Raw genomic sequence first — 51,439 nt, forward strand, 5'->3', positions numbered from 1 at the left:
CGCTTCCAAATATGCGCTATTTAGCTTTATTTACCGTATCTGACCAAGAAATAGCTTTTATAACTATTTGAATTTTAATCAGTTTGCGCTACCTTTGCATATCTTTCTGAAACACTTTGTTTCATGCCTTGAAACAAAGTGTTCCGTACCTTGAAACAAAGTGTTCTATGCCTTAGAACAAAGTGTTCTAATACCTTGGAACAAAGTGTTTCGTACTTTAGAACTAACAGTTTCAAGCTACGGGCTGACCAAAAGTCCTTATGGTATATCTTTTAGACATATCTAAAGAATGAATTGATAACAACCTATCCGACTCTTTGGTCAGCCCGTTCAAAAACTTGCATTATTCTACCATTATTCTGGTCCTTCTATTGACCGGAACCGAATCCATAGTAACAATATCGCTTGAAATAGGATATACATAGGCTGTAAAATCAACATAATAAGTCGATCCCTTACTCAACTGAGGAGCAGGGAATGTCCATTCATTCACCCGATTCAAACTTGTTACGTTTGCATTTTTCAGACAACCTTTTGTTATAACTTCGCTTCCGTCTTCCGACATAATCTGATAATCTATATAACTATACTTACAGAAAGCCATACTGACCGCCGAAAGTCCCGCCCAATATACAGACGGTACTCCGTCTACTTTAACATAAGAACAGGTCGGTGGAACCAAATTATCCACTACAGTCTGAGAAATAGGTAAAGCTGTAATAGTGGCAGGAACCGAACGATTACCCGCATTATCCAAAGTATATACAGCAAAATCATATCCTGTACCGGCATCCAGCCCGTCTATCACAACAGAATCCATCATATGATCAAATACTTTCTGTTGCTTATCCGCTCCATACTCAATCAGAATTTGTTTTGACTTTTGATCTTTCGGAACATCCCAAGCCAATGCTATGCGTTCAAATCCAAGGTAACTCCGCAAAGCCACAACCTTACCGGAATAGTTATATTCCTGCAAATACTGTTTATAGTTATCATCCATATCTTCACAGCCAATGAGACCGGTAAATAACAACAAACTTCCAACGATATAAATATATTTACGTTTCATAATTATCTGTTTTTATTTAGATTGATCATTCACCTTCCAAACCATATAACGTGATCTCTGAACCTACAGACACCATTCTTTCCGAAAATCCTTTCATGGCTTTAAACCTCAAATAACGGAATGGCTTGGTATATTTCGTTTCTTTCGGGTACAAGATAAATTCGTGTCCGGCTATCGCCTCCTGGTCTGCTTCATACGAATCCGCCGGTTTAATGATTTTATATGTTCCTACGAATTCCCAGTCTGTTATACCGTCCGTCGGATCCTTATCGTCACTGATATATAGTTGGAATGTTTGCACATTCTCATTGCCATATTTGTCGGATAAACGTTGCCAGTATCGTACACGACTTCCTCTAACCGTGCGTCCCAAATCGATGAAATAAGAGTAAGGATAGCCCCATTCACCTGTATTGAAGATATTATAATTCTCCGGATTCAATTTATAAGTGACATCATCCCAGAATTTCTCAATACGACCTTCATAAGCAGCCGGTGGCGCGTTCCGCAGACTGTCTTTTGTGAAGGCCTCCATATACTCTTCATAAGGTTGCTGTTTGTCCGGATTCGGATCAATGTCATAATCCCAACGATTTCCATACAACTTTTGATTGGCAAGGAACGTCCATCCGGATTTACCCAAAGGAGCGTCTGAAAGGGGTTTCAATACTCCACAATCCTGTACTCCTGAAATGTTTCCGTACTGGTCTTTCACATAAGTAGAAACCGTATAATCCTTATTCTGCAAATTTTCCACCAAGAAAAAGCCATCTTTTGAGTTGGATGAAAGTACTTTCTCGGCAACTACTTCTCCATCATTCAGACGCACATATACGTCTACTGTTTGCTTCAACTCATTGGTCCACTCGGCAATCAATGCAGAGAAACCCGGGCGTATCTTCAATGTAGAAGCAACCATATTCGTATTCGCTTCCATCGGAGTGATGGTTTCGACTACCGGTGCGGATACGTTATCGTTACGGTCTACAGAGTAAAGTTTCACCTCATAGTCTTTCACCTGACCGAATCCTTCGATAAACAATGTGTCGGTATATGTACTACTCGTCTTAGATATTTTCTCACCGGAATCTACTGTATAGTCGGCACGTACATATAAGAAGTCCGGGTCATCCGGGATATCATATAAGAAATATCCTCCGCCGTAATTGGGAACAAAACGTACATTAGAGATTTGTCCCGGCGCTGCCTTATCCTTTCCCCCTTCATCGTCGTCCGAACAACTTGTAGTGGTCATAAACATTCCGCTTAAAAGCAACATTAAGCCATAATATATCTTTTTCATGTTCCTATTTATATTTAAGTGAATACTTATTTTCCCCATCCCGGATTCTGCACCAGATTAGGATTTTTGTTGATATCATTTAACGGAATCGGGAATAAATAATTCTTTGGAGTCTCCCATACGCGAGCTTGCAGTTCAGTCACCTGATAGAAGTCCTCATAAGTACGACCTGTACGGGCATTCCATCCTTTCACTGACGATACGAAGAATTCATCAGCACGTTTCCAACGGCAAAGGTCGAAATAACGATGTCCTTCAAATGAAAGTTCAATCAATCGTTCTGTCTGTATGATTTCCCGCAATCCTTCTTGTGTCTGGTGCTTATTCACATTCTTCACGATAGATGCATCGCTCCAAACGGTTTCTACTTTAGGCAAACCGGCTCTCTTCCGAACTTCGTTCAAATAATGATAAGCGTCTTCACCCGGTCCGTAATATTCGTTAGATGCTTCTGCATACAGCAGGTAAAGATCTGCCAAACGGATAATGGGATTCGGATAGCGAACCATACGAACTGCATATTCATTCAATGATTCAGGATGCACCAATTTCTTAATTGCAATACCCGACCAATAGAAATCATCCTGCTTCGTACCGTAACGTCCACCGGGGTATTGATCATATTTCATATGCATTTCCAGTTTGTTCTGATGATTACGCCAATAGGAGTTATCAACGGCAATCCAACTATAGAAACGTGGTTCGCGATTCAGGTATAGCTTAACAGTTTTCTCATTTGCCTGCATATAGCCCATATGATAAGTATCATCCGGAATAGTGACTATATCCAGACGGTTGTCATAATCAAAGGTCTGGTCTTCATTGATAGGTACTCCATTTTTTGTATAATACAACTCACCCATCCGATAAGAAGCGCACAGCCATTGCCAACTATATTCCGACATCCCCTGATTGTCCATACGGCGACATTGAGAAGCGTGTTGAAAAGTTCCTTGGTCGAAGCCACCAACATTTGAGTATCCCCATATTAATTCATCATTCCAAGGATCGACAATGGAATAACGATTATTATAACAATATTCTATAATCTCCGATTTCCCCCAGATGTCTTTATCAAAAAACTCGATATTCGCTCCACCTTCAGCATTATATTTATACAGTTTTTTGTTTCTTGCATGAGCCGCATCAATAGTAATCTTTATGGCATCCAACGCTTTCTTCCACTTCTCGTTATCTTTTTCCATCGGGAAAAACAACTCGCCATCCACATTTTTAAAGTTACTATAATATTCAGCATTTCCATTGAACAACGGACTGGCTTGAGTCACTAATACAACAGCCTTAATCGCCTTAGCAATCGTACGGTCTACCATTCCCAAAAATTCATTGGGACGATCGTCTTTCAGGTCTGTTTTCTCGTTTCCGTTTTCATCATACAATACCTCATCAATCAAATCAACCGCATATTTGAAACAAACATCTACCGGCTGACGTTTCAAACGTACTTCACTCGGTGAAGTGGAAGGTGTCAGGTTCTTGTCTACAATACAGATAGGACCATACAGACGAGTCAGATAGAAATGGTAAAAAGCTTTCAGTACCTTTACCTGCGCAATCCAGTCCTTCCTGTCCTCCTCTTTTATGTCTTTCACCAGATGAATATTCTCCAGGAATAGATTACAATAGCGGATACCTACATACAAAGAGGCCGCATTTTTATTTCCGTTCCAATAACATAAAAAAGGATCTTGTGCACTGTTCCATCCCTTCATCAGTTTTTCACCGGGCATACGGTCACGATGTCCTGCTTCACCTCCGTCCAGACGAACAATAAATTCATCTCCTGCAAGGTTCATAGAATTGTTAAGCCAACCGTAATTAGGCATATACTCATAGCAAGCCGCCAACGCTCCATAAGCTTGTTGCTGCGTCTCGAACATACTTTCCAACTCAATGGTATTATCCGGAACAATATTCAGATAATCGCAACTGCCCATCCCTAGGATGACAGCCATCGCTCCCATAATATGTTTTAATGAAAATCTCATTGCTACTACTTTTTAAAAATCTAATTGAACACCTACATTATACACTCGCTGCAAAGGATATCCCAGTCCGTTATCTCCCATTTCCGGGTCCCATAAATCAAACGAACTGAAACACAGTAAATTCAAGCCTGTGAAATAAAAACGTACATTACCCAATCCCACCTTATGTAAAGCATGTTTAGGCAAAGAATAGCCAAGTTCTACCGTTTTCAGACGGAGATAACGCCCGTCACGCAACCACCAGGTTGATTCTTTTTTATAGTTATTCGAATTATCCTGTGTAGTCAAACGAGGCCAGAATGCTTGGCTGACCGGATTGTTCTGACTCCAATGGTCATCAGCAATATAAGATACTACATTCCGGTAATTCCTGAACGGAGATATTTTATAAGGATCTATAAAGAAAGAAGAATGTCCCTGTCCCTGGAAAAAGAAGGAAATATCCCAATTCTTATATCCTGCCGACAAACCAAAACCATAACTCAACTCGGGTACTGACGGATAACCGATAGGAACCTTATCATTATCATTGATTATTCCATCATTATTGATATCCTTGTATTTGATATCTCCCGCCTGAGCTTTTGTTCCTAAACTCTGAACCGGAGAATTGGCTACATCATATTCATCAATAAACAGACGTTCGGCTATCAATCCCCATTGTTGCATCACCGGCCATCCTATAGTTCTCAGATATTCATCACGATAAGCGGGCTCTTCTCTTTCCGTAACCTTATTTTTCGCATAAGTAAAATTGAAACGGCCTGTAATCCAAGCATCTTTATTGATCGCATAATTTAGGTCGGCTGAGCCGTCCCATCCCCATGATTTTACTTCTCCAACATTTCCCCAAATATCATTTATAATTCCCATTGTTGCTGGGATATGTGCTCGTTTTTCATACACTTTCTCACGTTTTTCGAGGAAATAATCGAGTTGAATATCCAACATTCTCCATAAATTAAATTCTACACCAAGATTCTGTTTACGAGCAATCTCCCATGTGATTTCCGGATTAGCATAACGATTCACTTTCAATCCACTATAAGATGTCAGAAAATCTTTTCCCCATGTATATCCGCCTTCTCTCTTTATATCCGATAAAAAATAAAAACGATCTCTCGGATCCGAAATATTATCATTTCCTACTAAGCCGTATGAGTAGCGAAGTTTGAATTTATCCATTACCTTTGATAACGGTTGCCAGAAATCTTCATTCGAAATCATATAGCCTACCCCCATTGCAGGAAAAACACCCCAACGATGATCCGCATCAAACTTCTCAGAACCGTTATAAGTCACACTGGCCTCTGCCATGTATTTAGACTTATAAGCATAATTCGCACGAGCACGTACTGCTTGGTTACGCTGTGGCAATGTAACTTGAATACTTCCTTCTGCCGCTGTATTTTTATTTTCCTCCTGTGTATATACCAAGATGGCTCCCAATTCATGATCCTCATTAAATACATTGGCATAACTCAAGCCCGTTTCAAAATAAAAATGACTGTTAGCTGTACGGGTATTAGCAGGATCGCCCAGTACTCTAGTACCTTCTGCTATTTGTGACAAAGTATAGATATCAGACAGTTCATCATAATCTTTAATATTATAGAAATATGGATTATATGAACGGTTACTGTCATGTGAACTATCCGTCTTGATAGAAACTTTAGCATGAAAAGCAAGTCCTTCGGTTAAAAAGTCTAACTTCTGGTTGAGAGAAAATTGCGACAAGATATTACTTGAAAACCCATCCTTATATCCCTTCACCATATCAGCATACGGATTGGCCATACTGTTACGAGGATTCATTCCAAACAGTACATGCTCATCAAAACGATGTTGCTCGTCCGTCATATAATATTTAGGAAATTCGACCGGATTAGCATCCATTACCCTATTAAAAATATCATTCGCCTGAACCGAAGGACCCGTATAATTCTGAAAACGAGAATTCATATTAACCTCAAAAGAAGTCGTTTTTGTCAATTGCAGATTGACTTTTGCCGTTACATCATAGGTACCGATATTAATGTTATTCTGAAAATTATTCTTTTTTTCATTCTTCAAGATACCGGTTTCATTGGTATAAGCAGCGGCCAAATAGTATTGAATATCCTTGCTACCACCACTTACATTCAAATAATAATATTGATTATATGTAAAGTTATTAAATAACTCATCATACCAGTTCACATTAGGATAAGCATACGGATTGACTCCATTAATCGTATTCTGAATTTTTTGTGCTTCATAATAAGGAGGTAACAGAGGGTTATCATTAAACTGTGCTTCATTATATAGTTTCATATAAGTAACGCCATCAGCTGTTTCAGGAATTTTAGTAGGCGTAGAGAAACGTGATTCATGACGGAAAGACACACGTGGTTTGCCTTCCTTTCCTTTTTTAGTTGTCACCATAATAACGCCATTTGCACCTTTCGATCCATAAAGTGCGGCAGCAGTCGCATCCTTTAAAATTGAGAATTGTTCGATATTATCGGGTTGTATACGAGCCAAATCATCAGCCGAAATCTCAAAACCATCCAATAAAATCAAAGGAGAAGATGAATAACCGAAAGTAGTCACACCGCGTACAAAAAACTCAGCATTGTCTTTACCCGGCTCTCCACTTTTCTGATAAGAAATAACTCCTGCCAACCGCCCGGCCAAAGCTGCCGTTAAGTTTCCGGTTGGAAGTTTAAGTTCTTTGGGATCAATGGTTTCAATAGCCGAAGTCATACTTTCCTTCTTTTGCTTTCCAAAGGCAACAACGGTCACATCTTGCAGCTCATTAGCCTTCGTTTCCAGTTTCACGACTAAAGACTTTTTATCGCCAATAGTGATTAACTTTGATTCATACCCCACATAAGAAATAAGTAGTTTGTCTGTCGGCAATACTTCAATCTCAAATTTTCCATCCAAATCAGTAATAACACCTTTAGTGGATTTGTCTACCTGAACGGTAACTCCCGGAAGAGGGGAATCCAGTTCATCAAACACAACGCCTGTCACTTTCAACGGTTCTTGATCAGTTGCCGCCAGCACCTGACTAAAAACGGAAGTCCCCGCAATACAAAGTAACAGCAAAAACAGTTTAAGAATACCGACCGATTCTTTTTTCGTGTTTTTAGAATGTTCCATAATTCTACATTTAATGATTAACGATAGGTTTATAATTGAAAAATTACATTGTCTTTAGCATCAAAAGCATTTTATTTTTGATGCCGGTTCAACCAATTTAGTTCCGATTTTCGCAGATCAAAACAGAAAATAAATATTAAGTACTATTCATAATAATAATGTTTTTATAGTTCAGATATTAGTTATCAGCTCGGTGCAAATCTATGAAATGTGTACCCATCGAAATATAATTTTTATTTCAAAAGCTATCAAAAATGATACTTTGCCCTAACATTTACATCTTATTTTCCGCCAATATGTAAATTATATAAGATCAGAATATTTACATTAAGTATATCATTGCCATTAATTTAGAGTATGACAGTATTTGTCATTCTTCACTTCCTTACCAATAACGAAATGATTATCTCTGTCATTAGCTTCGCTCAAAACAACTTTTGATTTTTATATTACGGTATAGTCAAACGACCACAGAAAGGAAAAATCTCGTCTTTGTGTGTACAGAAGAGCAGATCCTTCAACAAGTTCAGGATGACAGATGCTACCAGACTATGAAGTATAAGTACCTACAAAAATTACCCTAAAAACAATCTTTACTTCAATTCCCCCAAACCGTATTATCCCATCGACTAATCTTAATATCTTCAATTACCGCACTTCCGTTTTTAATAAAGAAGAAAAGTTTCTGCCCTTTTTTCTCTGGCAAGCGATTTATTATAGACCTTTTTCCATTAATATTCATATCAATAAACTCATCTTTCAATATCACATCCAGAATAATTGTTCCCCTTAAATCTTTTACGGCATTTATTCCGGTATTATAAATAAAAGCGCTCTCCTTATTAACATTCAGTTCGACTTTATATCCTCTTTCTCTTTTATCTGTAGCTCTTACAAACAGACCAACTTCATCATAGTTGCTCAACGTTCTTATTTTCATTGTAATGCGATAGTTCACCGGTAAATCAGAAAGAGAAGCCACACTGGTTCCATTAGGAGAATTTAGAGTCAATTTCCCATTCGAATATGAAACAGCTTTACTGTTTTCAGGAAATTCAAATTTTGGCATTTCAATAGGAGTGACAGGAGGCAGAGATTCCGATAAGAATTTTGTATTTAATGTCCCGTCCGGTTCTTGCACAACTTCCCGCAAAAGCATATTTCCACCCCAAATTGGTCCGTCAAAATCCTTATTATTACTTCTACAAGGCATATACGCCACTGCTATTCTCCGATTATCTTTGTATTCTGCTGTTTTATATACACTTGCCCATGATTCTACAAAAGCCTGAGTAGTAGGATATTCCCACGGTCCATAAGAATTTCTTGATTTAACGTAATAGGTATCACCACCTATGCTATATAATAAGTAATACCAACCGTTCCAATAAAAATAATCGGAACATTCAGGAGTAGCTACCTGACCTTTCAATGGTGAATCAATTTCCCGCCAATCTTTTAAATTGCTGGACACGAGATGTACCAGATATCCTCCGAAACCTTCTAATTCAGGTTCTTTTTCATAACCGGAAATAAACAAGTGATAGGTTCCTTTATTATCTTTAAAAACTTTAGGATCGCGAAAATCCCGACTAACACATTCTTTCGGAGCATAATAAAATGGATTAGGTTGTTGCTTTACATATGTTACCCCTCCGTCTTCACTCATAGCATAACTTAGTTGTTCATGTACTTTCCCGTCATCATCCTGCACCCGCGTTGAATAGAAAGCATAAAATTTACCATTATCTGCAAGTACAGAACCCGTACAAATTGATTTTTCCCAATCTTCATCAACTCCCACAGCTACAGGATAATGTTTCCATTCCACAAGATCTTTCGAAGTACTTAATGCCCATTGGTGTCCGCCCAAACCTCCTAAACCGGCATGATGTCCCTCATCCAGCAACCAATAGATATAAAATGTACCTTTATGATAATAAGGCATACAATCACCAGTGAACAGATGTTCTTCTGTAGGCTTGAAATACTGAATATTCGTTTTTCTTTGAATAGAGGGATTATAATCCTTTGCTACTTGTGCAAAAGTATTCGCAGAAAATAAAAGAAGAATCAATGGTAGTTTCATTTTCATAATATTATCTTTTTAGGTGTTTGTAAACTATCTGCTCGCAAATATAAATCATATTTTCACATTATACAAACATATATGTAATATTTTTAAATAAAATATCAAATTTATTAGATACATATATGTAACAATATAGATTACATAACACTTAATCCAATTAAAAACAAGTTTAATATCATTTCAGGATTTATTCTGATATGTAAAGCTGCAAATCCGCAAAATCTTATTATATTTGCACTATTATATCATAGCAAAGCCCGTTACAATGAAAACAAAATTAAGTTTCAAATCAATATACAGTATAGTAAAAAAGGATATTTTAAATAGTACATACCCCACAGGTTCTTTACTACCAACAGAACTGACGCTTGCTGAGCAATATTCCGTTTCAAGGCCGACTATAGCAAAAGTTTACAACCAATTACAAACCGAAGGTTACATTACGAAAAAAAAAGGTCTTGGTACGATTGTAAATTACAAACAGACTTCCAACTCGTTTACATTCGGATTACTTCTTCCCGGAGCAGGTGAATCTGAAATATTTTCCATCATCAACGATCAGTTATTACAGCAATCGGAAATCTGCAACTTTAAATGCTTATGGGAAGGTGCAACCGCAAGTAATGCGGATATCAGAAGGGAATTAATTGACGGATGCTGTGACGACTATATAAGTAAAAAAGTAGATGGCATATTCTTTTCTCCTTTAGAAAGAGTAGCAGATGCGAATGAGATAAATATTCGTATTTGCGAAAAAACGAAAGAAGCGGGAATTCCAATTATTCTAATAGACAGAGATATTTTCAAGTTTCCCCAGAGAAGCAACCTGGATATTGTTTGTTTGGACAATTTCAGTGCTGGTTGTGTCATGGCTCAACACCTGATAGAACAAGGATGTACTCATATTCATTTTTTCCACAGACCGGATTCTGCTTATTCTGTCGATATGCGTTTAATAGGAATAAAAGAGGTGATGCAGCAAAATAAATTGCCATTCAACGATCAGAATATTCATTGTGGTAACCCGGAGGATCTGGATTTCGTGAAACAAATACAAGTTATTCCCGGAAAAACAGGAATTATTTGTGCAAATGATTCCACCGCCGCAGTTTTAATGTCGTCTCTTACAGAGGCCGGTTGGAAGATTTCTTCGGACCTCCTCATTTGTGGTTATGACAACATGAAATACTCCATGCATTTGAAGCACTCATTGACCTCTTTTAAACAACCCTGCGAAGAAATAGCAAATGTCAGTGTTGAGTTAATGTTAAGAAGAGTCAAAAACAAGACAGTATTTCCGGTGACCGTAAATCTTGCCGGTGAGATTATAATCCGTGATTCAAGCAAGTTTATCTGATAAGAAATCTTGTGATAATTAAAAAAGCAACAAACTTTATCCCTGTGCTGCAGAATTCACATTGTTGAAGCTACTGATTATTGATAAGTTGTGCGCCTCGATAGAATTATCGGGGCGCTTTCTATTGATAAGCATACCAAATTTTAATGGGCTTATAAGCAATTCTTTTTCATTAGTATCCAAATACTGTTTGACACCCGGGTGTCAAACATACCAAGACCCGGGTGTCAAGCATACTGACACCCGGATGTCGAACTGCACGAGACCCGGGTGTCATACAACCTTCCGCTACTACAAAAAAAGAACTCCATTACTAGAAAACAAATATTTGAGTATGAGTCGAATAATTTGAGTAAAGTAATGCTATGTCACAGATCATTTTATATAAATAAAAGTTGAACTGATAGTATATAAAAGATTAAATTATGCGATCAGCATCATAAACGTTTTTTTATCATTCTCGAACTCTGTACTTTTGTACTCTCACTATCATTTTTAGTCCCTAAAAACTGTGAAAACTGTATTTTGGGAGGAGTTCTTTTATTCAATGAGAAATTTACTCCGCAATTAATAAACAGTATTTTAATAAATATGATTGCAGTTACCAGGATTATCATTGGCAAGACGCTTATAAAAAAGATGAGTATGATGTTGCAGATAAATAAAAAATAGTATACTTTTGCTAATTGATCAAACAAATAGCAACTTTTAAATATCAAAAATATGGTAGACGTAAAGACTTGTCTTGGCAATGCACAAGAAAAAATGGATATGGCTATAATGTATCTGGAAGAAGCATTGGCACATATCCGCGCCGGAAAAGCGAGTACACGATTGTTGGATGGTATCCGTGTAGATTCTTATGGAAGTATGGTGCCTATCAGTAACGTAGCAGCCGTAAATACTCCGGATGCGCGTAGTATCACCATCAAGCCTTGGGACAAAGCAATGTTTCGTATCATCGAAAAAGCAATTATTGATTCTGATCTAGGCATTATGCCCGAAAATAACGGTGAGATTATTCGTATCGGTATTCCTCCTCTAACCGAAGAACGTCGTAGACTATTGGCTAAACAGTGTAAAGGTGAAGGTGAAACTGCTAAAATAAGTGTACGTAATGCACGTCGCGACGGCATTGATGCTCTAAAGAAAGCTGTTAAAGACGGTTTAGCTGAAGATGAACAAAAGAATGCTGAAGAAAAACTGCAAAAAATACATGATAAGTATATCAAGCAGATTGATGATCTGTTGGCTGAAAAAGATAAAGAGATAATGACAGTTTAAATAAAGAATGAAGAATGAAGGATTAATACAGCGTGTTTCTATAACACATCACAATCCTTCATTCTTCTTTTTTAGTTCCTCATTTTTAACGTTTTTCATTTTTAATTTATGAGAGGATTAGTAATCAAAAATACGGGAAGTTGGTATCAAGTCAAAACTGATGATGGCCAATTTATCGAATGCAAAATCAAAGGAAATTTCCGACTAAAGGGTATCCGAAGCACTAATCCCGTTGCGGTAGGCGACCGTGTTCAGATTATACTCAACCAGGAAGGAACTGCTTTTATCAATGAAATAGAGGATAGGAAAAACTACATTGTCCGCCGTTCCTCTAATCTTTCCAAACAATCTCATATCCTTGCCGCTAATCTCGATCAATGTATGTTGATAGTAACGGTGAATTATCCCGAAACTTCCACTATTTTCATAGATCGTTTTCTTGCATCTGCAGAAGCATATCGAGTACCGGTCAAATTGATATTCAATAAGGTTGATGCTTATAATGAGGACGAACTCCATTATATGGACGCACTTATCAATTTATATACTTATATTGGATACCCCTGCTTCAAAGTATCTGCAAAAGAGGATATCGGAGTAGATATTATAAAAAAAGAATTACAAGGAAAAATTACTCTTTTCTCCGGACATTCAGGGGTAGGCAAATCTACGCTTATTAATGCAATCTTACCGGAAGTTGATGCCAAGACAGGTAAAATCTCTACTTATCATAATAAAGGTATGCATACAACTACTTTCTCTGAAATGTTCCCTGTTGATGGAGATGGTTATATCATCGACACTCCCGGAATCAAAGGATTTGGCACCTTTGATATGGAGGAAGAAGAGATTGGACATTATTTCCCTGAGATATTCAAGGCTTCTGCAGAATGTAAATATGGGAATTGTACTCATCGGCATGAACCAGGGTGTGCAGTGCGCAAGGCGGTAGAGGAACATCTTATCAGTGAGTCACGATATACTTCTTATTTGAATATGTTGGAGGATAAGGAGGAGGGAAAGTATCGGGCGGCGTACTAAGAATTATAGATACACTTTATCAAATGAAAGCTTTCTCTCATATCGGTTTGCTCCCTGAAAGCATATAACAGTTACTGTCTCCAAGACTAAACATGGCGTGTAGTCGATAAATGATGCCTGCAAATTAAGCACTGTTAAGTTCACTTTATATTCTCATGACGGCGATGCGATCATAATAGAATATAGTCACATTAATAATATTGCAGCAACTTGTAAGTTATAATAAATTACTACAACTGCTGCTGTACAAATGAAAGCTGAGACCCAAGGACTGATATTAGCACAAATAATACATTGGTTATATACTCTAAACTATAATTATAGCCATTTTTTATAGGATAGTTTATCGAATCTTTACCTATAAACGACTCTAAAATTTAGTAGAACTAATGGAACTTCTCAAAATAAAAATCGCTATAGCCTTTTTTCTAGTTGCTATAGCGATTTCTATTATAACACCGATATTTAAAAGTTATCTTACAAATAAGATAAATCTTGTTTATCTGTTAAATATATAATTATTTCCAGCTGTCCAAATTTGGGCTCTTAACACTATAGATGAGATCAATAGGTTCTCCCAAATTAAGCCCTGTAGATTTCCAGACACGTCCATTCCAATTAGAATAGTTAGCATTTCTTAAAGAAAGAACTTCAAAACTTCCATCTTTCAAAGCAACTCCCATATACTCTCCCCAGTAATGACTACTATTAATACCTGCCATAAAAGCTATTTCAGCATCGAAAGAACATAATAATCTCGGATTTTTATTATCAGGCTTATCACTTAAAGGAGTTGCACGATTATAAACATACAAATTCTGTCCTTGAGCTATTAATGTCAAAAATCCATAGAAACCATATCCCAAATAACGGGTGGGTAAAGTAAATATTTTATTTTCTGGTTTATTAAACAAATCAAAGACGTTTCCTGTGAGTTCTTTAAATTCGATTGAAACCACCTTACTTCCACCAGTTCCATCCTCTGCAAACAACTGCATCACCGGAGCTTCATATTGTTGCTGCAAAGCAAATTTATAATGATATAACTTTCCATTTTGAGGATCCTTTAATACTGCAAAATAGTGGGTTACTAATCCATCACCATAAGAATTAAATTCGGTTTTATAAGAAGCTAAATGGCGCACTTCATAATTTTTGAACGCATCTTCAATAGTAGGAACTTTATCCGGCCAAACTGCATTTTTAGCCAATTTAGAAGATACTTCCTCAATCTTGCCTAATGTATAGTTTTCACCATAATAATCTTTAAAATCCCAAATCATTAACAATCGCTTCTTGTTTTTGTCATACAACAAACAGTGTTGAGAAGATAAGTGACTTGGAATAAATTCGATATCACGCAACTCTTCTTTATCAAACATCAAAGGCGTCGGCAAAAACTGATCTATATGAAAAAATTCATTACTAGATTTGATGCGAGAATACAAACGTCCTTCTCTGTCTTTAATCAAATTAAGAAATTGCATAAAATAAATATCTGAAACCATAAGTCCACTAGGCAGAGCCCCACCAAACATATCCTGAAGTTCTGTATCTACTTTTTGAAAAGTACTCGGTTCCACTTCTACCGTTTGATCAGGAGCTACAAACATTAATTGATTTATAGGGTCCTTATCGGTTGCATTTACCAAATTCAGACAAAAATGCTCATGTAGTTTAAAAGTAGCAGAAGGTAATAATTCGCCATTATTTTCTAACGAGTAAATATCCTGTTCCGGAATATATGTTCTTTTGCCATCCTCATCTTCAGCTTCCTTAATCATATGCACACATACTTTGCCATCTTTCTTAGCTAACACAAAATATCCATACGTATCATATTTTCGCTTCACTTTTAAAGTATAGTCTCGTCTATATACCAGATCGTTATCCAAATCTGTAATCTCAAGTATCAAATTATCACTAGCAATGGTAGTATAACGATCAGAAACCCATTCTAGTATAGGACTGGTACTAATAACTTCTCCCTCCAATGTCCAAGTATAAACAAGATTCATTCGGGGATTTTCTTTCGAATATGTTATATCTGGAGTTATCTTCACCGTTGCTCCTATCGTTACTGAGAAAGGGTTTTCTTTAGCAATTTCAATTTCAGTTAAATCCTTGTAATCATAATTGCCCTTATCATCATAACATGCAGACAACAAGCCTAATAAACTAATGCTTATAAATAATGATTGTATTGTTCTCATTGACAAATAAATTTAATATATAACAACAGTTATCAGAGAGCCAGTGGCACTATCTATCCATTGATTAGCCTCAATATCTTCTCTAAATTTAAGTACCATTTTTCGAATTTCAGTAGAACTGTAACCTGTTAAATCAGAAACTTTGGAACTTTCCATAAAATATGTATATTTATCATCAGTGTATTCTCCCAGATAAAAAGATGTAATACGATCATCCCACCACTCTGGCTTACTTATCATATCACTAAAGTTTATAGTGAATGATAAAGATTCAACTGGAATATAATTAAAGTCCGTATCTCCAATATAATGAGATAGTCCAAAATTCTCATTCGGAACTAACCGAATAGTGAGTCCAACTTGTTCTACGGCAAGATGAGCTGTTCTATGTAGTATGACACGAACATAATCTTCCCATACACCTGCATGAAATACTTGTTCCGATACAAGCGTATAATCTTCTGGCAAAGCTGTTGTTTTTTCCTTTACAACTTCTACTTTATACTTTTTGTCTTCTTCTAAAAGTTGTCCATTCAACTTTACCAAAAAGAGAGCCTCACAATTATCTACATCAAGATGATGCCGGAATGAATAAAAGGGAGGTGCTTGGTCACTCCCCAACGATGGTATGTAAAGCGTTCGTTCAGATTGATCGTATTTCATCAAATCTTCTTGAGTACATGAAACAAAAAGAAGTAGAAAAAAACTCATGCTCCATATATATATATTTTTCATAATCGTTTTTATTTTAATGAATTATAGAGTTTCATTTTGAGGATATGGTAACACAAAACTTTCGGGTTTAAATCCTCTTTTAGGAGGTACATTTAGTCGCTTAAAATAGTAAAACAATTGTCCTTCTCCCATAAATTCACGCCTAGCCTCCTTAATAAGTTCTGTTTTAAACCAATCACTGCTTGAACTATCTACTATATCAGTAGCACAACCGTGACCACGACGTATAACAGCAATTTCTTCTACAGCCTTATTCTTATATGCTTTACTTTGTTCATTATCGGTAGCTTCTTCGGCCAAATTATTATAATAAGCGGCACGAATATGATACATTTCTCCTAATCGAAGCATTGGAATCATATCTTTTGCATACTTGGACAACGTTCCATCGGCCACCAAATACTTCGTGCAATAATAATACCATCCATCTGCTGCAATTACCTTTCCACGGATGTCTCCCGAATCATCATCGAACCAATCACCCTTAGGGTTATAGGAATATAAATTTAGAGAATTAGCATAACGATAATTTTGATAATTATCCGCCAACATTTGATTAGAAAGACAAAACAGAAGTTCATCATACATTTTATTATTACCCTGACCAAATTCGCTTGAATTTGTAAAGTCAAACAATGACGAACCATATTTATCACTTATTGCATTTATTACAAGTTCCGTTTCATCAAAAGCTTCTTTGTACATTCCACGATACAAATAAACACGTGCTAACATACCACAAATAGCATAGTAATTCAATCGATAACCACGATACGCAAAAAATAAATCATTCGGTTTTTCAGTTGTTGTAATACCTTGATGATCATTTTTAAATCGCACACCGACTTCCATCCAAGATGAACGCGGAATATCAAAACGTCCCACCAAATCTTTTGCATCTTTTAAATCTACCGTTACTTTTCGCAATAATTCTTCACTCGTTATATATTCTTTAAATGTGCAAGGATAAATATCTACATAAGGAAGATATTTTTTCCCGTCTTCCTTCGCTGGAGCAAATAAACGATACATGTCAAAATGCAATATTGCACGAAGTGCCAAAGCTTCTCCTTCAATTAATAATCTTTCTTCTTCACCTTTTATAAAAGTAGTAGCAGATTCTTTACTAACTCGCTGAATCAAATTATTGCAGTTTGCTATGCAATTATAAGTTTTTGACCACATATCCTGAACTACAGGATAAATTTGACTTCCTGTATATTTATACGTACTAAAATAATCCTCATTGGTTCCATATTTCGGTGAGTAATATTGTGCCATAGCATCTAAAGCTCCCCAAGTAAGTTCTTTTCCATACATACTTGAGTTAGACATTTGCCGATAAATCCCATTCAAAGCATTTCGGTATCCACCACCTGTCTCAAATAGTTGATCGTCTTCGGTAGTATCTTGTGGTTGTATGTCTAACCAATCACTACAAGCCGTCAGCACAAAAATCGAAATCAGACCTACAAAATAACTATATATTCTCATATTGGTAAATCTATATTTATTAAAAACTAGCTTTCAGTGAAAAATTCAAAGTTCTAGAGTAGGGATAACTTAATCCACGTTCTTGCTTAATAGAAGAGATACGAAAAAGCTCATTAGCTCCCACCTCAAAACGTAACATACTAAGATGAAGATGCGTAATCAGCTTATTATCAAAATCATATCCTAAAGTGATAGAATTTAGAGAAAGCCAATTATAGTCTTGTACAAAACGTGAAGTAGCTTTAGTAGTACTAATATTATCTCCAGCTTCTAACTTTTTGTACATAGCAATATCACCCGGTTTCTGCCAACGTTCAGTCAAGACGCGTCTATCCGCATTTTTCTCGTAAACATTTACGTTCTCTACCTTATCAGCCAAGGTTTGGTTATAACGTTGTCCTCCCCATTCATACATAAATGTTGCATATAAACTAAAATTCTTCCACCGGGCATTCACTCCAAAGCTACCTTGAGCATCCGGTTCTAATGAACCAACAACCACCTGATAAGCTGAATTCCAAACATTTGTAACCTTCCCATCAGGGGTCAAAAACAATTCTTCTCCATTAGCCGGATTTATACCTAAAGAACGCATAGCCCAGATAGAACTTTCAGAACCGCCCTCTTCATATTTTTTATAACTTTTTGAACCTGTCCCTAAACGAGCTTGACTCTGTTTCGTATCATTTAAAAAAGCATCTACGCGGTCATTATAAGCTTTCATGCTTTCAGATATCTTCAATATCTTATTCTGGTTATGCGCTAAATTTGCAAATACAGCTACATACCAATCTTTATTGCTGAAAATATCAGAACGCACATCTAGTTCAAATCCTTTGTTCTCAATCTCACCCACATTATTTTTATAAGTAGTAAAACCCGTATGACTAGGAATAGTTACATCATTAATTAAATCAACCGTTCTTTTATTATAATAATTACCTCTAATATAAAGTTTCCCATTCCACATACGCAATTCAGCACCAAGATCAAATGTATTGGTCGTTTCCCAAGTTAAATCTTTATTTCCCAATGCGTATAAAACAGCTCCATAACCGGTTTTATACCATTCATCAGAGAGTATTTCATACGTAGTACGAGCGGCAAAAGAACTGAAGTTCACTTTACCTACTTGTCCATAGCTAGCACGTACTTTTAATAAATTTACTATTTCGAGATTTTTCATGAACTCATAATTATTTAAGTTCAAACCAGTACCAAAACTCCAGAATGGAGCAAATTTACTATTCGATCCAAATTTAGAAGAACCATCTAAACGCATACTCGCATCGAACAAATAAATATCTTGAAAACTATAATTCACAAGCCCTGTTAAACCTATCAAACGAGCATGAGAATCTGAAACTTTCGGCTTTTTTACTATTTCCTGAGCATAATTAGGAGAACTCAAAGCCCCTGAAGGAAAACCTCTATAAAAAGCAGATGTATTTTTATAGCGATCCTCTTTCATATTAAGTCCTAATGAAACATTAATATTGTGCTCTTCAACAAAACGGTTGTAAGCTAAAGAAGCCTGCCAATCCCATGTAAATGAATCCCCAGAATCTGTAGTCAATTCTCCTGATGAAAGATTGGTTTGACTAAGAGGCGTAGAATTTTTTATAGAGTTAGGATCAAGAAATCTTTTGCTTGATTCAAATTTTCTTGTGAGTCCTAATGTACTTTTAAACAAAAGATAATCGATAATATTCCATTGAACACTAAGATTATTAACCAGTTCTTCATAAGAAGATTTATCATAATTCTTCAATGTTGCTTCATATAGCGGATTATAACGATCAGTAAAACTTACCTGATGCCATTCCTTTAACGTTTGCAATGGTTTTCCATTTTGATCTTCATATACATCATAAGGTGACTGACTAGTATAGTCGGCAAACGACCCATAAGGAGATTCAGCAGAATTACTAATATTAAAAGTAGTATGATTACGCACTTGCAATCTGCCAATACGATAGTCAATATAAGTACCCGCTCCCCAAACATTACGATAAGAACCTTTCATAACACCATTATTCTGCCGCATATTCACTTCTACACCAAAACGGACTTGTTCGGTACCACCGTCAATGTATAGACTGTGATTCGTATTAAAAGATGTTCTCAAAGGCTTACTCATCCAGTATGAATCCACACCTCTACGTATGTTAAAAAGCTTATTAGTATATTCATTCTGTAGAGTTACCCATTTACTTATAGTCATATCTTCTTTCATATCATAGCAACCAGCCAATCGTTCTGCTTCCAATTTTTCTGATGCATTCATCAAATTATAATCACTCAAATCCGGCATCTCAACCTCTCCGGTCAAGCTATATGCAATGTTCAACTTACCAGGTTTCGGAGCAACTGTCGTTATAACAATAACTCCATTCGCAGCACGAGAACCGTACATAGCCGTAGCAGCAGCATCACGCAACATGGTAACGCTCTCAATACGGTTAGGATCAAAATCATAAAGTTTCGTCACATCAATTTCAAAACCATCCATAATAAATGTTGGAAGATTCGGATTATTTTTCAATGACGATTTATTCGTAACGTCCAAATCTAATTCTTTCGTACCAAAAGCTGATTTACCTCGCATATACGCTTCAGGTAATGCATTAGGATCAGAACCCCAAGTTGTATTCTCTGCAATACGGAAAGATGGGTCGAAAGTTTGAAGAGCTGCAATAACATTTGTTTTATTCACTTTAAGAATATCCTCTCTTTTTACAGTTATAGCATTACCTGTAAAACTTTCCTTGCGTATATTGGCAAAACCAGTTACAACAACCTCATTAATCTCATTTGCATCTTCTTTCATGCGAACCTGAAGGTCCTTCTTCTGATTAGCCTTCACAGTAATTTCCTGAGGTAGCATACCAATATAAGAAAACTTCAGTACGACATCCTCACGCGGGGCACTGATTTTGAAATTACCATCAATATCACAAACTGTACCGCCTTGAAATCCTTTCACTACCACATTCACTCCAGGTAAAGAGTGTCCTTCTAAATCTGTAACCGTACCTTTAATGATACGGTTACTTTGGTGCTCTACCTTTACAGTCACCGTAGTTGTTTGTGCACTCATAGGAGAAGTGCACACCAACAGGGAGGCTGCTAAGCAACAACCTACAATAAAACTTCGCTTTTCTCTCATAAATACAGTGTTTAGTTATATACTGCTATCCAACAAATCTTATATTCTAATTATTTTTTACGACGACGCCACCAAGTTATTACATAACCAGCCAACAAACCTACAGGAATAAGCCCCATAAAAATAATCTGTACCCAGATCAAAGCTCCCTGACCAATAGACATTTTATCATCATACGGATGAGGACGACTATCATCTACCGGAAATTCATTGAAAGAAAGTTCACGGAATATTTCGCTGATCAATGTAAAATTGGAAGTAGGCATATCATTTCTACTGGTAGTCAGCTCACTGTTAGCCATACAATCGGCATCGCCACATACAAAAATACGCTGTTCTTTGTCGCCCACCTGACGGCTCAGACGCACAACCAATGGAATAGAATCAGCTCTTTCACCTGTTTCAGGATTAATCACCGGTTTATCATCTACAAAGTCTGTGGTTTGCAACTCATTCCATGCTTTCGGTGTAGTAGCAAACAAGACAGAAGATTTGAATCCACAACTATCGTTTATCTGAAATTGAACAGCACCGGGCATTGCAAGTTTAGACCCATAACGTACCATACGATAAAATTCTTGATTTTCTTTCATGGCTGTTTCTGTAGGATTGAGGAACAACTGGTTAGGAGCATATCCTTCAGTTTCTTCAACTACAATGCCCGGCATAAACGTAATACCTAAATTAGCAACTAACGGATTCATCAATGGCTGACGACGTGGCTCGCAAGTGATAACCATATCACCTCCACGAGCTATAAAACGTTGAACTTTAGCTATTTCTTCCGGTGTATATTCTTCACGAACATCTGCAATCACTATAATGTCAATATTCTCTGGAATATCAGTAGCAGCTGAATCTGCCTTCAAATCTAAAGTAGTAACAGAGAAACCTTGATTAATCAATGAATGACGGAAAGTAAGATTTTTGGCAAAAGCACTATAATCGCGTTCACCACCTTTATATATATCACGTTCACCATGACCATTCACGAAAGCTACCAAAGGAGCCTCAGCAACCATTGTCTTTAAAGCAGATGTAATCTGAGCTTCGAACGGGTCACGCTGATTGTCGTCATATATACGGAGGAAAGCTTTTTGACCGTTTTCACGCTCGAACAAGTAAACAAAACGATTTCTTTCTTCTTCTAGATCAATGCCTTTAGGTTCAGTTATCTTTTTGAGTTCTTCCGGAGATAGGAACATTTCAAAATCATAATCATAGTTATCACATAAACTCTGAGCTATCTCTTTATCGGTTTTTCCTGGATGTTGAGCATAAAGACGAGGATTATCAGCATGATCATAGTAATAAACATACTTCATCTTCATTTCCGGTTTGAAACGAATATAATCTTCGAACTTCCGGATTTCCCAATTCCTGTTTTGAGGCATTCCTCTATTGAAATTGTCGTCCAGCAAATTAACAAAAGTAGTAAGGGTTAATCCACCATCCATTTTCTGCATTACTTCTTGACTTGGAAGTGTCAGAGTGTTCGCTTTAGTTGCCGTAGCATCATAATAGCACATTAATTTCGGTTGAGAAGTAACATAACCTAATAATAGAGTCACGCACAACACACCAACATATTGGAATGTCTTTTCAAATTTATTAGAGCAAGAACGTTCAAATTTCAATTTTAAAATAGAAAGTGATAAGAACAATGCAATTACAATAATAAAGTAGAATACATCTTCACTACAGATCATTCCCTGCAGGAATTTATCTGATCGTCCTGCTAAAGACAACCAATAAGTCAAATCACGAACAAAATCAATATTTTGTCCTACATTAGCCATAAAATTCAATACAGCAAGTATAGTCAAAGTTCCAACTGCTGCAACTACCTGATAGGCAGTCAATGTAGACATAAACAAACCAATAGCGCCATAAGCACATACAAGCAGAAAAATTCCCAAAATACCGGTCAATGCAAACGAATAATCAAAGTTCTCTACCACGCATGCCGTATATATAAAATAGGCAAACAAGATAACAACCAGAATTAACGCATATACGATCATGGAAATATACTTCCCTATGATGATTTGAATATTAGTGATCGGAGAAGAATAGAGCAGTTTTATTGAACCGCTACTATACTCCTTACTCATTAATCCCATAGTGAGTAGCGGAATATACAGATATAAGTTATTCTGCATATCAGAATACACGCCCGTATAACCCACTAATAATGAACCTGTCAGGTTGTAAGGACGATAATTCAACGCTAAATAGCGTAACTGATCAGCAATCAGATCGGAAAAAGTAAGTCCGGCCTGAAATGCGAATATAATAAGAATTAGCCATGCAATAGGTGAACAGAAGAGCGTATTCAGTTCAGCCTTTGCTATTTTCCATATAGTTTTCATACTTATTTCTATTTTCAAAGTTTTTGATTACCTCTTTCCTGAAAGACGAGCAAAAATCTCATCCAATGAAAGACGTTCTAACTGAATCTCTTCTAACTGCCATCCTTTAGCAACACTAGTAGCAATCATTTTCTCGGTAATGTTATTGTCTGTGGCAAAATGGAAACGATAATGACGTTCACCCAAATCATCAACTTTCGTAATACCTTCCAGTTTAGCCAGTTCTTCAACAAGTGGCGCTTTATCTAATGTAACAGTAAAAGAAGTAGGTGCTACATAATTATCAAACTCACTCATTGTTCCTGAAAAGACTACTTTTCCTTGTTCAATCATACGTATCTCGTCACAAGTAGCCTGAACCTCAGGCAAAATGTGAGTAGATAACATAACTGCATGATCTGTAGCCAACTCTTTGATCAGATTACGTATCTCAACAATCTGATTCGGATCCAGCCCATTTGTTGGCTCATCCAACACTACAAACTTAGGACGGTGAACAATGGCCTGTGCTATTCCAATGCGCTGCTGGTATCCTCCTGACAAATTGCGAAGAAGACGAGAACGGAAATGAGTCACACCACAACGTTCCATAGCACGTTCTACCGCTTTTCCGATTTCTGTAGGCTCCATCAAACGAAGGTTAGCACAATAAATCAAATATTCCTCAACAGTCATGTCGGGATATAAAGGCGGGCGTTGTGGCAAGAATCCGATAAATTTTTTCGCTTCTACCGGATTTTCACGCAAGCTGATGTCATTGATCCAAACATTCCCTTCGGTCTGGTTCAGTACACCACATATAATGTTCATTGTTGTAGACTTTCCGGCTCCGTTGGAACCCAACAAACCGAAAACGCCTTTACTTTTTACTTCAAAATTTATATCGCGAATGGCCCAATCTACACTGTAACGGTGAGAAAGGTGCTCTACTCTTACAATAACTTCTTCCATGATACGTTTGTATTTTACAGGATACACATTTTTATTATCTTCTCTTTCTACGAGTCAGGACAGTAATTCCAATGGCAGCCAACACTATTGGCATAACTCCATACCATCCATATCTTACCAGTTTACGCGCATCACGTCCGATATATACTTCATTGTCTGTCGGACGAGGACGCTCTGTATCCAATGGATATTCGTCATAAGAAAGCCATTTGAAAGTCCCGGTAATGATTGTGAAATTAGTAGATGAATATCCATTACGATTACGGCTCATTTCCCCATTGCTCACACAATCGGCATCACCAGTAATCACAATACGCTGTTCTTTATCACCCACTTTACGGTTTAAAGCAAGTACAGTAGGAAAGACTCCCTGTGTTTCACCCGTTTCAGGATTAAGTTTCGGCATATCATCCAAGAAATCAGTTGTTTGCAATTCATTCCAGCACAAAGAATCTGTTACAATCACAGGCAAAGCCTTGAAACCTTTAGAAGCATCAAAAGATAAACCAACTACATCCGGCATAGTAACTACATATCCAAATTCACGAGGACGAGCATACTCTTTAAAATTTTCCGCAGCTTCTTCAGTTATCTGACCAACAATCAATGTAGGAGAGTCATTTTCTTTCATTTCAACCAATGTTCCTGGCATGAAAGTAACTCCAAACTGCTTTGCAATTGGGTTCATCACGTCCTGACGACGAGCATCTCCTAAGACAAAAAGATTGCCTCCACGGGCTATATACTTATTCAAACGTTCATTTTCAACTTCATTAAGCGCTGTTTTCATATCAGCAACTACCACAATATCAATATCTTCCGGAATTTCCTGTTCTACTAAAGATAAATTTACAACATTAAATCCTTGATTAACTAAAGAATAACGGAAGTACTGATTTTCTGCAAACTGATTATAATCACGATCACCTGTCTTGGTGATTTCACGCATTTCATGTCCTGTCAAAAAAGCGACTTTCGGTGATTCCACTACAAAGCGCTTGAGCGCAGCAGATATTTCTTTTTCAGACGGGTGTTTCTCATTATCATCAAATAAACGCAAAATACTTTTTTGACCATTTTCACGTTCTACAACACGAATAAAGCGATTTCCTTCTGATGACAGATCGATTTTTTCACGAATCTGTTCGGGAGTAAGAAACATCTTAATATCTAGATTCAAGATCTTAGCCATCTTTTGAGCTCTTTCTTCAATGGTATTACAACCTTCCAAACGAAAATCGAGTTGAGAATTAGCCTCGTCATAATAATAGACGTAATCCATCTTGATTTCCGGTTTGAAACGGATATATTGCTCAAACCTCTCATAATCAAATTTTAACTGACGTGGCAACCCGATAGAGTAATTATCATCCAAGAGATTGACATAACTGGTTATTTTCAATTCACCGTCAAGTTTCTCCATGATATCCTGGCTTGCCTGAGTTAATGTGTTACGCATATTTGCCGTAGAATCATAATAAATCTTCATTGAAGGCAAAGTAGAAAAATAGCCGATCAATATAGCAATTAAAACAACTATGCCATAAGTTCCCCAAGTCTTTCCATGAGATACTTTGCGACGTCCAGCGCGTAGTTTCAAGATCGAAAGAATCAAAAACAATGCGATAATCAGGAAGAAATAAAGTAAATCTTCGCTGCAAATCAAACCTCCGATAAATTCATTCGCACGTCCGTAGATTGAAAGCCAATAGGTGATGTCCCGTACAAAAGCATAATCCTGTCCCACTTCACCAATATAGTTCAATGCAGCTAAAACAGCCAATGTACCCATAGCCGCAACAACCTGATAAGAAGTTATGCTAGACATAAACAAACCAATTGCGCCATAAGCACAGATCAATAAGTAAATACCTAAAACTCCGGTAAAAAGTAATCCAAGATCAGCGTCTTTAATAAAGATACTACAAAAAAGACCTATTATAAACAAAGGAAGAATCAATACCAGATTATAAATCAGCACTGAGATATATTTACCAAAGATTATTTGGCTGTCAGTCACCGGAGAAGAAAAGAGCAGCTTTATAGAACCACTGCTATATTCCCGACTCATCAATCCCATTGTCAACAAAGGGATGTATAAGTAAAGGTTACGCAAAAAGCCTGGGAATATGCCGAGCCAACCCGTAAAAATGTTAGCAGTCACATCCCATAAGCCATACCCTAATGCTTGTGACTGTACCTGTCGGTCAAACGCATTACCAAATGCTGCACCTACTTGTACAGCAAAAATAACTAAAATAAGCCATGCCACCGGAGAGCAGAACAAAGAACGCAGTTCGGCAATGGCTATCCGATATGTAGTTTTCATATAAATGCTTTATTTATGTGATTAATCGATTTTGATTCCTTTTCCAGACAACTGCGCAAAAACAGTATCCAATGAATCGCGCTCAAGAATAATTTCACTGGGACGCCACCCTTTTTCTACTCCCATTTCAGTGATACGACGTGTCATTAAATGATCATTTCCGTCAAAGTGGAACCGGAAACGAGCAGCTGTCAATTTTTCTACTTTTAAGATACCTTCTATTTTCTCGAGTTCTTCTACTAACGGAGGATTCTCAAATATAGCAACAAAAGTACTGGGGGCCATATAATTATTGAAATCACGAATTGTACCTGAAAACACAACATTTCCATGTTCAATCATTTTAATCTCATCACATGAAGCTTGTACTTCAGAAAGAATATGAGTAGACAACATCACTGCACGATCTACAGCTATTTCTTTGATTAGGTTACGAATTTCCACAATCTGATTAGGATCAAGTCCATTAGTCGGCTCGTCTAATACAACAAACAGTGGATTGTGTACGATTGCTTGTGCAATACCTACACGTTGTTGGTATCCACCTGACAAATTACTGATAAGACGTTTACTAAAGTGCATGATACCACACTTTTCTTTTGCAAAGTCTACAGCTGCTCTAATACTGTTTGGTTCCATACGGCGAAGTTGCGCACAGTAAACCAAATATTCGTCTACCGTAAAATCAGAATACAAAGGCGGTTTCTGAGGAAGAAAGCCTATGTACTTTTTGGCTTCCACCGGATTTTCTCTCAAACTAATGCCGTTTATAAAAACTTCGCCTTCCGTTTGATTTAACACACCACACATGATGTTCATAGTAGTCGACTTCCCTGCACCATTGGAGCCCAACAGACCGAAAACACCTTTTTTCTTGATTTCAAGATTAATGTCTCGAATAGCCCATTGCACACTGTAACGATGTGAAAGATGCTCTACCCTCACAATAGATTCATTCATAACACTTAGTTAATAAGTTAAATATCTTATAAATACATTAAACTCACAATTGGATGTATTAGGCTATTATAAAGAAAGAATGTGTATTTTAACTTTGTGTTGTCCTTGTTTATAAATTCCTAAAAACTCTGCAAAATTATAAACCTTTATAATTATACGCAAATTTTTCAGGTTTTAGTTTTATATGCACTTTTTTTTCAAAAACTTAATAAATAGCATATAGTCAGCAATATAAGCAATAAACCGGTAATAATCACAAAACAATGCACCAATTACCGGCACATAAGCAAAGATCTGATTTCCAAAAGTCAAATAATGGCAGCCAAAACTTTAACCTTTATTAGCGATTTGGTAAGAGATTGTCTTTTTTAGCAAATTTAATAAAAAAGAGAGATAAATAGCGAACAAAAAAAGGATCCTTGTTTTTCAAATAAACTATTTCTTTTACTCTATTTTTCTTAACCTAATTTTATCTTTTCTACTATTAAACCTTTCACATTTGATATTGTCTAACACAAATGAATATAATATATATTTTACGATACTAAACCATGAATAAAAAGACAAAATGGGGCATCATTATACTAGTAGGTGCCGGAATCATTGCTGGAGGAATTTATTCACAATTACCAAAAACGAACGACGAACTGGCAGTTGCTGACAAATTAATGAGCACTAATAAGAAGAATGGAAAGAAAATTCTGAACGTTAATGCTAAAGTCATAAAACCACAACTATTAACAGACGGATTTCCAGTTATAGGTTTGCTTAAACCTGACGAAGAGGTTGATTTATCTTTTGAAACATCCGGAAAAGTAATTGAAATAAACTTTGAAGAAGGTACGCCCGTAAAAAAAGGGCAAATTCTCGCAAAGGTAAATGATCGGCAACTGCAAGCACAACTGCAAAGATTAGTGGCACAATTAAAATTAGCAGAAGACCGCGTATTCCGCCAAGATGCTTTATTAAAGCGAGATGCTGTCAGCAAAGAAGCTTATGAACAAGTAAAAACCGATCTGGCTATTCTCAATGCAGATATAGAAATAGTGAAAGCAAACATTGCATTGACAGAACTTCACGCTCCGTTTGACGGTATAATCGGCCTTCGACAAATCAGTGTCGGCTCCTATGCTTCGCCAACTACCATAATTGCCAAGCTAACTAAAATTGCACCGCTCAAAGTGGAATTTTCTGTGCCTGAACGTTATGCTACACAAATAAAAAAAGGTACAAATTTAAGTTTTAAGGTCGAAGGGAAACTAGATGCTTTCAACGCACAAGTATATGCAGTAGAATCTACTATTGATCCTAATCTACATCAGTTTACCGCTCGTGCACTTTATCCAAATAGCAATCGTGCATTACTTCCCGGCCGTTACGCCAGTATTTTGTTAAAAAAAGAAGAAATACGAGACGCCATTGCTATTCCAACAGAAGCAATTCAACCGGAAATGGGAAAAGACAAAGTTTTCTTATATAAATCGGGCAAAGTTGAACCTGTGGAAGTTATAACAGGAATTCGTAATGAGGCTGAAGTACAAATTACCAGAGGATTACAGATAGGAGATACTATAATTACTTCCGGAGTAATGCAGCTTCGTCTAGGTTTACCTGTTACTTTGGATAACATTGATTAATACTTCCGCTTTATGAATATATCCGAATTAAGCATACGTCGCCCGGTATTAGCCACGGTACTCACTATTATTATTCTTCTCTTTGGATTTATCGGATACAGTTATCTGGGTGTCCGCGAATACCCATCGGTAGATAATCCAATTATCTCAGTTAGCTGTTCTTACCAAGGAGCTAATGCGGACGTTATAGAAAATCAGATCACTGAACCATTGGAGCAAAATATCAATGGTATTCCAGGCATCCGCTCATTATCCAGTGTTAGCCAACAAGGACAATCCCGTATCACAGTAGAATTTGAATTATCAGTTGATCTTGAAACTGCAGCGAATGACGTACGAGATAAAGTTTCTCGTGCTCAACGATATCTTCCGCGCGACTGTGACCCTCCAACCGTATCGAAAGCGGATGCAGATGCTACACCTATCTTAATGGTAGCTCTACAAAGTGACAAACGTTCGCTACTTGAACTCAGTGAAATCGCAGATTTGACTGTAAAAGAGCAACTACAAACAATCTCGGATGTAAGTAGTGTGTCCATCTGGGGAGAAAAACGTTATTCTATGCGTCTATGGCTGGACCCGGTAAAAATGGCGGGATACGGTATTACTCCTATTGATGTAAAAAATGCCGTAGACAATGAAAATGTGGAACTTCCCTCCGGTAGTATCGAGGGAAATACTACTGAATTAACAATTCGTACGTTAGGTCTCATGCATACCGCAGAAGAATTTAATAATCTGATCATTAGAGAATCGAACAATCAGATTGTTCGATTTAGCGATATTGGACGAGCTGAATTGGGTCCTGCGGATATTAAAAGTTACATGAAGATGAATGGTGTACCGATGGTAGGCGTTGTAGTAGTCCCTCAACCTGGTGCCAATCATATCGAAATTGCCGATGCTGTATATAAACGTATGGAGCAGATGAAGAAAGATCTGCCGGAAGATGTACATTATAATTACGGATTTGACAATACGAAATTCATTCGTGCATCTATTAACGAAGTTAAATCAACCGTATATGAAGCCTTCATATTAGTAATCATTATTATTTTTCTTTTCCTACGAGACTGGCGAGTCACGCTGGTACCTTGTATTGTGATTCCGGTATCGCTGATAGGTGCATTCTTTGTAATGTATCTGGCAGGGTTTTCCATCAATGTACTTTCCATGTTAGCCATTGTGTTATCCGTAGGACTTGTAGTGGACGATGCTATTGTAATGACAGAAAACATTTACATACGAATTGAACGTGGAATGAGTCCTAAAGAAGCAGGTATTGAAGGAGCAAAAGAAATATTTTTTGCTGTAATCTCAACAACCATTACTCTGGTAGCAGTATTCTTTCCTATCGTCTTCATGCAAGGTACAACCGGACGTTTGTTCCGTGAATTCAGTATTGTTATTTCAGGTTCTGTAATTATTTCATCTTTTGCCGCATTAACTTTTACCCCGATGTTGGCAACCAAGTTACTTATAAAAAGAGAGAAGCAAAACTGGTTTTATCGTAAAACAGAGCCATTTTTCAATGGAATGAACAAAGCATACAGCCGATCACTTGCAGCCTTCCTGAATCAACGTTGGATTGCTGTTCCTTTTACAATTATCATGATCTGCCTGATCGGTTTTTTATGGAATACAATTCCCGCAGAAATGGCACCTTTGGAGGACCGCTCACAAATTACCATTAATACTCGTGGTGCCGAAGGTATCACTTATGAATATATCCGTGATTATACAGAAAATATTAATCAGCTCGTAGATTCCATACTGCCTGATGCAGAGGCAGTCACGGCTCGTGTATCCAGTGGCAGCGGAAACGTTCAGATTACTTTGAAAGATATGAAAGACCGTAACTATACTCAGATGGAAGTTGCCGAAAAGATTTCAAAAGTAGTACAAAAGAAAACAATGGCACGTTCATTTGTACAACAGCAATCTTCTTTCGGAGGAAGACGAGGAAGTATGCCAATTCAATATGTACTCCAAGCCACTAATCTGGAAAAGTTACAAGAGATTTTACCTAAATTCATGACAAAGGTATATGAAAATCCGATGTTTCAAATGGCAGATGTAGACTTGAAGTTTAGTAAACCGGAAGCACGAATTGAAATTAACCGTGACAAAGCTAGTGTTATGGGAGTAAGCACCAAAAACATAGCTCAAACTTTACAATACGGTTTGAGCGGCCAGCGTATGGGTTACTTCTACATGAACGGAAAGCAATATGAAATTTTGGGTGAAATCAATCGGCAGCAACGTAATAAACCGTCTGATTTGAAAGCTATTTATGTCCGGAGTTCAAATGGGGACATGATGCAGTTGGATAATCTGATAGAATTGGTAAATGGTATCGCACCTCCAAAACTATATCGTTACAACCGCTTTGTTTCTGCTACTATATCCGCGGGATTAACCGAAGGGAAAACAATTGGGCAAGGATTGGAAGAGATGGATAAAATTGCCAAAGAGACATTGGATGATAGTTTCCGTACGGCATTGACCGGAGACTCGAAAGAATACCGAGAAAGTTCTTCAAGCCTCATGTTTGCATTTATATTGGCCATTCTTTTGATTTATTTGATTCTGGCAGCACAGTTTGAAAGTTTCAAAGACCCATTTGTTATTATGCTAACTGTACCTTTAGCCATAGCCGGAGCATTGGTATTCATGCATTTTAGTGATATTACAATGAATATTTTCAGCCAGATTGGAATTATCATGTTAATCGGTCTGGTAGCTAAAAACGGAATTTTGATTGTGGAGTTTGCCAATCAAAAGCAAGAAGCCGGCGAGGATAAAATGACCGCTATCAAAGATGCGGCTTTACAACGTCTTCGTCCAATTTTAATGACAAGTGCTTCTACTGTACTTGGATTAATTCCATTGGCATTTGCCACTGGCGAAGGTTGCAATCAGCGTATTGCTATGGGTACAGCAGTAGTAGGCGGAATGGTGGTTTCGACACTACTCACGATGTATATCGTTCCTGCTATTTATAGTTATATTTCAACGAATCGAATTAAAAAGCTAAAAGAATGAAATTAAAAGTTTTTTGCATGAAGTTTAATTTATACACTATCACTGCATGTGTCTTTCTGACGGTTTCCAGTGCGATGGCACAATCGCAGGTTCGCACATTAAAGGATTGTTTGGAAGAAGGATTACAGAATAATTATTCACTCAGTATTGTCCACAATGAGGAACAAATAAGCAAAAACAATGCTACTTTAGGAAATGCCGGTTATTTGCCAACTCTTGACTTTTCAGCCGGTTACAAAGGTAATTTGGACAATATTGAAACTAAATCTCGCTCAACCGGAGAAGTAACAAACAACAACGGAGTATATGACCAGACTGTCAATGTAGGGCTTAACCTGAATTGGACTATTTTTGACGGTTTCAATATCAGTACAACTTACAGACAGTTAAAAATATTAGAACGTCAAGGCGAAACTAATACTCGTATTGCTATTGAAGATTTCATAGCTAGCATGACCTCCGAGTATTACAACTTTATTCAACAAAAGATCCGTTTAGCAAATTTTCGGTATGCTATGTCACTCTCTAAAGAGCGTTTGCGCATAGCAGAAGCGAGCCATCTTGTAGGCAAATTTTCGGGGTTGGATTATCAACAAGCAAAAGTAGACTACAATGCAGACAGCGCTCAATATATTAAACAGCAAGAATTGTTACACTCTTCCTGTATCCAATTAAATGAACTTATGGCTAACAAGAATGTAGATCAATTCATTATAATTAAAGATTCGACTATTAACATTGAAAGCGATCTGAAATTTGATGAATTGTGGAAATCAACTTTGACAATTAATGCTTCTTTATTACGAGCCGATCAGAATACAACCCTTTCTCAATTGGATTATAAAAAAATAAATTCCCGTAATTATCCGTATCTTAAATTTAACACTGGATATGGGTATACTTTCAACAAGTATGATATCAATGCGAACACCAGAAGAGGTGATTTAGGTTTCAATGCAGGAATCACGGTTGGTTTTAATATATTTGACGGCAACCGTCGGCGTGAAAAAAGAAATGCAAGTCTCGCCATCAAAAATAGCCGATTGGAACGTCAAGAACTTGAGTTAGCCCTCCGTTCAGATCTCAGTAACCTATGGCAAGCATATCGCAACAATCTCCAATTACTAAATCTGGAACGACAGAATGTCGTAACTGCTAAAGACAACCACGAAATTGCTATGGAACGTTATATACAAGGTGAGATTTCCGGCTTCGAAGTACGTGAAGCACAAAAAAGCTTACTTGACGCGGAAGAGCGCATTCTTTCGGCTGAATACAACACCAAACTTTGTGAAATCTCACTATTGCAAATAAGTGGCAAAGTAATGCAATATCTCGAATCCGGAAACTAAGCTTTAACTATTCTACTAATTTAAATGGATTTTGCACTTCACCTGTATAACGGTAGAGACGTATATTACTGCCCTGCCCTTCAGCGGTGCGATAATTGTGTGAAATGTAGAAATAACCTTCTCCCAACGAACAAAAACCTGTCGCTCCTATATTAAAGTTCCAACCATGGATACTTGTTGAATCATCCTTTAAACCTGCAGCCTTGAGAGGCACAACAAAGCCTTTCTTGATGTAAGGTACACCTTTAAGAGGCTGCTTCACAGGGCGTGCCGCACCATCTATAGCATAAAGGGAATAGTTTGGGAAATGCTTCTTCTTACCGCTATACACACACATAAACCAACTCTTGGTATAAGCGTCATATTCCAAATTCTGCACGCCATAAGTGGTATTACCTGTCATGGCAAAATATTCTCTGTCAGGCTGTGCAGGACCATTAGTATGCATATTTTCCTGTGAGAGCGAGGTCTCATACTTACCCCACTTGCTAATATCATATTGTAACAACACTTGATAGTCATTATCAGAACGTTCCACCTCACCATAAATGCCATAAGCCACCGTAAGATACTCTTTACCGTCCTTCTTTCCGAAGCGAGGTCCGAAGCTCACACCGTCTATACCACTACAACCGAAACGGTGAGGTTTTTCACCCTCAACGGTAGTAACTGTAGCAAGGTAGTCATCCAATACCGTGGGTAAATAAACTGTGGACATTATACCATCTTTCTCTGCATCCATATCCATACGCGTAATGCGTTCCACGTCGAAAATAGCAATATAGAAGGCATTATCTAGTTTTCGCAAACTCTTTTCCATCTGCAAGATACCTTTACCAATACCATCATCCTTATATTCCAGCGAGCCGTATACACGACCATCTTTCTCATTAAAATCTAAGCATCCCAAATGTCCTAAAAGTCCTTTTACTGATCCTATAACGTTACCATTAAGATCTGCTTTAATAAGCATAGTAGTATACGAAAGATAGATATATTTACGCTCAGCATCGACAGCGATACCCTGAATGTGACCTGCTTTATAGGGGCCTGATTTAATGGTTATAGGTAGATTTTGCAACTCAGTAATCTTGCCTTGTGCTGAGACGAAAAGCGCATTTGAAATAGCCAGTAAAGCCGCTACTGTAAAGATGAAGATGTGTTTCATATTAGTATGATTCTATATTAACCCTACAAAGATATACAAATCAACTCTAAATTCAAAATTCTCCCCCACCCTGAAAAGTTTTAGCTTCTTACCGAATTAAAAGTAGCTAATAAGATACTCTTGCTTTTGCCTACCTACTACCACCTCACAGACTGATTTATATATTTATCCCACAATATATTTAGCAATCTTTCCTGTACGATATATAAGCCATACCAATATCCAGGAAACTAAAAAAGCAACAACAGCTGCCACAGGTATTTGCAAAGGAATCGGCACATGAATAGCTCTCGCTAACTCTACTGAAGGTCCGGTAAAGAAATAGTGAACCATATAAATGCCAAAGCCACAAACTGTAAGATTTGCCAATGCTTCTTTCAACTTCTCTGAACGTATTTTAGCTTTCTTTGCGAGCATAAAAACGGGGATTGTCATCATTACTACATTAATAGAGCAATACGTAAAGAATAATTCAAGCATTTCATCCGTAAAATCCGGTAGAGCTGTCATATGACGGAAACCAAAAAAAGTTATAGCATAACCAACCGCAAACATCGGAATACCAATAATCAATGTTTTGCGCATACTCCATTCAAGATTACGCAAATAATGTCCCAACAATAAATATCCATTAAATCCGGCAAAAGCATAAAGCATACCAAATGAATTCCAAGAGCAAGTTCCCCATAAATAAACGGAAACAAACTGATAATAATAAGGAAGAAGTAATGTTACTCCCCAAGCCAACAAGAACATCAATTTAGCACGTTCTGAAGCCTTCTCAACCCATGCAGAAAAAATTGGCAAGTAAAGATAGAGTCCGATGAGCAGGTAAATATACCACATATGTACTGCCAAAATTGAGAAATTAAACGGAATAGATGCTATATATTCCATAGCTATTGAGAAGGATTGACGCATCACATCCTCACCAGCATAAGGGAAAAAATCAAGAATTATTTGAGGGCTCAGACCCAACAATCCCGTTATCCAGGGAAAAAGATTATAGAATACTGACCAGATCAGAAATGGGAAAAAGACTCTGGGTATACGTTTCTTATAAAAAGTGGAAGCATCACCCCGAACAGGTAGCAATAATGCACCTGTAATCATCGCAAATAAAGGTACACACGGACGCAATACCGCACCGTATATTGCTCCCCACAATTTTATTTCTCCAATATTAGGAGCCGTCCCGGGATAGAAGTTAAAAGGATCGGTGCAATGACAACAAACAACAGTAAACATTGCAATAAAGCGTACTACATCCAGCCAAACAATATGCTGGTTCTTTTGATTAGGTAATTCTGTCGCGGATTGCTTCATAAAATGGTTGGTATTAGAATAGGATGTTAGTAAAAAAGGGGTACCTATACAAAAATTTACAGGTATCCCTTAAAGAATTTATTTATTCAAGCTGTAAACACAGCCTTTTTCTTATTTGACACAGCGTGGTTTGATCTGCTTGAAGAAGTCATTACCTTTATCATCTACCAAGATAAATGCCGGAAAATTCTCAACTTCAATCTTCCAGATAGCTTCCATACCCAATTCTGGATATTCCACACATTCAATGCTTTTAATGTTATTCTGAGCTAAAATAGCGGCCGGACCACCAATAGAACCAAGGTAAAAACCACCGTGTTTCTTACAAGCATCGGTCACTTGCTGGCTACGATTACCTTTTGCAAGCATAATCATGCTACCACCATGATCCTGGAATAACTCAACATATGAGTCCATACGTCCTGCAGTAGTGGGACCCATTGAACCGCAAGCCATACCTGCCGGAGTCTTCGCCGGACCCGCATAGTAGATAGGATGATCTTTGATATATTGAGGAAGATCTTCTCCACGGTCCAAACGTTCTTTCAGTTTTGCATGAGCGATATCACGTCCTACAATAATGGTTCCATTCAATGACAGACGAGTAGCCACCGGATATTTAGTCAATTCTTTTAGGATTTCAGCCATCGGACGATTCAGGTCGATCTTAATTGCATCGCCTTCACCGGTTTGGCGCAATTCTTCAGGAATCAGGTTTCCCGGATGAGAATCAAGTTTTTCTATCCAGATGCCTTCTTTATTGATCTTACATTTAATGTTACGGTCGGCAGAACAAGATACGCCTAACCCTACCGGACAAGAAGCACCGTGACGAGGTAAACGGATTATGCGAACATCATGAGCTAAATATTTACCACCGAATTGTGCACCCAAACCAATTTTATGGGCTTCTTCCAATACTTGCTTTTCAAGCTCAACATCACGGAAAGCACGACCAAATTCATTCCCTGTAGTGGGCAAGTTATCATAAAAATGAGTTGAAGCCAATTTCACAGTCAGCAAGTTCTTTTCAGCAGAAGTTCCACCGATAACAAATGCAATATGATAAGGAGGACAAGCTGCTGTACCTAGAGTTTTCATCTTCTCAACCAAAAACGGTACCAATGTACTGGGATTCAAAATTGCTTTTGTTTCCTGATATAGATAAGTCTTATTTGCGGAACCACCACCTTTCGTTACACAAAGAAATTCATACTCCATACCTTCGGTAGCCTCGATATCAATTTGTGCAGGCAGGTTACATTTTGTATTTACCTCGTCATACATATTCAGAGGTGCATTCTGTGAATAACGCAAATTCTCTTCTGTGTAAGTTTTATAAACACCTAATGAAAGAGCTTCTTCATCACAGTAGCCTGTCCATACTTGCTGTCCCTTTTCACCGTGAATAATAGCTGTACCTGTATCCTGGCAGAATGGTAATACACCTTTTGCAGCCACCTCTGCATTACGCAGGAAAGTCAGTGCTACATACTTATCGTTATCACTTGCTTCCGGATCACTCAGAATCTTAGCAACCTGCTCGTTGTGCGAACGACGAAGCATGAATGATACATCACGAAAAGCAGCATTAGCCATCGCAGTCAAACCTTCTTTCTTAACTTTCAGGATAGGATTTCCTTCAAACTCGCTTACTGATACATAGTCTTTTGTAAGCAGATAATACTCAGTTGTATCTTTCCCCTTTTCAAACATGGGCTGATACTTAAACAGAGGTGTTGCCATAAGTCTCTTATTTTATTACGTAATGTTAGTTAGTGAGGCAAAGGTAATAAATATGAATGAAGAATTAAGAATGAAAAAAGAAGAATTAAGAATGAATAACGGAGAATTCGGTTGTTTCAGTTTGTTTGATTCAGTTAAAACAAGTTGCTCCACTATGCGAAACAGAAAAAGCGTTAGCTACTAAATAAGTTATTGAAAAATATAGTTTCATACAGAATATGGGGATAAGTTAGAAAATATTTGTCCCAAAAACAGGCTTTTGATAGTTGATACATAGACTATCAACAACCTAAACATAGAGTATAAACAGTTAATAAGCAAGATATTAACAGTGTACAGACTAAGAAAAAAGGCTATTGATAAAAATACTTTTTTCAACTGTATGGGAGGCTGAAAGTAGGCCGATTAAAATACCCATATCCCCATAATACCGATAGAAATCCGCTTGATAAGACATGGGCTGAAAGCCTAATTTAAACTTAGACTTCCAGCCCATAATTAATATATATTGTTCAATGAATATGCTTCCTCAAAGAATCTAAAAGTTACTCTTCAATATGTTCAATCCTTTTAATCAATTCATCTCCTAAAGCTGTTTTATCTTCAATATGTTTCAGCACTGCCATCACAAAAGTATTACTTTCAAAGTCACCACGAACTTGTTCGAAATCTTGCTTCATTTCATCACGCGAACCGTCGGCACCAAATCCCGTCATCGAAGAAAGTGAAAATTCTTTCTTTGCATCTTCGTACACCATCTTGTCTAGTCCAACTACTGCTTCTTGCCAAGCTTTCACAATATGAATCACATCTTTAACTGTAATCGTCTCTGGATTCAATCCATAGAATTCCTGAATTTTATCATAAGCCCAAGTCCATTCATAAGTATAATAGTTATCGTGCATTTCAGAGAAACAAGCATTTATTGACTTCAAACGATTAATGGAGCCAGTTTCAATACCATCCAGCAGCCTATCAATCTCACTTTTTGGAGCTATCAAACCAGAAATATCAGCCCATTCTCCCGTTCCTATTTCCGTATCCGGCTTCAGACGCTGACGTATTTCTTGATTGCTTTGGAAATTGATACCTTCCAGCCGTTTAATAATAGAGTTACCCAAAAACTTATGAATGGCAATTTCGTAAAAACGAATACCATTATTTAGAGAAGAATTTCTAATTTTAGCACTCTGATAAGAATATATCTCTGAAGTTTCCCCCGATACTCGTTTAAGTTCCTTCAAGATAGATCGCCCTTTGAACATTTTCTGAATAGTATAAGGACTCAATAGGTTATAATTAATATAATCCAAACAATTCGGGTCCTTTCGTTTATCACGTTTCGGCCACTTTTGGGCATCACGGATTGTACCGACACTTCGCAGATTTACCCCTGGAACCAAATAAGTAGTATTTCGTTGTTCAATCAAATAAGAGAAAGGAAGATTAGAAGTATCAGCATGATTGACATGGCGTCCCATGACCAAAGAAAAAGCTCCGACACGTGCCGGCCATAAGATATAAGAATCAGAAGTAGTCTTCGCTCCCCTTTCCATAGTTCCCTGATGAATAGGTCCCAACTTATACATATGGTTACTCTGGTTAGAACCCGAACCGGCATTCATAAACGAGAACATTCCGGCAATCAATAGTGTAGACTTATGATGGGTCACGGTAAAAGGACCGGCAAAAATTGCACAAGCCTCACCGTTCTCACCTTGACAATTACTAAAAAACAAGGAATCGGAAGCAGAATAATTATGTCCCAATTTACAGGACTGACCAACAAAACAACGGGTAAGCATTGTACCATCGTCTACATGAGAACCGGAGGAGATAATAAAATCATCACAGATTACTCCATGACCAATTCGAACAGGAGCTGATACATTACTATTAATGCTACCGTTTGATAAGCGGCATGTCCCGCAGATGTGGCAATAATCCCCAACACGAACATTCTTGATAGATCCTGTGTTGAGAATCATCACATGATCACCTATGCTCCCAACCGTAGCAGCATGTTTGTTGGAGTAATAATCCGTAATCGCTTTCATCCGGTTAATAAGTTCCGGACGATGGCGGTATAAAGCCAATATATATGCCTGATGAGCTGATAGTTTGTCATTTATCAACACTTCACGCCCACCTGTTTCATTCAGGACAGTAACTTCTACCCCATTACCGAAAGTACTCAGTCCGTCCACCAGAATGATATCTACATTTTCAATAAATGTATCATTTCCAATTTCATAATTAGCGATGTAGTTTTGGATGTTCTCGATGCAGCAGTTATCTCCTACTACCACATTGTGTAAAGTGACATGGCGTAATCCCGAATGTTTCTTGATTCCTCCCGGCAATGTAAATTCAGCGTCAAACACACCAAGTCTTACAACTCCCGAAAAACGGGTGTGATGAACGTACTCGATATTAAAACCTTCGGCAACTAAAACATTTCCCCAGTCATCAGCCAGACAGGACTGACTTTTTAGCTGAAGCACCTCGTCTTCAGTCAATCTACGATAATCTTTCATATAGATATAATTTATGTACCGCCTCCCCAATTTGCAAAACGGTACATTTGATTAATTATTCTTCCTCTTCTTCGTAGGTCTGATAAAGAAAATCGTTATAGGGGTATTTCTGAACGTGTAGTTCTTTCACTCGTTGATATACAACACTTTTCAGTTCGTCTATATTGATTCGCTCGCGGGCGGAAATGAAAAGGCAATTATCCTCCATCTTAGCCATCCACGTCTTCATCAGTTCTTCGAGTGTTAAGTTTTCCTTTGTTCTGGGGGTAAGGTCGTCAGGTGCTTTTTCCACGTAGGTATAAGCATCTATTTTATTAAATATAAGTATCATAGGTTTTCCGGCACCACCAATATCAGCAAGTGTTTTATTCACTACTTCTATCTGTTCTTCAAATCCCGGATGCGAAATATCGACAACATGTAGCAACAAGTCAGCCTCACGTACTTCATCAAGAGTCGATTTAAAAGAATCTACCAAGTCCGTCGGCAACTTACGGATAAATCCAACCGTATCGGACAACAGAAATGGCAGGTTATCAATAATCACTTTGCGAACAGTCGTATCCAATGTTGCAAAAAGTTTGTTTTCTGCAAATACTTCACTTTTTGACAGCAGATTCATCATGGTTGATTTTCCGACATTGGTATACCCTACCAAAGCCACACGAATCATTCTTCCACGATTTTTACGTTGAGTCGATTTCTGCTTGTCTATCTCGGCCAAACGTTCTTTCAACAGTGACATACGGTTTAGAATGATACGACGGTCCATCTCGAGTTGTGTTTCACCCGGTCCACGAAGACCTACAGAACCACCTTTGCCACTTCCACCACCGGAGCCACCTCCTTGTCGTTCCAAGTGTGTCCACAATCGTTGCAAACGGGGCAACATATATTTATATTGAGCAAGTTCTACCTGCGTCTTGGCATTGGCTGTTTGCGCACGCATTGCAAATATATCAAGAATCAGAGAAGTACGGTCGAGTATTTTTATTTTCAGTTCAGCCTCAATATTACGAATCTGCTTAGCAGAAAGTTCATCATCGAAGATAACCATTCCCACTTCACGTTCTTCCTCTGTTTCGTTTCGAATATATTCTTTTATTTCTTCCAGTTTACCTTTTCCAACATAGGTCACCGAATTTGCAGTCGGCAACTTCTGGGTAAATCGTTTCACTACTTCCGCCCCAGCCGTCTCGGCAAGGAAAGCCAGTTCATCCAGATATTCAATGGTCTTACGCTCATCCTGCGTCTGAGTGATGAGTCCCACCAGTACAGCTGTTTCAACCTGGGCTTCGGAGATTACAAATTCTTTCATTTCTTCTGTTCTATATAAAAATATGACGGCAAATATAACAAAAAAAAAGAGGACATTGTTGCATTCCTCTTTTTTTCATATCTGTTGGGTTCTGTTTTTATATCACTCGCCTCCCGAAAAAGTTGTCCGTTCCAGATCACGCACCAGAGTAATGTCCATAATATTGGTGTAAATCTGCGTTGTTTTCACACTTTTATGCCCGAGCAATTTTTGTACAGTCGTTATATTGGCTCCATTATAGATAAGTAAAGTAGCATTGGTATGACGAGCTGTATGAAAGGATACACGTTTATCAATTCCTGCCTGTTTGGCCAGTTTATTTAATTCTTTATTCACATTCGAATTATTTCCCAGTTTAAAAAAGTCGTTGAGAGCATTCTTGTAACGTTCCAGAACTAGTATTCCCTTCCCACCAAATAACAAATACAGTGGAAGACGTACCTCAATTTGAGTTTTTACGGATTTATAGATAAGCCATGTTTCCTGATAAAGTTCCACAATATTGGCGGACGTCAAATTTACAAAATCAGAATATCGTAATCCGGCATAGCAACAGAAAAGAAAGGCATCTCTGGAATGTTGTAACTTTACGAACCGCCCTTCTAAATCCAGATTTTCAATTTTACGAAGTTCTTCCGGTGATAAGTGTGTATGTTTTCCTTCTACGCTTTTTATCTTGTATTTCTTGAAAGCATATTTTTGGATATCCATGTATTCTTTATTAATAGCCACATTCACATAACGTTTCAGATGTTTCATGTGCTTGGCAATCGTATTGAGATGGTATCCTTTGGACTGGAGAAAACTATCAAATGAATAGACGAACTCAAATGTTAAATCGGTAAAGAGAATTTCTTTTTTATATTCCTGCAATAAACAGAGGGTGGAAAGATGGTTTTGTTTGGTACATTTTTTTAATGATGAGTTTTTTATTTCATCATTGAAAAACGTCAGAAAAGAATGCTTACTATCAGTTACCGATCTGATTATCGAGTCTTTTAATAGTTGCAAGGAAATAATTTTCCCTTGTTGCCAAAGCTCCAGTTCTTTTTGTTCGATTGTAGCTATATACCCATAAAGCATCCGATTTAAAGCTTCTGCATTAGGATGCTCCTTGACTATTCTCCGCTTTGCATCCCATTGTTCAGGTCTGAGATAAATTCTGGTTGAAAAGTAAATCTTCCTTTTATTCAGATAGGCTTCCACTTGTACAAGTGCTATTCCCTTTTTATTCAGTTTCTTTTTCCGGTTAAACACAAGACTATAGCTAATCTTTTCCATACTTTTAATTTTTAACTAATACTATGAACAAATTAGATGTAGCCTCATGTAATATAAGAATAGAACAAGCCTTAATATCTGCAAAACGTTATTGAATCATTCCTAACATTCCCTCTTTTACAATATCTATAAATATTGGTTTTGCTCCGCTCACAAAGCATTCGACTGCAATTACCATCAAGATCAGCCCCATCAAGCGCATCATTACATTGTTCCCGGTTTCTCCCAGAACTTTAACCAAGCGTGTAGAAGCACGAAGAATAAAGTAAGTAATCAAATAAATTAGAGCAATAATGCTGATCAATGTGCTCTTCATCTCGAAAGAGTTTGCATCTTGCATTAACACAATGGCGTTGGCGATTGCTCCCGGTCCACAAAGCATCGGTATGCCAAGTGGGGTTATGGAGATATCGTCCGCGTAAGTCTTGATTTCTTCATCTTTTAATTTCATGGGCGTATAGCGGGCTTGCAACATATCAAAGCCTATTTTAAAAATAATGACTCCTCCCGCGATACGAAAACCATTGGTTGAAATACCAAAGAATTTAAAGAGGAATTGACCGGCAAAAACGAAAACCATAATTGTGATAAATGACACAATAGTAGCCCGACGTACTATTGACCGACGCTCTTTATCTGTCATCCCATGAGTCATGGTGAGAAATACCGGCATTGTTCCCAAAGGATTGGTCAGTGTGAAAAATGAAGTAAAACAAAGTAAAGCGAATGGCAGAAGCGTACTATCCATGATTTTATCGTATTTTCATGCAATTATTAAACGCGGCAAAAATACGACTTAATCCATAAAAACTATAATAAATCCATCAATTCTTTCAAAGAGCGAATCTGATAGGTAGGATGAAATGGAAAGGATGTCCTTTCTGTTACATTATAAAAAGCTTGAGCCATCCCAACTCTGTATGCTCCCGTAATATCAGCTTCCCAACTATCACCAATCATTAAGGATCTTCGCAAATTGGATTGAGTAGCAGATAAAGCAAAGTTGAATACTTCCGGTGAGGGCTTCAATTTGCCTATATCTTCAGATAGAATTACCTTTTTGAAATAAATATCAACTCCTGCCGAACGTATCTTATGTGATTGTAGTTCACGAAAACCGTTAGAAAGGATATACATATTATATTTAGGAGACAAATACTCCAATACTTCTTTTGCATAAGGCATCAAACCTGTTTTAGTAGGAATAATTGCAAAAAAATCTTCTGAGAATTGCTTCGCGAAAGCCTCATCATTTAAGCCAACTGATTGTAAGGGAAATAGGAAACGCTGATAGTTCAGTTCTTCTTTCGTAATCTTTCCTTCACCGTATTCGAGCCAAAGTTCTGTGTTCCGCCGTTGATAAAGCATATAATAATGGTCGAATGAATCAAAATAAAGATCCAGCGAATAATTATGGTATACTTCTTCAAATGTTTCACGGGCATTCTGAGAAAAAGCCCAAATCGTATCATCGAGATCAAAAAATAAGTTCTTATATTTCATCAGTAGTTTCGTATCTATCAGGAAAATAAAAAAGCCAATGTGCTAATTTCTCTGATATTAAAAAGATCAGCACATTGGCTATTCTAAAAAAGATTTATCTATCTTACTTCACCAGAACAACCAAATATTTAGATACACTCCAAAATTCTGTAGGATTGGAAATCTTCAAAGTCAGCTGACCTTTATCGTCCTTAACAAGTTCGTAAGAACCTGTAGGATGAGTAGTCAATAACTCAGCACGTTTAGAATATAGTTTGATTTCTTTCGTGGTGCGAATATCAATCTGAGTAAAGTAGTCTTTATTAAAATCAGCACTCTTCAGTACATCTCCGCTTTCCAGAATCTTCTGGGCTTTCAATTCAGATTTTGTACCGAATACAAACCATGCAGCATTCAAGCTTTTTTCTTGCTCAGCAACAGTTTTAGCCTTTGCCTCGTTTTCTGCTGCCAAAGTTTCTTTGGTAGCAGCCAAGTCACTAACTGCGGCATCAAGTTCCTGAATACGGATATTCTTGGAAGCCAATTCGGTCTGAAGTTCTTCAATGCGCTGTTGTTTAGCATTCAATTCTGCTGTCAAAGCTTCCACTGCTTTCTTCAATTGAGCTGAATTAGATTTACTACTCTTCAACTGAGCCTGTAATTTTTCAATTTGGGTTCTGTTCTCTTCCATCTGCTTAGTGATGAATTCAATATCAGAGGCAATCTGTTGTTTAGCATTAGCCGCATTCTCGGTAATTGTACCGCGTTGCAAATCTACACGACTTTCAGCTGCATTGATTTTACGGAAACCATCTTGGATTTCGTTGAACGTTCCCATCATATCATCCAATTCAGCATTGCGCTGTGTCAATTCCATCAAAAGAGAATCATTTTCGGCCTTCAGGTCTTTACTTCCACCTTTAAAACCATCACACGAAGCCAACATGGCTACGCATACAAATAAAATTGCTAACTTTTTCATACGTTTACGTTTTTACGTTTTTAAATGAAGTTATTTTTAATTGTCTATTCCTGCAAGTATTATCACTATTTCACCCCGTGGCTCAGCAACGGTAAAATGTTCCACCAATTCAGCCAAGCTTCCACGAACGGTTTCTTCATGTATCTTGGATATTTCTCGAGACACAGTTGCCTGACGTTCAGCACCAAAATATTCGACAAACTGAATTAACGTTTTCAATAATCGATGAGGGGATTCATAAAACACCATTGTACGTTGTTCTTCGACCAAGCCTTTCAACCGTGTTTGACGCCCTTTTTTTTGAGGAAGAAAGCCTTCAAAACAAAACTTTTCATTTGGTAACCCCGAGGCGACCAATGCCGGAACAAATGCTGTAGCCCCCGGAAGGCATTGTACTTCAATACCATTACGGACACATTCACGGACAACCAGAAAACCAGGATCGGAAATCCCAGGAGTACCGGCATCTGAAATCAGTGCAACCGTTTCACCCGCCTTTATTCTATTAACAACGCTCTCTACTGTTTTATGTTCATTAAACTTATGGTGAGATTGCATCGCGTTCTTTATTTCAAAGTGCTTTAACAAGATTCCCGAAGTGCGTGTATCCTCCGCTAAAATCAAGTCAGCCTCTTTCAGCACTTTGATAGCACGAAAAGTCATATCCTCCAAATTTCCTACCGGCGTAGGTACTACAAACAACTTTCCCATATATCCTTTATGCTGATTGATTAAAATATTTCTTTAGTAACTCAAGAAAGTCATTGTGTGTCTCATTTTCTTCAATGATATTGACTTTTGAGGTGAGAAAGACCATGGCTGCTTTATAGGAATTCATGACCGAAATTTGCTCAATAACACGATTCATCAGGCTACCGTCACCATCAAATAGTTCACGTGAAAATCGGAAAGAATCATTCAAACTAATCGAAGAGCGTAAACCTTTTGAGATTTGTATGCTTTCTCCTAAAACAGAAAGTTTAATTTCTTCTCTGTGAGCTGGAAGATCATTATCACCTTCTTCTACAACAAGCTCTTTTTCTTCCATAGTTTCTATGATAGAAGTATTTTCTATGATAGGAGTTTCTTTGATAACAAACGGATCTTCTTTAATCAAAGGCTCTTTTACTTTATTAACTTCTTCTTTTTTCCTATTATTAACTTCCTCATTTTTAAGAAGGTCTTCTACAACAAAAAACTCCTTCACAACTGGAAGTTCCTCTTTTTTTAACTCAGTAATTTCTTGTTCTTCTTGTTCTGCTGCTAATGATGATGATGCCGTAACTATGGTTGTGGCTTTTACAACTTCTTCCACCGTTTCTTTCACAACGGCAGACGCTTCTTCAATGGAAAAAGATTCTATAGCAGTAGTTACGATTTCTTTATCAGAAGATTTCTCTATAATAGGAGATGAGTTTTTCACTATTTTTTCAGTGGTAATAGAAGCCAATGGAATTTCTCGATCAGAATTTAATTTCTGCAGCAGTTGCTCCAAGCGTCCCTGCATTTGCATGATATTCCGCTTCAACAATTCAGTTAAAGTCGAATTCGGTTCCTGAGAAAATGACTTCATAAGGCATTTCAACTCCTGAACATCCAACTCTATATCTGCTAATAGTTTCTGTTCCATGTCCTTTTATCGTTATTTATTATGCGAATGTAGGAATAAATTGTGCAATAACTTAAAATAAAGAATAATTTAACAGTTCTTATAGGTCGTAAATTATGCTATAATAACTTTCCTAGACATACATATGAGAGTCTCCCATATGTATGTCTGGAAGCATATTTTTCTACAATCAAAAGAATAAAGGAATATGAAAAATAAAGTTTCTCCATTAATGAAGAAATTTCCAAGGTTATATTACCTTTGTACATATATTCATTTAATTAAGATACACAAAATCACATGGTTTTATTTTCAGAAGATCACATACAAGAAACTAGAAGAAGAGGTAGAATAGAAGTTATTTGTGGTTCTATGTTCTCAGGAAAAACAGAAGAACTGATTAGAAGAATGAAGAGAGCAAAATTTGCCCGGCAACGTGTAGAGATATTCAAACCTGCCATTGACACGCGCTACTCCGAAGAAGAAGTTGTTTCGCACGACAGTCATTCCATTGCTTCGACTCCCATAGACTCATCTGCCAGTATTCTGTTGTTCACTTCTGAGATAGATGTTGTAGGTATTGACGAGGCACAATTCTTTGATGATGGGTTGATTGATGTATGCAAGCAGCTTGCTAATAATGGAATCCGTGTAATTATTGCAGGATTGGATATGGATTTTAAAGGGAATCCATTCGGCCCGATGCCTCAATTATGCGCCATTGCAGATGAAGTTTCTAAAGTACATGCAATCTGCGTAAAATGTGGTCAGCTAGCATCTTTTTCACATCGAACTGTGAAAAACGACAAGCAAGTTCTTTTAGGAGAAACAGCTGAATATGAGCCTTTATGTAGAGAATGCTATCTTCAGGCATTAAAAAAGGATAAACAGGTATAATCCTAATAAAAATAGATATGGAAAAAAAGAAGATCACATTTGACAGTTTTATACGTGCTTCTATCGGATTTGCATTAGTAATTGGAATATTAATGCTGGTACAACGACTAAGCGGTGTGCTATTACCTTTTTTTATTGCCTGGCTAATTGCCTATATGATCTATCCTTTAGTGAAATTTTTCCAATACAAGCTACGGTTAAAGAGTCGAATTCTTTCCATTTTTTGTGCATTGTTTCTGATTACAGTTGTCGGAGTCGCTTTATTCTATCTATTAGTACCACCAATGATCTCTGAAATGGGTAGAATGAATGATTTATTGATGGCTTACCTGACTAATGGAGCAGGAAACAATATTCCCAAGACTCTTTCTGAATTCATCCATGAGAACATTGACCTCCAAGCGTTAAATCGTCTTCTGAGTGAAGAAAACATTCTCGCCGCTATCAAGGATACAGTTCCCAGAATGTGGGCTTTAGTAGCAGAATCCATCAATATCATATTTAGTATTTTCGCTTCTTTCATTATATTATTATATGTTATATTTATATTATTGGATTATGAAGCTATCGCTGAAGGATGGTTACATTTGCTTCCTAACAAATATCGTAAATTCGCATCTAATCTAGTTTACGACTTACAGAATGGCATGAACAAATATTTTCGCGGTCAAGCTTTAGTAGCATTCTGTGTAGGAATTCTTTTCAGTATAGGTTTTCTAATTATCGATTTCCCAATGGCTATTGCACTTGGACTTTTCATCGGTGCTCTAAACATGGTACCTTATTTGCAAATTATAGGTTTTCTCCCTACTATAATGTTAGCTATCCTCAAAGCTGCTGATACTGGACAGAATTTTTGGATCATTATAGTGTGTGCATTAGCTGTTTTTATTATCGTTCAAGCCATACAAGATACTTTCCTTGTTCCTAAAATTATGGGAAAAATCACAGGATTAAATCCCGCAATTATCCTTTTGTCACTTTCCATTTGGGGTTCTTTAATGGGAATGCTAGGAATGATTATCGCTCTACCACTTACAACTTTGATGCTTTCATACTATCAACGCTTCATTATTAACAAAGAACAAATAAAATATGATAAAGTAGAAGTATCTGATAATCAAGAAACAAACGATAAAGAAGAAAATAATTAGCACTTTTTTCCACAAAACACTTGCAATTTAAATAAAAGTGACTACCTTTGCACCCGCAATCAGGAAATAACTGATTTGCAATAAGGATTGATTCGCTAGCTCAGCAGGTAGAGCACAACACTTTTAATGTTGGGGTCCTGGGTTCGAGCCCCAGGCGGATCACTGAAAGAGAAGCCAAACGGCGACAAGAATTAGACAACTCCTACAATATCAAGGTATTGCAGGAGTTTTTCTTTGTATATAGTCCGTGACCAAAGACACGAAAAGGTCACGAAAAGACACACTTCTATGACCAATTCGTGACCAATACAAAATTCAGAAAAACAGGTCACGGAATGTCCAAAATTGGCTAACCTAGAAACCACAAAACGATTTGTGACACTTTACCAAAACGATTTGTTTCAATTTTAGCCTCATTAACACAAAACGAAATGTGATTTTTTATTTTAGTATTATAAGCCGTCCAACTCGTTAGAGCAGGACAGCTTTTAATATTACAAACACAAAGCGTCTTGGACCTGTATGACAGTCTTAACATTCCAGTCGTTGGAGGAAGCTAGCTTATCTAATGCTTCGTCAGTCAGCTTTTCGAAAGTAAGTTCATTATCTTTCTCTCCTTCTTCTTTCAAGCACTTATCGACTTTGTTACTGTAATCACTGAAGTATTGATTAATACTTTTGCGCTCATCAATTGAAAGAGAAGTTTTTTCTCCTTCGTCTTGCCATTTCTGCGCTTTAGCTTGCATTTCTGCAAATGACTCATCTTTCAGTTTCTCCTGAACGTCTTTCACCAATTCTTCAAAGTCATTCGCTATAGCTCTTAACGCCCTGACAGCCTTAATCACCTTAAACTTATCAGAATCATCCATTTTAGACAGTTTGGCTTCATTCAATACTTTGTATACGTTGATTACATCTAATGTTTTCATTTTTTATTTCTCCTATTATTTTAGATTATTATTGATTTAAATTGTATTTAACTGATTAGCTGCAATTGCTGCTTCAATAAGTTTTTCAAACTCTATTCCAACTGCAAGTATGGGAATAGAATCTTCATTACTTGATGAAATTCCTTCCATCGGATTAGATACATACCGATTAACACTATAGTTGTAAGACTTCATAGAATCTATTTCATTTGAAGCAATAATTCTAGCGTCGATCTTCTTAATTTCCTTGCTGTTGTTGTACACTTCAACTGTTCCTGATACTTTGAAACCGCTGACTTCTTTTTCTACTTTCATGACTGTAGTCACGTTACTAATCTTAAGATCTTGATTTTCCATAATTTTTAGTTTTATATTAATACTTGTTTTTATAATTTACTTATTAATAGTGCTGTTGATTGCTATTGGAGCCATCTCATATCTGAAATTAGCGGAAACGCTTGCGTTATAATACAACTGATATCTGTTAGAATCAAGTAAATACCATTTCCCTATGTATTCGCCAGCTGCTTTAGAGGTTGGTATAAAAATCAAAGTACTACGCCAACTGGAAGGAATGTGTAATACATTAAAGGTTATTTGGTCAGAATAAATGCCACTTGTACCCATTTTATTATAAGCATAACAAGTGCTGGTATTATCAGAATTACCAGCAAACATTATTTTGATTATTGCTACGGAAATATTCATTATCTTGAATTCAACAGGAGCATTTAATGTTAGGTCAAGACCGTCGGCGACGTCAGTTGTCGGAACACTTAATATAGGATATGCGCTACTTAAATTACTAAATACGATAAAGTTGCTAGTTATTTTCATTTTGGATGAATCGACCTCTCCTAATTTAGTAGCACCTTGAATAAACGCATTTTCTATCTTACATCTATTTACGTTCAAACCTTCTAACGATCCACTCGTAGCCTTAATCTCTCCTTCAAACTTATACTTTTTGGTGATAGGGTCCAGCTCAAACACAGGAACATCATCCACCAGAGCGAATATACCTGTCCTTGTTACTCCATTGACCGTTACATTTTTACCCATTAATACTCCTGTTAATTTGCCGTTACTTGCTTTGCTTCCAAAGAATCCTGTAGGAGAAGCTACAAATTTGCTGCCGATAGTAGTACCGTTGGCTATGTATTCGTCAATGAAGTTATTCCAAGTTATTTTTGCATCTTTGGAAAATTCTATGCCATCTTTAGAAAAATGAAACGCACCAAACCCAAACATACCGGAGCCGTCTGGGTTAATTTCATATATTTTGTTGTTGTTTGCGTCTACAGAGAGCAACTTTCCGTTTACACTGTACAGACCTCTCTTGCCATTTGTGCCCGGCAAATTTCCGCCTAGCCTTAGGGTTACTGTATTGGACCAATCCTTAGAATAGATATTCTCCATTAAATCAATAGCCGGCTCTCCGTCATCTA

At 37.2% G+C, this 51,439-nt stretch carries 34 protein-coding genes, 1 tRNA gene and 2 pseudogenes; 10 read left to right on the forward strand and 27 right to left on the reverse strand.

The annotated features are described in order from the left end of the window. Positions 1–343 precede the first annotated feature (343 nt). The 5 genes from PHO71_RS19255 to PHO71_RS19275 form a co-directional block, all read right to left on the reverse strand. Complete coding sequence (locus PHO71_RS19255; protein WP_300206457.1) at positions 344–1,072, reverse strand: DUF4998 domain-containing protein; 729 nt, start codon at positions 1,070–1,072, stop codon at positions 344–346. Between the two features lie 25 nt (positions 1,073–1,097). Next, positions 1,098–2,375, reverse strand: coding sequence for a DUF4959 domain-containing protein (locus PHO71_RS19260; RefSeq protein WP_300206459.1), 1,278 nt, complete (start codon positions 2,373–2,375; stop codon positions 1,098–1,100). A 26-nt stretch (positions 2,376–2,401) separates the two neighbouring features. Then, positions 2,402–4,384 carry a RagB/SusD family nutrient uptake outer membrane protein gene (locus tag PHO71_RS19265; RefSeq protein ID WP_300206461.1) on the reverse strand — a complete coding sequence of 661 codons (1,983 nt, stop codon included), beginning with the start codon at positions 4,382–4,384 and terminating at the stop codon, positions 2,402–2,404. A gap of 12 nt (positions 4,385–4,396) precedes the next feature. Beyond that, positions 4,397–7,531, reverse strand: a complete 3,135-nt coding sequence (locus PHO71_RS19270) for a TonB-dependent receptor (protein WP_300206462.1) — start codon at positions 7,529–7,531, stop codon at positions 4,397–4,399. A gap of 598 nt (positions 7,532–8,129) precedes the next feature. Next, a complete protein-coding gene (locus PHO71_RS19275; protein WP_300206464.1) occupies positions 8,130–9,626 on the reverse strand; it encodes a family 43 glycosylhydrolase in 1,497 nt (498 codons plus the stop codon). Positions 9,627–9,888: 262 nt separating this feature from the next. Here PHO71_RS19275 and PHO71_RS19280 point away from each other — a divergent pair, with 262 nt between their 5' ends. The 4 genes and pseudogenes from PHO71_RS19280 to rsgA all read left to right on the forward strand — a co-directional run bounded on the left by PHO71_RS19280 (position 9,889) and on the right by rsgA (position 13,305). After that, positions 9,889–10,980: a GntR family transcriptional regulator gene (locus tag PHO71_RS19280; RefSeq protein ID WP_300206466.1), complete on the forward strand. Its 1,092-nt coding sequence runs from the start codon at positions 9,889–9,891 to the stop codon at positions 10,978–10,980. 531 nt (positions 10,981–11,511) lie between these two features. Then, a pseudogene (locus PHO71_RS26265) lies at positions 11,512–11,652 on the forward strand (EamA/RhaT family transporter); the annotation flags it as partial. Positions 11,653–11,703: 51 nt separating this feature from the next. Beyond that, positions 11,704–12,264: a ribosome recycling factor gene (gene frr / locus PHO71_RS19285; RefSeq protein WP_300206468.1), complete on the forward strand. Its 561-nt coding sequence runs from the start codon at positions 11,704–11,706 to the stop codon at positions 12,262–12,264. A gap of 108 nt (positions 12,265–12,372) precedes the next feature. After that, positions 12,373–13,305, forward strand: a complete 933-nt coding sequence (gene rsgA / locus PHO71_RS19290) for a ribosome small subunit-dependent GTPase A (protein ID WP_300206470.1) — start codon at positions 12,373–12,375, stop codon at positions 13,303–13,305. Between the two features lie 518 nt (positions 13,306–13,823). Here the strand turns inward: rsgA and PHO71_RS19295 are convergent. Genes PHO71_RS19295 through PHO71_RS19330 form a run of 8 tightly spaced genes read right to left on the reverse strand, consistent with a single transcriptional unit; the run spans position 13,824 to position 27,528 of the window. Further along, positions 13,824–15,518 carry a PKD-like family lipoprotein gene (locus PHO71_RS19295; RefSeq protein ID WP_300206472.1) on the reverse strand — a complete coding sequence of 565 codons (1,695 nt, stop codon included), beginning with the start codon at positions 15,516–15,518 and terminating at the stop codon, positions 13,824–13,826. Positions 15,519–15,530: 12 nt separating this feature from the next. Next, the gene (locus PHO71_RS19300; protein ID WP_300206474.1) at positions 15,531–16,253 is read right to left on the reverse strand and encodes a DUF4843 domain-containing protein; all 723 of its coding nucleotides are present in this window, start codon (positions 16,251–16,253) and stop codon (positions 15,531–15,533) included. 21 nt (positions 16,254–16,274) lie between these two features. Continuing rightward, positions 16,275–17,747: a RagB/SusD family nutrient uptake outer membrane protein gene (locus tag PHO71_RS19305; protein ID WP_300206476.1), complete on the reverse strand. Its 1,473-nt coding sequence runs from the start codon at positions 17,745–17,747 to the stop codon at positions 16,275–16,277. A gap of 19 nt (positions 17,748–17,766) precedes the next feature. Then, positions 17,767–20,916, reverse strand: a complete 3,150-nt coding sequence (locus PHO71_RS19310; RefSeq protein WP_300206477.1) for a SusC/RagA family TonB-linked outer membrane protein — start codon at positions 20,914–20,916, stop codon at positions 17,767–17,769. Between the two features lie 50 nt (positions 20,917–20,966). Next, positions 20,967–23,288, reverse strand: coding sequence for a Gldg family protein (locus tag PHO71_RS19315; RefSeq protein ID WP_300206479.1), 2,322 nt, complete (start codon positions 23,286–23,288; stop codon positions 20,967–20,969). A 27-nt stretch (positions 23,289–23,315) separates the two neighbouring features. Further along, a complete protein-coding gene (locus tag PHO71_RS19320; protein ID WP_300206481.1) occupies positions 23,316–24,239 on the reverse strand; it encodes an ABC transporter ATP-binding protein in 924 nt (307 codons plus the stop codon). Between the two features lie 34 nt (positions 24,240–24,273). Continuing rightward, entirely contained in the window at positions 24,274–26,568 is a 2,295-nt protein-coding gene (locus tag PHO71_RS19325; RefSeq protein WP_300206483.1) for a Gldg family protein, read from the reverse strand. Between the two features lie 21 nt (positions 26,569–26,589). Further along, positions 26,590–27,528 (reverse strand): ABC transporter ATP-binding protein, encoded by a 939-nt coding sequence (locus PHO71_RS19330; protein ID WP_300206485.1) that lies wholly within the window; start codon positions 27,526–27,528, stop codon positions 26,590–26,592. Positions 27,529–28,079: 551 nt separating this feature from the next. Here PHO71_RS19330 and PHO71_RS19335 point away from each other — a divergent pair. Genes PHO71_RS19335 through PHO71_RS19345 form a run of 3 tightly spaced genes read left to right on the forward strand, consistent with a single transcriptional unit; the run spans position 28,080 to position 33,562 of the window. After that, the gene (locus PHO71_RS19335) at positions 28,080–29,165 is read left to right on the forward strand and encodes an efflux RND transporter periplasmic adaptor subunit (RefSeq protein ID WP_300206487.1); all 1,086 of its coding nucleotides are present in this window, start codon (positions 28,080–28,082) and stop codon (positions 29,163–29,165) included. 12 nt (positions 29,166–29,177) lie between these two features. Next, positions 29,178–32,210: an efflux RND transporter permease subunit gene (locus PHO71_RS19340; protein WP_300206489.1), complete on the forward strand. Its 3,033-nt coding sequence runs from the start codon at positions 29,178–29,180 to the stop codon at positions 32,208–32,210. After that, complete coding sequence (locus PHO71_RS19345) at positions 32,207–33,562, forward strand: TolC family protein (RefSeq protein ID WP_300206491.1); 1,356 nt, start codon at positions 32,207–32,209, stop codon at positions 33,560–33,562. Before PHO71_RS19340 ends, PHO71_RS19345 begins: the two co-directional genes overlap by 4 nt. A 7-nt stretch (positions 33,563–33,569) precedes the next feature. Here PHO71_RS19345 and PHO71_RS19350 read toward each other — a convergent pair whose 3' ends face one another. From PHO71_RS19350 to PHO71_RS19400, 11 genes are all read right to left on the reverse strand, one after another. Beyond that, the gene (locus tag PHO71_RS19350; protein WP_300206493.1) at positions 33,570–34,730 is read right to left on the reverse strand and encodes a hypothetical protein; all 1,161 of its coding nucleotides are present in this window, start codon (positions 34,728–34,730) and stop codon (positions 33,570–33,572) included. A 165-nt stretch (positions 34,731–34,895) separates the two neighbouring features. Beyond that, entirely contained in the window at positions 34,896–36,056 is a 1,161-nt protein-coding gene (locus tag PHO71_RS19355; protein WP_300206495.1) for an acyltransferase, read from the reverse strand. Between the two features lie 111 nt (positions 36,057–36,167). After that, positions 36,168–37,802 (reverse strand): fumarate hydratase, encoded by a 1,635-nt coding sequence (locus tag PHO71_RS19360; RefSeq protein WP_300206497.1) that lies wholly within the window; start codon positions 37,800–37,802, stop codon positions 36,168–36,170. 545 nt (positions 37,803–38,347) lie between these two features. After that, the gene (locus PHO71_RS19365; protein ID WP_300206499.1) at positions 38,348–40,339 is read right to left on the reverse strand and encodes a DUF4954 family protein; all 1,992 of its coding nucleotides are present in this window, start codon (positions 40,337–40,339) and stop codon (positions 38,348–38,350) included. 55 nt (positions 40,340–40,394) lie between these two features. Then, the gene (gene hflX / locus PHO71_RS19370; protein WP_300206501.1) at positions 40,395–41,657 is read right to left on the reverse strand and encodes a GTPase HflX; all 1,263 of its coding nucleotides are present in this window, start codon (positions 41,655–41,657) and stop codon (positions 40,395–40,397) included. 102 nt (positions 41,658–41,759) lie between these two features. Continuing rightward, positions 41,760–42,938 carry a site-specific integrase gene (locus PHO71_RS19375; protein ID WP_300206503.1) on the reverse strand — a complete coding sequence of 393 codons (1,179 nt, stop codon included), beginning with the start codon at positions 42,936–42,938 and terminating at the stop codon, positions 41,760–41,762. An 88-nt stretch (positions 42,939–43,026) separates the two neighbouring features. Further along, entirely contained in the window at positions 43,027–43,686 is a 660-nt protein-coding gene (locus tag PHO71_RS19380; protein ID WP_300206505.1) for a MarC family protein, read from the reverse strand. A 62-nt stretch (positions 43,687–43,748) separates the two neighbouring features. Next, positions 43,749–44,441, reverse strand: a complete 693-nt coding sequence (locus tag PHO71_RS19385) for a YjjG family noncanonical pyrimidine nucleotidase (RefSeq protein ID WP_300206507.1) — start codon at positions 44,439–44,441, stop codon at positions 43,749–43,751. 103 nt (positions 44,442–44,544) lie between these two features. Beyond that, the gene (locus PHO71_RS19390) at positions 44,545–45,402 is read right to left on the reverse strand and encodes a hypothetical protein (RefSeq protein ID WP_300206509.1); all 858 of its coding nucleotides are present in this window, start codon (positions 45,400–45,402) and stop codon (positions 44,545–44,547) included. 36 nt (positions 45,403–45,438) lie between these two features. Beyond that, complete coding sequence (rsmI, locus tag PHO71_RS19395) at positions 45,439–46,113, reverse strand: 16S rRNA (cytidine(1402)-2'-O)-methyltransferase (RefSeq protein ID WP_300206511.1); 675 nt, start codon at positions 46,111–46,113, stop codon at positions 45,439–45,441. A 7-nt stretch (positions 46,114–46,120) separates the two neighbouring features. Next, positions 46,121–47,032, reverse strand: coding sequence for a hypothetical protein (locus PHO71_RS19400; protein ID WP_300206513.1), 912 nt, complete (start codon positions 47,030–47,032; stop codon positions 46,121–46,123). Between the two features lie 279 nt (positions 47,033–47,311). On the opposite strand from PHO71_RS19400, the gene PHO71_RS19405 reads away from it, so the two are divergent. The 3 genes from PHO71_RS19405 (at position 47,312) to PHO71_RS19415 (ending at position 49,224) form a co-directional block, all read left to right on the forward strand. Beyond that, on the forward strand, positions 47,312–47,908 hold the full coding sequence (locus tag PHO71_RS19405) for a thymidine kinase (protein WP_300206514.1): 597 nt from the start codon (positions 47,312–47,314) through the stop codon (positions 47,906–47,908). Between the two features lie 17 nt (positions 47,909–47,925). Beyond that, on the forward strand, positions 47,926–49,062 hold the full coding sequence (locus PHO71_RS19410; RefSeq protein ID WP_300206516.1) for an AI-2E family transporter: 1,137 nt from the start codon (positions 47,926–47,928) through the stop codon (positions 49,060–49,062). A gap of 89 nt (positions 49,063–49,151) precedes the next feature. Next, a tRNA-Lys gene (locus tag PHO71_RS19415) sits at positions 49,152–49,224 on the forward strand. Between the two features lie 332 nt (positions 49,225–49,556). Here the strand turns inward: PHO71_RS19415 and PHO71_RS19420 are convergent. The 3 genes and pseudogenes from PHO71_RS19420 to PHO71_RS19430 form a co-directional block, all read right to left on the reverse strand. After that, on the reverse strand, positions 49,557–49,991 hold the full coding sequence (locus PHO71_RS19420; RefSeq protein ID WP_300206518.1) for a hypothetical protein: 435 nt from the start codon (positions 49,989–49,991) through the stop codon (positions 49,557–49,559). A 36-nt stretch (positions 49,992–50,027) separates the two neighbouring features. Beyond that, positions 50,028–50,348, reverse strand: coding sequence for a hypothetical protein (locus PHO71_RS19425; protein ID WP_300206520.1), 321 nt, complete (start codon positions 50,346–50,348; stop codon positions 50,028–50,030). A 36-nt stretch (positions 50,349–50,384) separates the two neighbouring features. Further along, positions 50,385–51,439, reverse strand: a pseudogene (locus PHO71_RS19430) (hypothetical protein); the annotation flags it as partial.

Origin of the sequence: Bacteroides sp. (genome assembly GCF_028690125.1) — a bacterium.
Taxonomy (GTDB): domain Bacteria; phylum Bacteroidota; class Bacteroidia; order Bacteroidales; family Bacteroidaceae; genus Bacteroides.

Excerpts from the sequence above, each read along its gene's own strand:
- PHO71_RS19255 (WP_300206457.1), bottom strand. The coding sequence starts at position 1,072 with ATGAAACGTAAATATATTTATATCGTTGGAAGTTTGTTGTTATTTACC.
- PHO71_RS19260 (WP_300206459.1), bottom strand. The coding sequence starts at position 2,375 with ATGAAAAAGATATATTATGGCTTAATGTTGCTTTTAAGCGGAATGTTT.
- PHO71_RS19265 (WP_300206461.1), bottom strand. The coding sequence starts at position 4,384 with ATGAGATTTTCATTAAAACATATTATGGGAGCGATGGCTGTCATCCTA.
- PHO71_RS19270 (WP_300206462.1), bottom strand. The coding sequence starts at position 7,531 with ATGGAACATTCTAAAAACACGAAAAAAGAATCGGTCGGTATTCTTAAA.
- PHO71_RS19275 (WP_300206464.1), bottom strand. The coding sequence starts at position 9,626 with ATGAAAATGAAACTACCATTGATTCTTCTTTTATTTTCTGCGAATACT.
- PHO71_RS19280 (WP_300206466.1), top strand. The coding sequence starts at position 9,889 with ATGAAAACAAAATTAAGTTTCAAATCAATATACAGTATAGTAAAAAAG.
- frr (WP_300206468.1), top strand. The coding sequence starts at position 11,704 with ATGGTAGACGTAAAGACTTGTCTTGGCAATGCACAAGAAAAAATGGAT.
- rsgA (WP_300206470.1), top strand. The coding sequence starts at position 12,373 with ATGAGAGGATTAGTAATCAAAAATACGGGAAGTTGGTATCAAGTCAAA.
- PHO71_RS19295 (WP_300206472.1), bottom strand. The coding sequence starts at position 15,518 with ATGAGAACAATACAATCATTATTTATAAGCATTAGTTTATTAGGCTTG.
- PHO71_RS19300 (WP_300206474.1), bottom strand. The coding sequence starts at position 16,253 with ATGAAAAATATATATATATGGAGCATGAGTTTTTTTCTACTTCTTTTT.
- PHO71_RS19305 (WP_300206476.1), bottom strand. The coding sequence starts at position 17,747 with ATGAGAATATATAGTTATTTTGTAGGTCTGATTTCGATTTTTGTGCTG.
- PHO71_RS19310 (WP_300206477.1), bottom strand. The coding sequence starts at position 20,916 with ATGAGAGAAAAGCGAAGTTTTATTGTAGGTTGTTGCTTAGCAGCCTCC.
- PHO71_RS19315 (WP_300206479.1), bottom strand. The coding sequence starts at position 23,288 with ATGAAAACTATATGGAAAATAGCAAAGGCTGAACTGAATACGCTCTTC.
- PHO71_RS19320 (WP_300206481.1), bottom strand. The coding sequence starts at position 24,239 with ATGGAAGAAGTTATTGTAAGAGTAGAGCACCTTTCTCACCGTTACAGT.
- PHO71_RS19325 (WP_300206483.1), bottom strand. The coding sequence starts at position 26,568 with ATGAAAACTACATATCGGATAGCCATTGCCGAACTGCGTTCTTTGTTC.
- PHO71_RS19330 (WP_300206485.1), bottom strand. The coding sequence starts at position 27,528 with ATGAATGAATCTATTGTGAGGGTAGAGCATCTTTCACATCGTTACAGT.
- PHO71_RS19335 (WP_300206487.1), top strand. The coding sequence starts at position 28,080 with ATGAATAAAAAGACAAAATGGGGCATCATTATACTAGTAGGTGCCGGA.
- PHO71_RS19340 (WP_300206489.1), top strand. The coding sequence starts at position 29,178 with ATGAATATATCCGAATTAAGCATACGTCGCCCGGTATTAGCCACGGTA.
- PHO71_RS19345 (WP_300206491.1), top strand. The coding sequence starts at position 32,207 with ATGAAATTAAAAGTTTTTTGCATGAAGTTTAATTTATACACTATCACT.
- PHO71_RS19350 (WP_300206493.1), bottom strand. The coding sequence starts at position 34,730 with ATGAAACACATCTTCATCTTTACAGTAGCGGCTTTACTGGCTATTTCA.
- PHO71_RS19355 (WP_300206495.1), bottom strand. The coding sequence starts at position 36,056 with ATGAAGCAATCCGCGACAGAATTACCTAATCAAAAGAACCAGCATATT.
- PHO71_RS19360 (WP_300206497.1), bottom strand. The coding sequence starts at position 37,802 with ATGGCAACACCTCTGTTTAAGTATCAGCCCATGTTTGAAAAGGGGAAA.
- PHO71_RS19365 (WP_300206499.1), bottom strand. The coding sequence starts at position 40,339 with ATGAAAGATTATCGTAGATTGACTGAAGACGAGGTGCTTCAGCTAAAA.
- hflX (WP_300206501.1), bottom strand. The coding sequence starts at position 41,657 with ATGAAAGAATTTGTAATCTCCGAAGCCCAGGTTGAAACAGCTGTACTG.
- PHO71_RS19375 (WP_300206503.1), bottom strand. The coding sequence starts at position 42,938 with ATGGAAAAGATTAGCTATAGTCTTGTGTTTAACCGGAAAAAGAAACTG.
- PHO71_RS19380 (WP_300206505.1), bottom strand. The coding sequence starts at position 43,686 with ATGGATAGTACGCTTCTGCCATTCGCTTTACTTTGTTTTACTTCATTT.
- PHO71_RS19385 (WP_300206507.1), bottom strand. The coding sequence starts at position 44,441 with ATGAAATATAAGAACTTATTTTTTGATCTCGATGATACGATTTGGGCT.
- PHO71_RS19390 (WP_300206509.1), bottom strand. The coding sequence starts at position 45,402 with ATGAAAAAGTTAGCAATTTTATTTGTATGCGTAGCCATGTTGGCTTCG.
- rsmI (WP_300206511.1), bottom strand. The coding sequence starts at position 46,113 with ATGGGAAAGTTGTTTGTAGTACCTACGCCGGTAGGAAATTTGGAGGAT.
- PHO71_RS19400 (WP_300206513.1), bottom strand. The coding sequence starts at position 47,032 with ATGGAACAGAAACTATTAGCAGATATAGAGTTGGATGTTCAGGAGTTG.
- PHO71_RS19405 (WP_300206514.1), top strand. The coding sequence starts at position 47,312 with ATGGTTTTATTTTCAGAAGATCACATACAAGAAACTAGAAGAAGAGGT.
- PHO71_RS19410 (WP_300206516.1), top strand. The coding sequence starts at position 47,926 with ATGGAAAAAAAGAAGATCACATTTGACAGTTTTATACGTGCTTCTATC.
- PHO71_RS19420 (WP_300206518.1), bottom strand. The coding sequence starts at position 49,991 with ATGAAAACATTAGATGTAATCAACGTATACAAAGTATTGAATGAAGCC.
- PHO71_RS19425 (WP_300206520.1), bottom strand. The coding sequence starts at position 50,348 with ATGGAAAATCAAGATCTTAAGATTAGTAACGTGACTACAGTCATGAAA.